53 protein-coding genes (2 of these 53 cut by a window edge) are annotated in these 57,671 nt (G+C 60.1%); 5 read left to right on the top strand and 48 right to left on the bottom strand.

Features of this window, described 5'->3' with window-relative positions; all coding sequences use genetic code 11:
• Both lexA and DWZ15_RS04820 read left to right on the top strand, forming a co-directional pair.
• Nucleotides 1-81 carry the final stretch of a transcriptional repressor LexA gene (gene lexA, locus DWZ15_RS04825; RefSeq protein WP_055250104.1) on the top strand. It extends 564 nt beyond the left edge of the window, so 81 of the gene's 645 nt are visible here — the last part of the coding sequence; its start codon lies beyond the left edge, outside the window; its stop codon occupies nt 79-81.
• Nucleotides 81-785: a heparan-alpha-glucosaminide N-acetyltransferase gene (locus DWZ15_RS04820; RefSeq protein ID WP_117854742.1), complete on the top strand. Its 705-nt coding sequence runs from the start codon at nt 81-83 to the stop codon at nt 783-785. The genes lexA and DWZ15_RS04820 overlap by 1 nt, the downstream gene beginning before the upstream one ends.
• On the opposite strand, the gene hflX is transcribed toward DWZ15_RS04820, so the two are convergent.
• The 42 genes from hflX to pyrR form a co-directional block, all read right to left on the bottom strand.
• Nucleotides 770-2,059 (bottom strand): GTPase HflX, encoded by a 1,290-nt coding sequence (hflX, locus tag DWZ15_RS04815; protein ID WP_118449686.1) that lies wholly within the window; start codon nt 2,057-2,059, stop codon nt 770-772. The genes DWZ15_RS04820 and hflX overlap by 16 nt on opposite strands.
• Nucleotides 2,059-2,997: a tRNA (adenosine(37)-N6)-dimethylallyltransferase MiaA gene (gene miaA / locus DWZ15_RS04810; RefSeq protein WP_118449684.1), complete on the bottom strand. Its 939-nt coding sequence runs from the start codon at nt 2,995-2,997 to the stop codon at nt 2,059-2,061. Before miaA ends, hflX begins: the two co-directional genes overlap by 1 nt.
• A complete protein-coding gene (miaB, locus tag DWZ15_RS04805; protein WP_118449682.1) occupies nt 2,997-4,367 on the bottom strand; it encodes a tRNA (N6-isopentenyl adenosine(37)-C2)-methylthiotransferase MiaB in 1,371 nt (456 codons plus the stop codon). Before miaB ends, miaA begins: the two co-directional genes overlap by 1 nt.
• A gap of 45 nt (nt 4,368-4,412) precedes the next feature.
• Nucleotides 4,413-4,730, bottom strand: coding sequence for a stage V sporulation protein S (locus DWZ15_RS04800; RefSeq protein WP_006235982.1), 318 nt, complete (start codon nt 4,728-4,730; stop codon nt 4,413-4,415).
• 74 nt (nt 4,731-4,804) lie between these two features.
• Complete coding sequence (locus tag DWZ15_RS04795) at nt 4,805-5,890, bottom strand: ATP-binding protein (protein WP_118449680.1); 1,086 nt, start codon at nt 5,888-5,890, stop codon at nt 4,805-4,807.
• Nucleotide 5,891: 1 nt separating this feature from the next.
• Nucleotides 5,892-7,442: a ribonuclease Y gene (gene rny, locus DWZ15_RS04790; RefSeq protein ID WP_089573375.1), complete on the bottom strand. Its 1,551-nt coding sequence runs from the start codon at nt 7,440-7,442 to the stop codon at nt 5,892-5,894.
• Between the two features lie 257 nt (nt 7,443-7,699).
• The gene (locus DWZ15_RS04785) at nt 7,700-8,392 is read right to left on the bottom strand and encodes a regulatory protein RecX (RefSeq protein ID WP_118449678.1); all 693 of its coding nucleotides are present in this window, start codon (nt 8,390-8,392) and stop codon (nt 7,700-7,702) included.
• Between the two features lie 11 nt (nt 8,393-8,403).
• On the bottom strand, nt 8,404-9,552 hold the full coding sequence (gene recA / locus DWZ15_RS04780) for a recombinase RecA (RefSeq protein ID WP_022094695.1): 1,149 nt from the start codon (nt 9,550-9,552) through the stop codon (nt 8,404-8,406).
• A 257-nt stretch (nt 9,553-9,809) separates the two neighbouring features.
• A complete protein-coding gene (locus DWZ15_RS04775) occupies nt 9,810-10,340 on the bottom strand; it encodes a CinA family protein (protein ID WP_118449676.1) in 531 nt (176 codons plus the stop codon).
• A gap of 12 nt (nt 10,341-10,352) precedes the next feature.
• The gene (pgsA, locus tag DWZ15_RS04770; protein ID WP_233544636.1) at nt 10,353-10,901 is read right to left on the bottom strand and encodes a CDP-diacylglycerol--glycerol-3-phosphate 3-phosphatidyltransferase; all 549 of its coding nucleotides are present in this window, start codon (nt 10,899-10,901) and stop codon (nt 10,353-10,355) included.
• Nucleotides 10,902-11,000: 99 nt separating this feature from the next.
• Nucleotides 11,001-12,350 carry a 30S ribosomal protein S12 methylthiotransferase RimO gene (rimO, locus tag DWZ15_RS04765; protein ID WP_118449672.1) on the bottom strand — a complete coding sequence of 450 codons (1,350 nt, stop codon included), beginning with the start codon at nt 12,348-12,350 and terminating at the stop codon, nt 11,001-11,003.
• A 27-nt stretch (nt 12,351-12,377) separates the two neighbouring features.
• Complete coding sequence (locus DWZ15_RS04760; RefSeq protein ID WP_118449670.1) at nt 12,378-12,875, bottom strand: YajQ family cyclic di-GMP-binding protein; 498 nt, start codon at nt 12,873-12,875, stop codon at nt 12,378-12,380.
• Nucleotides 12,876-12,901: 26 nt separating this feature from the next.
• Nucleotides 12,902-14,395 (bottom strand): RodZ family helix-turn-helix domain-containing protein, encoded by a 1,494-nt coding sequence (locus DWZ15_RS04755; RefSeq protein ID WP_118449668.1) that lies wholly within the window; start codon nt 14,393-14,395, stop codon nt 12,902-12,904.
• A complete protein-coding gene (locus DWZ15_RS04750) occupies nt 14,395-17,172 on the bottom strand; it encodes a DNA translocase FtsK (RefSeq protein WP_233540494.1) in 2,778 nt (925 codons plus the stop codon). Before DWZ15_RS04750 ends, DWZ15_RS04755 begins: the two co-directional genes overlap by 1 nt.
• A gap of 1 nt (nt 17,173) precedes the next feature.
• Nucleotides 17,174-18,844, bottom strand: coding sequence for a ribonuclease J (locus DWZ15_RS04745; RefSeq protein WP_117654800.1), 1,671 nt, complete (start codon nt 18,842-18,844; stop codon nt 17,174-17,176).
• A gap of 639 nt (nt 18,845-19,483) precedes the next feature.
• On the bottom strand, nt 19,484-21,730 hold the full coding sequence (locus DWZ15_RS04740) for a polyribonucleotide nucleotidyltransferase (RefSeq protein ID WP_117779073.1): 2,247 nt from the start codon (nt 21,728-21,730) through the stop codon (nt 19,484-19,486).
• Between the two features lie 149 nt (nt 21,731-21,879).
• Nucleotides 21,880-22,158, bottom strand: coding sequence for a 30S ribosomal protein S15 (gene rpsO / locus DWZ15_RS04735; protein WP_099431792.1), 279 nt, complete (start codon nt 22,156-22,158; stop codon nt 21,880-21,882).
• Nucleotides 22,159-22,296: 138 nt separating this feature from the next.
• Complete coding sequence (gene recO / locus DWZ15_RS04730; protein ID WP_118449666.1) at nt 22,297-23,046, bottom strand: DNA repair protein RecO; 750 nt, start codon at nt 23,044-23,046, stop codon at nt 22,297-22,299.
• A 15-nt stretch (nt 23,047-23,061) separates the two neighbouring features.
• Nucleotides 23,062-24,129 carry a GTPase Era gene (era, locus tag DWZ15_RS04725; protein ID WP_199579890.1) on the bottom strand — a complete coding sequence of 356 codons (1,068 nt, stop codon included), beginning with the start codon at nt 24,127-24,129 and terminating at the stop codon, nt 23,062-23,064.
• A 12-nt stretch (nt 24,130-24,141) separates the two neighbouring features.
• The gene (locus DWZ15_RS04720) at nt 24,142-24,519 is read right to left on the bottom strand and encodes a diacylglycerol kinase family protein (RefSeq protein ID WP_118449664.1); all 378 of its coding nucleotides are present in this window, start codon (nt 24,517-24,519) and stop codon (nt 24,142-24,144) included.
• 9 nt (nt 24,520-24,528) lie between these two features.
• Nucleotides 24,529-25,038, bottom strand: coding sequence for an rRNA maturation RNase YbeY (gene ybeY, locus DWZ15_RS04715; protein ID WP_118449662.1), 510 nt, complete (start codon nt 25,036-25,038; stop codon nt 24,529-24,531).
• Complete coding sequence (locus DWZ15_RS04710) at nt 25,035-26,021, bottom strand: PhoH family protein (protein WP_118449660.1); 987 nt, start codon at nt 26,019-26,021, stop codon at nt 25,035-25,037. The genes ybeY and DWZ15_RS04710 overlap by 4 nt, the downstream gene beginning before the upstream one ends.
• Nucleotides 26,002-27,294, bottom strand: coding sequence for a MiaB/RimO family radical SAM methylthiotransferase (locus DWZ15_RS04705; RefSeq protein WP_118449658.1), 1,293 nt, complete (start codon nt 27,292-27,294; stop codon nt 26,002-26,004). The genes DWZ15_RS04710 and DWZ15_RS04705 overlap by 20 nt, the downstream gene beginning before the upstream one ends.
• A gap of 9 nt (nt 27,295-27,303) precedes the next feature.
• A complete protein-coding gene (dnaJ, locus tag DWZ15_RS04700; RefSeq protein WP_118449656.1) occupies nt 27,304-28,452 on the bottom strand; it encodes a molecular chaperone DnaJ in 1,149 nt (382 codons plus the stop codon).
• 81 nt (nt 28,453-28,533) lie between these two features.
• Nucleotides 28,534-29,637 (bottom strand): DnaJ domain-containing protein, encoded by a 1,104-nt coding sequence (locus DWZ15_RS04695; RefSeq protein WP_199580029.1) that lies wholly within the window; start codon nt 29,635-29,637, stop codon nt 28,534-28,536.
• 58 nt (nt 29,638-29,695) lie between these two features.
• Nucleotides 29,696-30,928: a radical SAM family heme chaperone HemW gene (gene hemW, locus DWZ15_RS04690; RefSeq protein WP_118449654.1), complete on the bottom strand. Its 1,233-nt coding sequence runs from the start codon at nt 30,926-30,928 to the stop codon at nt 29,696-29,698.
• 2 nt (nt 30,929-30,930) lie between these two features.
• Nucleotides 30,931-31,974 (bottom strand): tRNA dihydrouridine synthase DusB, encoded by a 1,044-nt coding sequence (gene dusB / locus DWZ15_RS04685; RefSeq protein WP_118449652.1) that lies wholly within the window; start codon nt 31,972-31,974, stop codon nt 30,931-30,933.
• A 4-nt stretch (nt 31,975-31,978) separates the two neighbouring features.
• Complete coding sequence (gene lepA / locus DWZ15_RS04680) at nt 31,979-33,790, bottom strand: translation elongation factor 4 (RefSeq protein WP_118267324.1); 1,812 nt, start codon at nt 33,788-33,790, stop codon at nt 31,979-31,981.
• Nucleotides 33,791-33,886: 96 nt separating this feature from the next.
• Nucleotides 33,887-34,153, bottom strand: a complete 267-nt coding sequence (rpsT, locus tag DWZ15_RS04675; RefSeq protein WP_022094714.1) for a 30S ribosomal protein S20 — start codon at nt 34,151-34,153, stop codon at nt 33,887-33,889.
• Nucleotides 34,154-34,286: 133 nt separating this feature from the next.
• Nucleotides 34,287-35,249, bottom strand: coding sequence for a DNA polymerase III subunit delta (gene holA / locus DWZ15_RS04670; protein WP_117861933.1), 963 nt, complete (start codon nt 35,247-35,249; stop codon nt 34,287-34,289).
• A gap of 78 nt (nt 35,250-35,327) precedes the next feature.
• Nucleotides 35,328-37,631 (bottom strand): DNA internalization-related competence protein ComEC/Rec2, encoded by a 2,304-nt coding sequence (locus DWZ15_RS04665; protein ID WP_118449650.1) that lies wholly within the window; start codon nt 37,629-37,631, stop codon nt 35,328-35,330.
• Nucleotides 37,628-38,341 (bottom strand): helix-hairpin-helix domain-containing protein, encoded by a 714-nt coding sequence (locus DWZ15_RS04660; protein WP_158550964.1) that lies wholly within the window; start codon nt 38,339-38,341, stop codon nt 37,628-37,630. Before DWZ15_RS04660 ends, DWZ15_RS04665 begins: the two co-directional genes overlap by 4 nt.
• A 213-nt stretch (nt 38,342-38,554) precedes the next feature.
• Nucleotides 38,555-39,799 (bottom strand): tRNA uracil 4-sulfurtransferase ThiI, encoded by a 1,245-nt coding sequence (gene thiI, locus DWZ15_RS04655; RefSeq protein WP_118449646.1) that lies wholly within the window; start codon nt 39,797-39,799, stop codon nt 38,555-38,557.
• On the bottom strand, nt 39,800-40,081 hold the full coding sequence (locus DWZ15_RS04650; RefSeq protein WP_035138532.1) for a DNA-directed RNA polymerase subunit omega: 282 nt from the start codon (nt 40,079-40,081) through the stop codon (nt 39,800-39,802).
• A 5-nt stretch (nt 40,082-40,086) separates the two neighbouring features.
• Entirely contained in the window at nt 40,087-40,656 is a 570-nt protein-coding gene (gene gmk, locus DWZ15_RS04645) for a guanylate kinase (protein ID WP_099431806.1), read from the bottom strand.
• Entirely contained in the window at nt 40,657-40,965 is a 309-nt protein-coding gene (gene mihF, locus DWZ15_RS04640) for an integration host factor, actinobacterial type (RefSeq protein WP_006236130.1), read from the bottom strand.
• Nucleotides 40,966-41,204: 239 nt separating this feature from the next.
• On the bottom strand, nt 41,205-41,921 hold the full coding sequence (gene pyrF / locus DWZ15_RS04635; protein WP_117564271.1) for an orotidine-5'-phosphate decarboxylase: 717 nt from the start codon (nt 41,919-41,921) through the stop codon (nt 41,205-41,207).
• A complete protein-coding gene (locus DWZ15_RS04630) occupies nt 41,915-42,823 on the bottom strand; it encodes a dihydroorotate dehydrogenase (RefSeq protein ID WP_006236128.1) in 909 nt (302 codons plus the stop codon). The genes pyrF and DWZ15_RS04630 overlap by 7 nt, the downstream gene beginning before the upstream one ends.
• A gap of 14 nt (nt 42,824-42,837) precedes the next feature.
• Nucleotides 42,838-43,605 carry a dihydroorotate dehydrogenase electron transfer subunit gene (locus DWZ15_RS04625; RefSeq protein ID WP_118449644.1) on the bottom strand — a complete coding sequence of 256 codons (768 nt, stop codon included), beginning with the start codon at nt 43,603-43,605 and terminating at the stop codon, nt 42,838-42,840.
• 116 nt (nt 43,606-43,721) lie between these two features.
• Nucleotides 43,722-45,011, bottom strand: coding sequence for a dihydroorotase (locus tag DWZ15_RS04620; RefSeq protein WP_118449642.1), 1,290 nt, complete (start codon nt 45,009-45,011; stop codon nt 43,722-43,724).
• The gene (locus tag DWZ15_RS04615; protein ID WP_035138537.1) at nt 44,995-45,939 is read right to left on the bottom strand and encodes an aspartate carbamoyltransferase catalytic subunit; all 945 of its coding nucleotides are present in this window, start codon (nt 45,937-45,939) and stop codon (nt 44,995-44,997) included. The genes DWZ15_RS04620 and DWZ15_RS04615 overlap by 17 nt, the downstream gene beginning before the upstream one ends.
• 4 nt (nt 45,940-45,943) lie before the next feature.
• Complete coding sequence (gene pyrR / locus DWZ15_RS04610; protein ID WP_117583216.1) at nt 45,944-46,528, bottom strand: bifunctional pyr operon transcriptional regulator/uracil phosphoribosyltransferase PyrR; 585 nt, start codon at nt 46,526-46,528, stop codon at nt 45,944-45,946.
• A 451-nt stretch (nt 46,529-46,979) separates the two neighbouring features.
• Between pyrR and rpmB the strand changes: the two genes are divergently transcribed.
• The gene (rpmB, locus tag DWZ15_RS04605) at nt 46,980-47,168 is read left to right on the top strand and encodes a 50S ribosomal protein L28 (protein ID WP_022094725.1); all 189 of its coding nucleotides are present in this window, start codon (nt 46,980-46,982) and stop codon (nt 47,166-47,168) included.
• A 186-nt stretch (nt 47,169-47,354) separates the two neighbouring features.
• Here the strand turns inward: rpmB and DWZ15_RS04600 are convergent, their stop codons facing one another.
• Nucleotides 47,355-48,146, bottom strand: coding sequence for a transposase (locus DWZ15_RS04600; protein WP_147352312.1), 792 nt, complete (start codon nt 48,144-48,146; stop codon nt 47,355-47,357).
• A 317-nt stretch (nt 48,147-48,463) separates the two neighbouring features.
• Between DWZ15_RS04600 and adhE the strand changes: the two genes are divergently transcribed.
• Both adhE and DWZ15_RS04590 read left to right on the top strand, forming a co-directional pair.
• Entirely contained in the window at nt 48,464-51,112 is a 2,649-nt protein-coding gene (gene adhE / locus DWZ15_RS04595) for a bifunctional acetaldehyde-CoA/alcohol dehydrogenase (protein WP_055250041.1), read from the top strand.
• An 88-nt stretch (nt 51,113-51,200) separates the two neighbouring features.
• The gene (locus DWZ15_RS04590; protein ID WP_006236119.1) at nt 51,201-51,965 is read left to right on the top strand and encodes an aminoglycoside phosphotransferase family protein; all 765 of its coding nucleotides are present in this window, start codon (nt 51,201-51,203) and stop codon (nt 51,963-51,965) included.
• A 176-nt stretch (nt 51,966-52,141) separates the two neighbouring features.
• On the opposite strand, the gene DWZ15_RS04585 is transcribed toward DWZ15_RS04590, so the two are convergent.
• The 5 genes in view from DWZ15_RS04585 to DWZ15_RS04565 are tightly spaced (at most 25 nt apart) and all read right to left on the bottom strand, a layout consistent with a single transcriptional unit that may run on beyond the window.
• On the bottom strand, nt 52,142-53,863 hold the full coding sequence (locus DWZ15_RS04585) for a proline--tRNA ligase (protein WP_233502546.1): 1,722 nt from the start codon (nt 53,861-53,863) through the stop codon (nt 52,142-52,144).
• Nucleotides 53,864-54,946 carry a flavodoxin-dependent (E)-4-hydroxy-3-methylbut-2-enyl-diphosphate synthase gene (gene ispG / locus DWZ15_RS04580; protein ID WP_118449638.1) on the bottom strand — a complete coding sequence of 361 codons (1,083 nt, stop codon included), beginning with the start codon at nt 54,944-54,946 and terminating at the stop codon, nt 53,864-53,866. It abuts the gene before it with no gap.
• A 13-nt stretch (nt 54,947-54,959) separates the two neighbouring features.
• A complete protein-coding gene (locus DWZ15_RS04575; protein WP_118449636.1) occupies nt 54,960-56,321 on the bottom strand; it encodes an RIP metalloprotease in 1,362 nt (453 codons plus the stop codon).
• A gap of 25 nt (nt 56,322-56,346) precedes the next feature.
• Nucleotides 56,347-57,534 (bottom strand): 1-deoxy-D-xylulose-5-phosphate reductoisomerase, encoded by a 1,188-nt coding sequence (gene dxr, locus DWZ15_RS04570; protein ID WP_118449634.1) that lies wholly within the window; start codon nt 57,532-57,534, stop codon nt 56,347-56,349.
• A protein-coding gene (locus DWZ15_RS04565; RefSeq protein ID WP_233524910.1) for a phosphatidate cytidylyltransferase crosses the window boundary here: on the bottom strand, nt 57,534-57,671 show its end. The gene runs 762 nt beyond the window's last position; the window shows 138 of its 900 coding nt (coding positions 763-900); its start codon lies off the right edge, out of view; the stop codon is at nt 57,534-57,536. The genes dxr and DWZ15_RS04565 overlap by 1 nt, the downstream gene beginning before the upstream one ends.

The raw sequence follows: 57,671 nt of genomic DNA, 5'->3' as shown, positions 1-57,671 counted from the left end.
AATGACACCATGGAGCCTATCTATGCAACGAATCCCGTTATCCTGGGCAAAGTCGTCGGCTTGATGCGCCGGTTCTCGTAATGCAAAAACGCATAACCATCTTTGATACCGTCCGCGGGTTTACGATGATTTCTATGGCAGGTTTTCACGCTTGCTATGATCTTGCCTACCTGTACGGCTGGGATATGCCTTGGTTTACCCAGACTGTCTTTCAAGACGTCTGGCGCGCCAGCATCAGCTGGGTATTTTTGTTTATCGCGGGTTGGATGTGCACTCTTTCGCGCAACAATATCAAACGTGCCGCCAAATACGCCTTAGCAGCACTCGTTGTCTGGTTGGCAACAACACTTGTCTCAGTCGACGATTCGGTTAATTTTGGCATCATCTACTGCATGGCCGCATGCACCGGCATCGTGGCGTTGACCGATCCCGTCCTTAAGAAGATAACGGCGAGATGGGGCATGCCCCTATGCCTTGTGTTGTTCGCCCTCACCTGGAGCATCCCCAAAACGATCTACCCTGTCCCCTACCTGGCGTGGCTGGGATTTCCGAGCCCTGGGTTTGTCTCAGGTGATTACTACCCCATCATCCCGTTTATCTTTATGTATCTTGCAGGATACTTCGCCGCACACATAGCGCAGAGTATCGATAAGACCGTCCCTAGCTGGGCCTACGCCAACCCCCTGCCGGCGCTCGCCAGCCTTGGACGTCACGCTCTCCCCTTTTATCTGCTGCATCAGCCCATCATTCTGGGCATTTTGGAGCTCGTCTACTCGGTGCGATAACGCTCGAGCCGCGGTGCAATACGAGCCGGCAACTTCGCCACAATGCGAACGCCGTCCTCGAGATATTCCTCATGCAGAAGGGTTCCCTGCTCATGCACCAGCGTGATGAGAGCGCCCTCGCGATACGGGATATCAGCGGAGAGCAACACATCGGTGGCAGCTGCCTCGCGAGCAATGCGATCGACGAGATCGTCGAGCCCCTCGCCCGTTTGGGCCGAGAACAGAACGGCTTCTGGATAGCGACGACGGAAACTCAATCGATCAACGCTATCGAGAAGATCGATTTTATTGAATACGGTCAGCGTTAAACGCTCTCCGGCGCCGATCTCATCAAGCACGCGGTCGACAGCCTCCAGCTGCCGCTCATAGTCCTCGTCAGACGCATCTACGACTTTGAGAATTAGATCGGCACCCAAAACCTCGGACAGCGTCGATTTAAAGGCATCGACCAGACCATGGGGCAGCTTTTGAATAAAGCCGACGGTATCGGTAATCGTCATGCCGCGACCGCCGGGCAGGCGATACGAACGCGTCGTCGGGTCGAGCGTAGCAAACAGCTTGTCCTGCGAAAGTACCGTAGAGCCGGTCAGACGATTGAGCAACGTCGATTTACCGGCATTGGTATAACCGGCTAACGCGACGCGAAACGCCGGTGACTCAATGCGGTTCTTGGATTGAACATCGCGACGCTGTTCAACCTGCTTGAGCTCACGACGAAGCGCAGCGATCTTATTACGAATGAGGCGACGGTCGACCTCGAGCTGACTTTCGCCCTGACCAAAACGTGAGCCGATGCCGCCGCGCGTCTGCTCCTTGGCGAGATGGCTCCACATGCCACGCAGGCGAGGCAACAAATATTGAAGCTGTGCCAGCTGTACCTGCAGGCGTCCCTCACGCGTCTGAGCATGCAGGCCAAAGATATCTAGGATCAGTGCTGTACGATCGATAATCTTTACCGGCTCGCCCACGGCTTTCTCCAAATAGGATTGCTGCGAGGGGGTCAGGTCGTCGTCAAAAATAACGACATCGGCATCCATGCGATGCACCAGGCCGCACAGCTCTTCAACCTTACCGGAACCGATAAACGATTTAGGATACGGCTTTACCAAACGCTGCGACAAGCGTGCCACGCACTGGGCACCAGCTGTGTGGGCAAGACGCTCCAGCTCATCAAGCGAGCGATCGAGCGGCCATGTATTGTCGCACCACTCAACACCAACTAAAATGGCACGCTCGGGCTCGGGTGCCGTGGGAACAAGGGGGAAACGGGCCATTAGGCAGCCTCAATACGATGCAGGATATCCTCAACGACCTCATCGATCGTACATTCATCCATATCAAACCACGCGATACGGTCATCACGCTTAAACCACGAAAGCTGACGCTTGGCATAACGACGCGAACGCATCTTAATGAGTTCGCGAGCCTCATCCATGCTCATCACGCCATTGAAAGCATCGATGATCTCTTTATAGCCAATTGCCTGCATCGACGTCAGGGCATCACCCAGCCCCTGGCCCATAAGACCGCGGACCTCATCGACAAGACCCTGCTCAAACATCAGATCGACGCGCAGGTTAATGCGCTCGTAGAGCACCTCGCGATTACGCGTCAGACCAAACCATAGGGCATGATAATGCTCGTGCGGAACACTAAACTGCGACTTTTGCTGCGCATAGGAGACGCCATCATCATGCATCTCAAGCGCGCGAATCACACGCCGCACGTTATGGGGATGAATAACAGCAGCCGATTCTGGATCGCGCTCGGCAAGCAGGGCATGCAGCTCTTCCTCGCCAATACGCTCGAAAAGCTCCTGATAGCCCGCACGGCGATCGTCCTCAAGTTCACCCGAGGGAAAGTCCATCTCATCGAGGGCAGCCTTGAGATACAGCCCCGTACCTCCGCAAAAAACCGGCAGGCAACCCGAACCAAGGAGACGTTCAACATGCGCGCGAGCGTCAGCCTGATAAAGCGCAGCAGAATATGCCACACCCGGCTCTACAATGTCGACGAGACGCAGCGGCACCGTGCACTCATCGGGCGCCATCTTTGCGGTACCGATGTCCATGCCGCGATAGATTTGCATCGCATCGCACGACAGCACTTCGGACGAAAGACGAGCTGCCAAACGGTCGGCAACATCACTCTTACCAACCGCCGTCGGACCGACGATCGCAACGGCGGAAAGACCTGCCCCAGGAGAAGCCATTAGCGCGGCTCGCCCACAACGGAGCCGGACAAATACCAGGTCTTGGCAACGTCAACGTCAACATCAACGATCTTGCCAACAAGCTGATCGATGCTGTAACCCTCGGGGATAGGAGCATGCACGGTCTGATTCTTGGGACTCTTGCCCAGCAGGACCGCGTCGTTCTTTTTACTCGTTCCCTCAATGAGCGCCGGAACCACAGTATGAAGCTCGCCCTGGTTATACTCGTGTGCCGTGGTCTCGATAACCTTAACCAGGCGGTTGAAACGCTCAAGAATAACCTCATGCGGCGTAGGATCGTCAATTTCGGCGGCCGGAGTACCGGCGCGCTTGGAATAGATGAAGGTATAGGCCTGAGCATAGCGGACCGTCTCGGCAAGTGAGAGCGTCTGCTCAAAGTCTTCTTCAGTCTCGCCCGGGAAGCCAACGATAATGTCGGTCGAGAGCGCGATATCGGGCATGCGGTTGCGAATGCGATCGACCAGGCCCAGATAGTCCTCGCGTGTATAACGACGATTCATCTCTTTGAGGATCCGCGTCGAACCTGACTGGACGGCCAGGTGCAGTTGCGGCATAACGGCAGATGTCTCGGCCATGGCGTCGATGGTCTCGGGCAGCAGATCCTTGGGATGCGAAGACGTAAAGAAGATACGCTCCACGCCCGTATCGCCCACGGCACGCAGCAGATCGGCAAAACGCGGCTTGCCAAACAGATCGCGACCATATGAGTTAACGTTTTGGCCCAACAGCGTAATCTCACGCACGCCCTGGCGTACCAAACCGGTCACCTCGTCGACAATCTCCTCGAAGGGGCGGCTCTTTTCGCGACCACGCACGTACGGCACGATGCAATAGGTGCAGGAATTATTGCAGCCCGTCATGATGGGCACCCAGGCGTGATACTGGGTCTCGCGATGCCACGGCATGCTCATTGCATCCGTATCCTCATGCTCATTGGTACGAATATGACGCTTGCCATCAATGAACGCCTCGGCAATGAGCTCGGCCACATGCGCGATGGAATGCGTGCCAAAGATGACATTGACGTTATCGACGTTGGTGAGCAGACCCTCGCCATCGCGCTGCGCGATGCAGCCACCAACGGCAACCACGCGCTTGCCCGAAGGCGAAGGCGGCAGGCTTTTGCAGGAATTGCACTGACCGTACAGGCGAGTATCGGCGGCCTCGCGCACGCAGCACGTCATGAAGACAACGATATCGGCATGCGCGGGATCGAGCGCCATGAGGCAGCCATACGAATCAAGCAGACCGCTCACACGCTCGGAGTCGTGCTGATTCATCTGGCAGCCAAAGGTGCGGATAAAGTAGGTTTTACCGGCAAGAATATCGCGTACGGAACGCTGGTCCATGTGCATAAGTCCTAACGATGGGGAGCGAAACGAGGCAAGCAGAAGCTATGCCACAGGCTTAACATCATCCATGACGACGTTATCCATAGCAGCTCGATTGATCTGGTGAACGTAGATAGAAAGGCGGATGGCCGTGCGCGACTCCCCGTTAATGAGGATGTCGGAGAACACGGGCGCGCAGGAAATATCAAAACCGGTTGGAATCAAAAAACCGCGCGCGATAGCAACGGCCTTAATGGCCTGGTTGACGGCACCGGCGCCGACACACTGAATGTTGACGGGTACACCATCCTTGACCATGCCGGCGATGGCGCCGGCAACGGACGCGGGCGATGATTTGCTTGATACCTTCAGGCAATCCATGAAGAAACTCCTGCATTTAAAAGTACGTTTTAACTGCAATAACTGTATCGTACCGAGTGGACTCGGTAAAGGCACTATTCCTCTTTGGCAAGATCAAAGCTCACGGTGATTCGATCACGCGAAACACGAATCTTTGGGTCGCCGCAAAGGTTGAGATAGTACCGGGCAGCAAGGTCATTAAAGTCGCGCTCCACAGCACGCGAAAACTGTGCCATGTCATCCTTGGCAATACGTAGCCCGCGACGATCCTTCGCGAGATCGACAGGAGCCGGCGCATGCGAGGACGAATCACGCTCGCGCAGCAGACGCGCGGTCACACCGCGAACGGGCTTAATCTGCCCTGCCAAAATGCGATGGGCCGTGCGCTCGGACATCTCAAGACCCAAACCCGAACAGATACGGATAAAGTCCTCGGCATCAGAAGCAAGGCCTAAACGATCGACAACCGGAAGCTCGCTCTCATCATCAATGAACAGGAGACGAGACGTATCGAGCCGGCTTGACGCCTGAGCATAAAGGGTCGCGGCAATCTCAGACGGAGAACCAAGATAGACATCGCAACCACGCAACTCCTCGAGCGCAAACTCACAAGCAGCGCGGATAATATTATGCGGACCGCGAGCACAGACATAACGTCCGTCCTCATCCTTGACGGCCTGGGGCCAGCTGGACTGATCGGCACGCTCACTGAGGCGGTCGGCCGCGACGCTCACCTTAAAGGCTGAACCAAGATCGACACCGGACGTGACCACACGGGCCTCATCGGTGTTCTGCTTGATCGAAAACAATGCCATGCCACGGCCGTGAACGCCCCAACGGTCCATCTTCATGCTCTCGAGCTTGGAGGTAACGCGGGCATCGAAGATTCGCTCTTGCATATCCTGCGGAACGCCCGAACCGTTATCCAGAAAGACAAGCGTGCGGACGCCATCTTCCTTGGTCGTGGCGAGATAGACCTTGTCGGCGCCGGCATCGCGAGCATTACGGAGCATTTCGATGACGATGTCCTCGACATGCTGAATGTCGTGCTTAGCCTGGCGCCGCTCGGCCTCCGAAACGCGGAGGCGGACATACCCCTCGCCAAGGTTCTCCTCGAAGCGAAGGTTGCCCTCCCCCGACATCGACGCGATAAATGAGATGAGCTCGTTCGCGTCGCTCATGTTATTTAGCGATATCGACAGCGCGGCTCTCGCGAATCACGACGACGCGCACCTGACCGGGATACTCCATCTCTTCCTCGATCTGATGGGCGATATCGTGAGCCAGGACCGTGGACTGGGCATCGGAGATCTTGTCCGGCTGGACCATGACGTGGACCTCGCGACCGGCCTGCATGGCATAGGTACGTTCGACGCCGTCATGGGAGTTGGCGATCTCCTCAAGCTTCTCAAGACGCTTGATGTAGTTCTCGGCAGACTCGCGACGGGCACCGGGGCGAGAGGCAGAGACAGCATCGGCGGCCTGCACCAGGACATCGAGCACCGTGTTGGGGTCGACATCGGCATGGTGAGCCTCAATAGCGTGGACGATAACGGGCTTCTCGCCATAACGGCGGGCAAGCTCGGCGCCGATGACGGCATGCGGGCCCTCGACGTCGTGGTCGATTGCCTTGCCCAGGTCATGAAGCAGGCCGGCGCGCTTGGCGGTCACAACGTCCAGGCCAAGCTCGGAAGCCATCACGCCGCACAGATCAGAGACCTCGAGGGAATGCTGAAGCACGTTCTGACCAAACGAGGTACGGTAGCGCAGGGCACCAAGGGTCTTGACGATCTCGGGGTGCAGATCGTGGATGCCGGTATCGAAGGCAGCCTGCTCGCCAGCCTCGCGCACGCGCTGCTGAACCAGGTCGGCGGCCTTGTGATACATCTCCTCGATACGGGCAGGGTGAATGCGGCCGTCGGCGATGAGGTTCTCGAGGGCGACGCGGGCGGTCTCACGACGGACCGGGTCGAAGCTCGAAAGAACGACGGTCTCGGGCGTGTCGTCGATCACGAGGTTGACGCCGGAAACCTGCTCGAAGGTCCGGATGTTGCGACCCTCGCGACCGATGATACGGCCTTTGAGGTCATCAGAGGGAATGTGCACGGAGGTAACGGTGACCTCGGCAGTGTGATCGGCAGCGCAGCGCTGAATCGCCAGAGACAGAATCTCCTGGGCGGTCTTGTGGCACTCGGCGCGAACCTGCTGCTCAGACTCGCGAATGATCGTGGCGGCCTCGTGGGTGACCTCGCCGCGAACCTTATCAAGGAGCTCCTTGTGCGCGTCCTCGCGGGTAAGGTCGGCGATACGCTCGAGCTCGGAGGTCTGCTTTGCGCAGAGCTCCTCGAGCTCACGGGAGCGCTTCTCGACCTGACCGGCCTGGCTGGACAGCTGATGCTCGCGCTTGTCGAGAGCGTCGTTGCGGCGATCGAGAGATTCCTCGCGCTGCATCACGCGGTTCTCGAGCGTACGAATCTCGTTCTTACGCTGCTTGTCCTCGGCCTCAGCGGCCTGCTTGTTCTTGATGATCTCCTCTTTAGCCTCGAGCAGAGCCTCTTTTTTGAGGGTCTCGGCCTGACGCTTAGCATCACCGATCAGGGACTCAGCCTGTGCGTGTGCCGACTGGATTTTTTCGTCGGCCTCGTGAAGACTACCCTGCTTGGCGGTGCGCATGTAGGCAATGGCGGCGATGGCACCCAAAACGATGCCAACGAGCGCTGCGATGATAGGCATGCTCACTCCTTTTTATGGATTCGTTACACAACAAAGCGAACCGTCCTTACGAACGGCTCGCGACATTTGAGTAATATGGGCGCAGCTTATGCGGGTCGGATACAGATAAACATATAAACAAACTCATCACAGATGAGCACATATCACAAAGCAAATGACAGTGTTTATCGTACGTTGAACCACAACAACTGTCAAATAAATGGCCCCAGCACGGCGGCTAAAACGCGGTGAACGGCAGGGCCACAAAACGCATACGCCTAAACCGCACATTCCTCGCGTTCGGCATTAAGACGTGCCTTAACGGCATCGGCGGCGATGTGATACGAGAAGCCCTTGCCCATCAAAAACCGAACCAGTTTTTCGAATCCGCGCGTCTCTGGAACACGCCGCTTGGCGAGCAGGGCTGACGCACGCGCCAAATCGTCTTCGACGGCAAAATAATCCCCGGGATAACCGGGAATGTCATCGAGCACGACATGACGGCGCTTGAGCTCGGTCTCGATTTTACGCTGTCCCCAACCGCGCCGCTTGCGTTCCTCGATAAAGTACGAGCAAAAGCGGTTCTCGTCTAAAAAGCGATACTCGGTGGCGCGCTCGACGGCGAAATCGATCGCGGACTGGCGAAAGCCGTAGCGAGCCAGCTTGTCACGGACCTCACCCGTCGCATGGTCGCGTCGCGATAGCATCTCGGTCACCATGGTAAGTGCACATTTACGCTCGATGAGCTGCACCGCTTCACGAAAGTTATCCCAATCACAGGGAAGATCGGGGCGATTTTTGACATACAGGCGCGCGACCCGCACGGGAATCCAAATGGACCGCTCAAAACCGCCCTCAAGCTCACAATCGATATGTGCGCAAGGCTTTTTGGACGCATACCCGCTCGAGAACGAGGAGGCCGCCTTCTTATCGGGAAAGACGACCGTGGCCTCGGTCACCGTATACGACATGAGCGTAACCGCTACTCGTCGTCATCATCGAGCATGGCGGAACCATCGATGGCGTAAAGCTCGTCAAACTCCTCAGGCGCAGGCTGATCGGTCAGCTCGACCTCGGACGGAGCATCGTCATCAAACTCAAGCCCGCAGGCAAGGCGGACCTTATGCTCAATCTCGTCGGCGCAATCGGGGTGTTCGCGCAGGAACGCCTTGGCGGCCTCGCGACCGTTGCCGAGCTTGTCCTCGCCATAGGCAAACCAGGAGCCCATCTTCTTGCAAATGCCGCACTCGACAGCCATGTCCAGAATCGAGCCCTCCTTAGAGATGCCCGTACCGTACATAATGTCGAACTCAGCAGAACGGAACGGAGCTGCCACCTTGTTCTTAACGACCTTGGCGCGCACGCGGTTACCGATAACCTCATCCTTAAGCTTAATGCTGTCGATGCGGCGAATGTCGATACGCACCGAAGAGAAGAACTTAAGGGCGCGGCCGCCCGTCGTGGTCTCGGGGTTGCCGAACATGACGCCGATCTTCTCTCGCAGCTGGTTAATGAAGATGCATGTCGTGTTGGACTTGGACAGCGAGCCGGCGAGCTTGCGGAGCGCCTGACTCATCAGACGAGCTTGCAATCCGACCGTGGTATCGCCGATCTCTCCCTCGATCTCGGCACGCGGGGTCAGCGCGGCGACGGAGTCGACGACGATGGCATCGATGGCGCCGGAACGCACGAGCATGTCAACAATCTCGAGCGCCTGCTCACCCGTATCAGGCTGGGAAATCAGTACCTCGTCGATATCCACGCCAATGCGCGCGGCATACGTGGGATCGAGCGCGTGCTCGGCATCGATAAATGCCACCACGCCACCCATTGCCTGGGCTTCGGCCAGGATCTCGAGCGAAAGCGTCGTCTTACCGGAGGACTCAGGACCGTAAATCTCGACGATACGGCCGCGCGGCACACCGCCGATACCCAGAGCGGCATCGAGTGCCAGAGCGCCCGTGGGGATGGCCTCAACCTCAAGCTCGGGGCCGCCGTCACCATACCTCATGATGGAGCCTTGACCGAACTTCTTCTCGATCTCGGCCTTGGTGGTGGCGATCATCTCATCGCGCTCTTTACCCGTCGTGCGAGCATGAACGGTACGTACGGGACCTGAATTCTTGGCCATGAATAGCCCTCCTCTTAACAACCTGCATCGATAATAAACGAACGGCTGTTCGTGGTCAACCGTTCAGGCCAATCATACGCAGGCAGTCTTTCCAAAACCCAACCAAACGCCGACCAAACACTGACCAAATGCTTGACCACAAAGGGCCGAATAAGAACAAGGAAGACAAGAATACACCTATAACCGGCGCAAACGCTAAATTCGTCAGGGGTCCCTATCTCCACAATTAAGGGGCCCTAAGGCCCCTTAAAACACGTCTATTCCATAGAGTTGAGCACAAGGGCAATGCGTCCCAATGCCTCCGCGACCGCATGGGCACGAACACACGAACGGTCGCCCTCATAGTGGCAGCGCACAGAGTCCACGACCGGCACTTCCCCATCAGCCGCGCGATACGCCCAGCCAATATAGAAAGTGCCAGCCGGATCGTCCTCAGTGCCGCCGCCGGGGCCGGCATAACCCGTTGCGCTCACTGCAATATCGCTCTGGTACAGCTCCAGCGAACCCGCCGCCATCTCGTGCGCGGTCTGATGCGACACCGCGGTATAGCGGTCGAGCGTCTCCTGATCAACACCCAGAACGCGATGCTTTATCTCATCGCAGTAGGTCACCGCACCGCCACGCAGCACCGCCGAGGCGCCCGGGATATCGGCAATCGTCGAGGAAATCATGCCTGCTGTCAGCGACTCAGCCGTCGAAACCGTCACGTCCCGAGCGCTCGCGCGCTCGACAATATCGCGCGCCAGCTCCTCGTTATGTGCGGAAATCTGCTCAAAAGAGTCCGTCATACCCACCAGGACCTAGACCGAAAAGACGATCTTGCGGCAGTTCCAGAAGTATTGGGCGCCCGAGATAACGGTCAGGACAACGGCAACGGCGTACAGGAAGCGCGACACCGAGTAGATGCCGAGCGTCAGCACCAGCGGGCCAAGGTGCAAGCCGGCCATCGCAAAGACACACAGGTAACCGCAAATGGAGACCATCGTGGTCGCCGTCTTGTACTTGCCAAGCTTATCGGCGGCAACGACCACGCCGGCGGCACTCGCAACCATGCGCAGGGCGCTTACCAACAGCTCGCGGAACAAGATGATGAACACGGACCAAACCGACACGGCGCCAAAGTCCAAGAACAGCAGCAAGGCCGAGAACACGAGCAGCTTGTCGGCGATGGGATCCAAGAATTTACCGAAGTCGGTAATCTCGTTGCGCGAGCGCGCCAGATAGCCGTCAACTTTATCGGTGCACGACAGGATGACGTACAGAATGAAGGCTGCGGCGGCGAGCGGGCCGTCGAAGGTGCTCCAATCCGTACCGGCAACGCTCATGTGAGACAGCGCCGACACGATCATGAACACCGGGATAAAGACGATGCGCACACACGTCACGATATTGGCGGGCGTCCAGACACTCGTCAGTTCCTTATTGCTCTCGTTTGCCACGATGCTCTCCTACTCCACAACATGGCCGATAAGCTCATAGCAGAAGCTATCGGTAAACTCGACCGTCAGAATATCGCCCACGGACGCCTCGCTGGCGTCCAAGTGCACCGCGCCATCGGAATCGGGCGCCTGGAACCAAGCATGGCCGATCAGCTCGGCGCCGTCCTCGGTCTCCTCGATGCCGTCGACGATCACCTGGGCGCGCTCGCCCACATGTGCGGCGGTGGCGGCAAAACCGAGCGACTCGGCCAGGTCCATGGCCTCCTGGGCGCGCTCGAGCTTGACCTCTTCGTCGACCTGGCCCTCCATCTTGGCGGCCAGGCTGCCCTCCTCCTGCGAGTAGGCAAAGACGCTCGTGTAGTCAAAGCCGACGGTGTCCATAAAGTCGATAAGGTCGCGGAACTCGTCGTCGGTCTCGGTCGGGAAGCCAACCATGGCCGTGGAACGGATCACGATGTCGGGGATGCGCTCACGCAGATCGCGGAACAGGTCCTCGAGCTCCTGGCGCGAACCGGAGCGACGCATGGCCTTAAGGATGCGTGCGTCGCAGTGCTGCACGGGAATATCGATATAGGGTAGCACCTCGGGGGTATCGCGAATCGTCTCGATAAGCTCGTCGGTCATGCCCTCGGGCTGCAGGTAGAGAACACGGACCCAGACGTTCTGCGGACGCACGGCCTCGGCTACGGCGCGCAGCAGCTGCGCCAGATTGCGCGGCGAGCCCTCGGCGACGTCACCATCCGCAAAGTCGGTGCCCCAGATGCCCGTGTCCTGGCCGATCAGCACGATCTCTCGCACACCGCCGGCAACCAAGTCGCGCACCTCGGAGATAATGCTCTCGGCATTGCGCGAATGATAGCGACCGCGAATATAGGGGATCATGCAGAAGCTGCAGAAACGGTTGCAGCCATCGGAAATCTTGACGTAAGCAACGGCGCCCTCGACAGTGCGCTTGACTTGCGGAATATAGGCAGCGATCTCACGCTCGACACCCAGCACGCCATCGATGACCGCCACGATGCCGTCCTCCTCGTCGGCCTTCACAAAGGCAGCGACCTCGGGCAGCTCGTCAGGCAGGTCGTCGCCATAGCGCGACGGCACACAGCCGCACATGACGATGGGACAAGAACGAACGCCGTCCTGAACCTCGTTGGCGAGCTCGAGCGTGGTCTCGATGCTCTCGGACGTTGCGGAGGCGAGGAACGAGCATGTATTGACGATGGCGATATCGGCATCCTGTGGGTCGAATGCCTCCTCGTAGCCCGCGGCGGTTAAAAGAGAACGCATGCGGTCGGTGTCAACCTCGTTCTTAGCGCACCCGAGGGTGATGTAGAGCACGGAGCCCAACGGTGTATCCATGTTGGAGAGCAGTCCTTTCGAATGATATTAGCGGTAGTTGGTGAACTGCAGCGGCTGGCCGTAGTCCTGGTCGCGCAGGAACTGGATAACGGTCTGCAACGAGTCCTTCGAAGCAGAGGAAACACGCAGCTTCTCGGCCTCGATGGTCACCTTGACCTTGAGCTTTTGGTCCTTGATGTCCTTATTGATCTTCTTGGCGGTCGCCTGGTCGATACCCTCGACGATATGGCCGAGCACGCGCACGGTGCCGCCCGATGCCGCCTGCGGAGCATCCCACGAGACAGCCTTGAGGTCGATGCCGCGCTTGATGAGCTTGGAGCTCAGGACATCGATGATCTGCTTGGAGACAAAGTCGGCCGGGGCGTTGATCGTAAAGAGCTTGTCGCCCTTCGAAAGCTCGATCGTGGCGCCGGAATCCTTCAGGTCATAGCGCTGGGAAATCTCGCGCGTGGTCTGCTGGAAGGCGTTGTCGACCTCTTGCATGTTGACCTCGGACACGACGTCGAAGCTGGAATCTTTAGCCATGATGTTTCCTTTCGCGTACGAACGGCTTAGTAGCTATCGTACGAATAGTCGGTAGAATCGGTGGGCGTCTGGCCGTCAGTTGCGGTATCGGCGCCATCCGTGGACTGGGCATCGGTGCCGTCGGTGGTGTCGGCACCATCAGAACTTTCACCATTCTCGGAATCAGTCGTCTCCTTCTTGGGAACGGTGATCGTCACGCGCGCCACGCCCGAGGTCTTGGTATCGTAACGGACCTTTTCGCCGTTCTTGGTAACGGTGACATCGGAAGGCTTAGACGTGGTGATCTCGATCGAGGACTCGGGCGTGTACTCCTGCTCAAAGGGGCCAGTCGCCTGAGCGCCATAAACCGACTTTCCGTCGACCTTGACCTCAATCCACGCGGTCTTTCCCTTGGCAACGGAGACCTTAACCTTTGTGACCTCGTTCTCTTCCTTCTTGGCCGTCGTCTTGGCGGCGTCCGAATCAGTCGACTCGTCAGTCGGCTCATCGGTGTCTTCGTCCTCGTCGACCGTTTCGGTCTTCTTAGAAGACTTCTTGGTCGTCGTCTTGGTAACAGCGGGCGTCTCGGGCGTGGTCTCGGGCGTCGAAGATGCGCAGCCGCGCAGAAGTACCACGATGAGCACGATCAGCAGCAACGCCACGGCACCGATACCGGCGTAGACGATACGCGGATCGAGCCCGTTGTTTTGAGGAGCACGGGAACCGCCGCGTCCACGACTGGAACTGTTGCGGCCGCCTCCCTGAGGCATACGGCCACGATTGCTATCGGAACGGCCGCAATAGCCACCCTGGCCCTGAAGGCTGCGCTGACCCGAGCGGGGCGCAAGTTCACCGCGGCCTTGATAGCCACGCTGGCCCGCACGCGGAGCCGAAGAGCGCTGGCCATACGGCTGTGGTTGAGAGCGAAGACGCGGCGTCACCTGCGTGGTATCGGCGTCCGCATAGCCACTGCGAGAGCGTCCGGTGGAGATACCACGGTGACCGCGATCGGAATAGCCGCCGTCGCCGTAGCCGGCACGAGGGTCACGCGCCACGCCGCGGGCAGCGGGAAGTGCACGGTCCTCGGGCATCGGCGTACTGCGGAACCGGTCACGCTGCGAGCGAATCTCCTCGCCCGAACCCGTCTCGGTAATATAACCGGCCTGCTGAGGACGCTGTCCATAGCGAGTCGAACGACCGCCCTGAACCATCAGAAAGCGCCCGTTATCGACAGAGGAACGCGAATTGACGTAGCCGGCGGCGTCCTGGAAACGACCGCCCTGCTGCGACGTCTCGCGTTCGTATGCCATCAGTTCGTCAAAGTAGGCATTGACGACCTCGCGCGGATTGAGTCCCAAAAAACGAGCATAGCTCGAAATCATGCCCTGCGCATAGCCGCGCGGCGGCATCGAAGCAAAGTTACCGGTCTCGAAAAACTCGATGATCTGCGGCCTGATTTTGATGGTGTTGGCGACCTGCTGAATGGAAAGGCCCATTCGGCGACGCTGCTCGAGCAGCATGTCACCAAAGCGTGCAGCCATCAGAATCCTCCAAACTCACGATCTTCACGTGCCATCTCGGCGTCGACAGATTCCAGCGCGGCAAGCCCCTCCTCGTCCAACAGGACCTCGCGCGGCTTGGAACCGTCGGGCGGGCCGACGACACCCTTTTCTTCCAGCATGTCCATAATACGCCCGGCACGCGCATAGCCAACCTTCAGGCGGCGTTGCAGGCCAGATGTGGAGCCCAGCTGCGATTCCACCACAATATGGGCGGCTTCCCAAATGAGCGGATCATCGTCTTGCGGCTCGGCGACTCCGGTGCGGACAATGCCGCCGCCACCAGCCATGGACATGGAAGCGGGCGCCACGGCGGACAGAATCTCCTCGTGGTAGTCGGGCTCGCTCTGCGACTTGACGAACTCGACAATCTCGTTGATTTCGTCGTCCGAGACAAAGCAGCCCTGGATACGGCGGGGCTTGCCCCAGTCGACCTTGGAGAACAGCATGTCGCCCAAACCGGTGAGCTTCTCGGCACCCATCTGGTCGATGATGACGCGCGAGTCGATGCCCGTGGCGACGTTAAAGGCGATGCGGTTGGTGATGTTGGCCTTGATAAGGCCCGTCACCACGTTGGAGCTGGGGCGCTGCGTGGCAACGATAAGGTGAATACCGGCGGCGCGGCCCAGCTGTGCAATACGCACGATCGAGGCCTCGACATCCTTACCGGCGACCATCATCAGGTCAGAGAGCTCGTCAATGATAATGACCAGGTAGGGCATCTTTTGCGGCGGGTTGTCGTAATGCTCAAACTCGCCGGCGGCCTGCTTTTCGTTATAGGTCGAAATCTTACGGACGTTGAGGCGTTCGAATACCTTCAGGCGGCGCTCCATTTCGGACACGGCCCACTGCAGGGCGCTCGCGGCCTGCTTGGGCTCGGTCACCACGGGCACATAGAGATGCGGCAGACCGTTATAGCCCGCAAGCTCGACGCGCTTGGGGTCGACCATGATCAGGCGAACGTCCTCGGGAAGGGCGCGCATGAGCAAGGTCGTGATGATGGAATTGATCATCACCGACTTACCAGAACCGGTCGTACCGGCGATCAACAGGTGAGGCATCTTGGCGAGGTCGGCGACGACCGGCGTGCCCTCGGCGTCGCGGCCGATGGCAAGCTCGAGCGGACCGCCCTTCACATAGGGCAGCACGTCGCCCAGATTGACGTTCTGGCGCTTGCGGTTGGGAATCTCGATGCCCACGAGCGAGGTGCCGGGGATCGGGGCAAAGATACGAACCGACTGGGCGGCGAGCGAAAGCGCAATATCGTCCTCGAGGCTCGAAATCTTGCTCACGCGCTCGCCCTCGCCAGGTTGCAGCTTAAAGGTCGTCACCGTGGGGCCGGCGATCCAGCCGACCACGCGGGCACTGCGGCCAAACTCAAGCAAGGTGGATTGCAGTGACTCAGCGGTCTGCTCCAGCTCCTTATCCGAAGACGCGGCAGAAGCCGACTGCGGGTTGGCATGTAGGATTTCGAGCGGCGGAAGCTTGAGGCCGTCCTCTTCTTCGCCCTCGTTATCTGCGGCGCCGCCGTCCGCTCCCCCATCACGAGCCGCAGCCGATTCGACAGCACTCGTGGCAGGCGCATCGGCAACCTTGGGATGCTTTAAGAAGTCGGGAATCTGAGGTGCGGCCGAAACAGGGTTCACGGCAAACGGCGGCTCGGACTCGTCAACCTTGTCCGGATCGTCCTCCATCGAAAGCTGTCCAGTGACCTGACCGCGCTTGGCGTGGCGACGCGGCAGCAAGGTTGTCTTGGCGGTCTCGAGCGGAGCCTCGTCGTCCTCGTCGTCACCCTCGGTGAGCTCAATCTCGCTATCGGACCAAGAAGGGTCGGGCTCGCTTGTGTTGAGCTTGGGCGCAGCCTTGCCCTTCTTGGCATGGCGGCGCGGCAGCAGCGTGGTCTTGGCGCGCTCGGCTTCAACCGACTCGGATACGTCGACAAATGGGTCATCGTCCTCGTCGTCATCCAAAACCGGGTCGACATCGCCACCCATGACCGTGGTCACCGCGGCGTCAGTCCCCTTCTGGCGCAGAATGCTCAGGTGCGGACGAGCGACGCCGGGAACAGACAGGGCCTCTTCATCGCCCCACGGGCTCGCATTGACATCGGCACGTCGACGCTCGGCAAAATCGGCAGCGCGATCGCGTGCGGAGCGCAAAACGCCACCCACCGAAAAGCCGATAATGACCAAACCAACGACGACAAGCCCCAGCAAGACAACCATGGCGATAGGTTTACCCAGGGCGTTTTGCAAGGCACTTGCGATAAAGGCGCCAATGTAGCCGCCCGACACGGAAAGGTTCTGCGGCGTAAACATAAGGTCGCACGAATCGCTCGTGCCCGGCACCATCAGCGAAAGAATGGAGACGACGGCGATAAAGACCAAGGCGCCGCCCGCAACAGAGCGCACGTTGAGCGGCGAGTCCTCACCCAAAAAGAGCGTGGCGGCAAACAGCAAGATGACGATCGGCAGCACGTAGGCGCCCAGACCAAAGCCCAGGTGGTAGAAACCGGCAACCGCAGCCGTCACGGGCGCTGTTGCCGGAGAGATCACGGCAATGAAGGACGCGATCGCCAAAACGGCGATGACCACACCGGCGATATCGCGATTGGCCGAAGGCTCGACCAAGGGCTCAAACTCATCGAACTCGGACTCGTGGCCCTTATTGGCACGCAGATGGGAACCGGCACCCTTAGCAGATGCCGGTTGGTTATTGGCCTTATTGCCTTTGGCGTTTTGTGCAGATCCGCGCGCCAAACTAAACCTCCATGACGACCGGGATGATCATCGGACGGGTGCGCGTACGGCTCCAGATAAAGTTAGAGAGCGAATCGCGCACGGCCTTGCGAATGGCATCGGAACCGCTGCTGGTAAAGCTGAACTTACCCTTCTCGATCGTCTTCATAATGGACGCGGAGGCATCCTCGGAGAACTGGTCGTCGATGGCAAACGAGACGCCGCGGCCCGAGAACTCGATGGCCTCGATCTTCTTATGTTTGAGGGAGACGATGGCAACGGCCGTGACCATACCGTCGTTGGCGAGCTTCTGGCGATCGCGCAGGACGATGGGGTCGGTATCGCCGATACGCAGGCCGTCGACGTAAACGACACCGGACTCGACGGGCGTACCGCGCTTGACGATACCACCGCGCATCTCGAGCGTGTCGCCGTTATCGAGGATAAAGATATGATCGTCCTTGATGCCCATCTTGCGGGCCAGCTGGGCATGGGCGCGCAGATGCACGGCCTCACCGTGAACCGGCATAAAATACGTGGGCTTGGCCATGGCCATCAGGAGCTTGAGCTCCTCCTGGCTACCGTGACCCGAGACGTGGACGAGAGCGCGGTTCTTATCCCACACGTCGCAGCCGAGCTTGGCCAGGCTGTTGACGACCTGCTGGACGGCCTTCTCGTTGCCAGGAACGGGAGTTGCCGAGAGGATAACGGTATCGCCCTCGTGGATGGAGAGCGTCTTGTGCTCGCCATTGGCCATGCGGGACAGGGCCGACAGCGGCTCGCCCTGCGAACCAGTGCACATGACGACGATCTTGTCGTCAGGCAGGTTATCGATATCGAAGGCATCGATGATATCGGCATCATCGATGTTGAGATAACCGAGCTCGCGCGCCACGCGGGTGTTCGTGAGCATGGAGCGACCGGTCACAACGACCTTACGGCCGCACTTGCGGGCGGCATCGCAGATCTGCTGCAAACGATGGATGTGGCTCGAGAACGATGCGACGAACACGCGACCCGGGGCGTTCTTGATGGCGTGCAGCAGGTTGGGACCAACCTCGGCCTCGGACTTGGTAAAGCCGGGAACCGTGGCATTGGTGGAGTCGGAAAGCAGCAGGTCGATGCCCTGCTTGGCAAAGCGGCTGATAGCGGCATAGTCGGGCGTGACGCCATCGATGGGCGTCTGGTCGAGCTTAAAGTCGCCGGTGTGCATAACGGTGCCCTGATTGGTGCGGATGAACACGCCCAGAGCGCCGGGGATGGAGTGCGTCATCGAGAAGAAGTCGAGCGAGATGCCGCCGAGGTTGACATGGCTGCCGCCCTTGACCTCGCGGAACTTAGGCGCGCGGATGCGGAACTCGGAGAGCTTGCCCTCGATAAAACCGAGCGTCAGCTTGCTCGAGAAGATGGGCACCTTGTTGTTGAGGTCCTGCAGCAGGTACGGAAGCGAACCGGTGTGGTCCTCGTGGCCGTGAGTGACGATGATACCGCGGAGCTTCTCCTCGTTCTCCAGAACATAGGTGTAGTCGGGAAGCACCAGGTCGATACCGGGCTGGGAGTCATCCGGGAACATAAGACCGGCGTCGACGAGCACCATGTCGTCGCCGCACTCGAAGACCGTCATGTTCTTGCCGATGCCGTCAAGGCCGCCGAGCGGAATGATCTTCAAAGGAGATGATTTTTTAGCTGCCATAGGTAAGTGTGGTTTCCTTTCTTCGAAACGGGTCTGGAACAACCGACGGGGCGCTTCTGGCAAACCGACCGCCGGGAACGTACAAACATGCATCACAGAGTCGATGCAATAACCACAGTATGATACCCATTTGCACAACAACAGACCACCCATGCATCAAAGCCCCATCTGAACTGGTCTATCCCGCCGGTTTCCCGTGGGGCGGGCGCTGATGAAGTTTCCTGCTCTACAGTCCTGCTCACGACGGAGGCCACATTAAGTGGCCTCCTGTTCGTGCGGAACTCGCGATAAACTTCATCAGCGCCCGCCCCACGGGAAACCTGCCAAAAAGGGACAGGTTTGTTTTGGTCGGTTTTATCTGGGAAGATGCTGCTGCGGCTATCTACAGATCTGAAATCTGACTACTGAATAGACTGTCTAGCTAAATAGCGAGCGGCACTAACCAGCCCTTTTGCTTGCGACCGGGAGGGGCGCATATGAAGTTTATCGCGAGTTCCGCACGCAAAGGAAAGCACTTAATGTGCTTTCCGTCTTGCGCAGGACTGTAGAGCAGGAAACTTCATATGCGGCCCTCCCGGGCGCAAACAAAAGGGCGACCCCTTAGGAGTCGCCCTTGCATGAGCTGCTTATGTACGGCTGTTACTCGGCGTCGTGGTGACGGCGGGGCTTGCGGCCTCCGTTGTCGCCGGGACGGCGCGGACGGTCGCTGCGCTCGGAGCGCTCGCGACGCGGACGCTCACGACGCTGGAAGTGCTCGCCGTCGCCCTCGGAGGCACCCTCGGCGCGAGCCGGGGCCTCAGGCTTGTCAAGACGATCGAGCGAGATCTTGCCACGGTCGTCGACCTCGATGACGACGACCTTGACCTCGTCGCCCACGTTGAGGACGTCCTCGACCTTCTCCACACGACCCTTGGCGACGCGGGAGATGTGCAGCAGGCCGTCCTTACCGGGCAGCAGATTCACGAAGGCACCGAAGGGCTGAATGGAGACCACGCGACCGGTGTACTCCTCGCCCGGCTCGGGAACCTTGATGATGAGCTTGATGCGCTCGACGGCCTGGTCGACGGACTCGCCGGTGCCGCCGACAAAGACGGTGCCGTCCTCCTGGATGTCGACCGAAGCGCCGGTCTCGTCCTGGATGCCGCGGATGACCTTACCGCCGGAACCGATGACGTCGCGGATCTTATCGGTCGGAACCTGGATGGAGACGATGCGCGGAGCGGTGCTGCGCGTGGTGTGGCGCGGCTCAGGGATCACATCGAGCATCTTCTGCAGGATGTACGCACGACCCTCCTTGGCCTGCTGCAGGGCGCGGGCCAGAATGTCGAAGGTGAGGCCGGTGGCCTTGTTGTCCATCTGCAGGGCGGTAATGCCCTCGGTGGTGCCGGTGACCTTAAAGTCCATGTCGCCCAGGAAGTCCTCGAGACCCTGGATGTCGGACAGGACCACGGTCTTGCCCTCCTCCTGGATCAGGCCCATGGCGATACCGGAGACCGGGCGCTTAATGGGCACGCCGCCGTCCATAAGGGCGAGCGTGGAGCCGCAGGTCGAAGCCATCGAAGAGGAGCCGTTGGACTCCATGACCTCGGAGACGACGCGGATGGCGTAGGGGAACTCGTTCTCGTCGGGGAGCACCGGAAGCAGAGCGCGCTCGGCCAGGTTGCCGTGGCCGATCTCGCGGCGCTTGGGGCTGCCCATGCGGCCGGTCTCGCCGGTGCAGAACGGCGGGAAGTTGTAGTGGTGCATGTAGCGCTTGCCCTCGGTGGGCTCGATGGTATCCAGACGCTGGCCCTCGTTGAGCATACCGAGCGACAGGACGGAAAGCACCTGAGTCTGGCCACGCTGGAACAGACCGGAGCCGTGAACGAGCGGCAGGTAGTTATCCTTCACCATGATGGGGCGAATCTCATCGGCGGCACGGCCGTCGACGCGCTCACCGGTCTCGACGACCATGGTGCGCATAGCCTTCTTCTCGAGCTTCTTGAGCGCCACGGGAATCTCGCGCTCCCAAGCGGCCTGCTCCTCCTCGGTGAACTCGGCACGGATGGACTCCTTCAGAGCCTCGACCTTACCGATACGGGAGAGCTTGTCGGCGTCGCGAAGGGCGGCTGCCATCTCGTCGTAGTGGGCGAAGATGCGCTCCTGGACCTCCTCGACGGGCTGGTCGAGCGGGTACTCCTTCTTGACGATGGCGCCGTTGACCTGCTCCCACTCGGCGACAAACTCGTCCTGAGCCTGGCAGAAGGCAGCAAGGGCCTCCTGGCCAAACTTCATGGCGGCGAGCATGTCGTCCTCGGAGATCTCCTCGGCGCCGGCCTCGACCATCGAGATGAAGTCGGCGGAGCCACCCAGCTCCAGATCCAGATCGGAGTTCTCGCGCTCCTCATAGGTGGGGTTGACGATAAACTCGCCGGTCTCCACGTTACGGCCGATGCGCACGCAGGCAAGCGGGCCCTCGAAGGGCACGCCGCCGAGCGTCATTGCCAGGGAAGCACCCATGACGTTGATGACGTCAAAGGGGTTGACCTGGTCGGCGACGAGCGAGGTGGCGACGATGTGCACCTCGTTGCGGAAGCCGTCCGGGAAGCTCGGACGAATCGGGCGGTCGATCATACGGGCCGTGAGCGTGGCCTTCTCGCTGGGACGGCCCTCACGCTTGAGGTAGCCACCCGGGATGCGGCCGGCGGCGTACATCTTCTCGTTGAAGTCGACGGTCAGCGGGAAGAAGTCGTAGTTCTTACGCTCCTTGGAGACGACCACGGTGTCGAGCATCGTGGTGTCGCCCTGCTTGACCAGACAGGCGCCGGTGGCCTGCTTGGCAAGCTCGCCGGACTCAAAGGTGTAGGTCTTGCCGTACAGCTCAAAGGTCTTGGATACGAGTGTCATTGTTCTCCTTTACCCCACAGGCCCCTTGCCTGCGGGCTTCTCATGTGACGCGGGCCCCCTGCCCCCGCCACGCTTCAGAGCGTGATTGTTCACGCCCTTACACAAAAAGAGCGCCCCGCTGCGCAGGACGCTCTTAGCATGTACAAATCCTACTGGATGTTGTCGCGGATGCCCAGAGCCTTGATGAGCTCACGGTACTCGACGATGTCGTTCTTCTTGATGTAGGAGAGAAGACGACGACGACGGCCGACGAGCATGAGCAGGCCACGACGGGTGTGGAAGTCCTTCTGGTGGGACTTCATGTGCTCGGTCAGCTCCTTGATGCGCTCGGTCAGGATGGCGACCTGAACCTTGGGGTTGCCGGTATCGACCGGGGTGTTACCGAACTGGGCAGTCAGCTCCGCCTTGCGCTCTTTGGAAACAGTCATTGTTTCACCTTTCGTTTTGCGTCGCCCACGGGCGACTCGATTCGCCTCGGACTGGGAAGCCGCCGGTGGAGCGAGCAACCAAGGTCGAGGTACCAACAGGTCGGTATGTTACCACAAGCAGCCCGTGCCTGCGCATCATCACCGACCCAACATGAATTCCATCGCACGGAGGCGCTGATCGGTGTGCGTCGCAGCCCACACATGCGAAAGCCCGAGCAAGAACGCCGCCGTATGCGTGTCGATCCTCTCGACCATAAGCGCATCGAAGGTCATGGACATGAGGGCGCGCAGCCACGCGACCTCACCGGTCGACACCAGCTCGGCACCCGGAACGCTCGACGCGCACGACCCGCACATGAGGCCGCCCGCCTGGGGCGAAAAATACGACAGCATCGGGTCTCCGCACAGCACGCATGCCGAAAAATCGGGTCGGTAGCCAACGTGCGACAGCAATTTAAAGACAAAGGCCGCCACGAGCAGGTCCATATGTGCCGCGTCGAGCCCGCTGCCGACAAGTGTGAGCGCCCGCTGCGTGATGGCAAAGGTAAACGGATCCTCGGCGTCCTCGAACGAGCACACGCGCGCGACCTCGGCGATCGCGCTTGCGGAGCATGTCATCTCGTAATCGGGCGCGGCGCCGAGCGGCGCCTCCATAAGCTCGGCCTGGGAAACCACGTCGAGCGACCGTCCATGCGCAAGCAGCAGATCAACGGTACAGAACATCTCGCAGCGCGCAGCCAGGCGTCCGCCGGGTTTGCGGGCGCCCTTTGCCACGGCACGAACCTGCCGACCCCGCTCGTCAAGCATCGTCAGGATCAGGTCCGTCTCTTTGAGCTTCGTCTTATCGAGCACGAGCACTTTCGTGCGATATGTACGAGAACCTGCCATACGCGCCGCGTGTCCCTAATCCTCGGCGTTATAGCCAAAGCGGCGAATCTGGGCCTCGTCGTCACGCCAGCCGGCCTTGACCTTCACGTCCAGCTCCAAAAAGACCTGGGTGCCAAAGATGCGCTCAAGGTCGCGACGGGCGTCGATGCCGATATGTTTGATCATCTCGCCGCCCTTGCCGATGATGATGCCCTTTTGGCCCTCGCGCTCGACGTAAATGGTGGCGTGCACGCGCAGCACCTTCTTGGTCTGCTCAAGCGCATCGCAAATCACACCCACGGAGTGCGGGATCTCATCACGGGTGCGGCGCAAGACCTTCTCGCGCACAAACTCGGCAACGAGCGTCTCATCGGAAGCGTCGGTACCCATGTCCTCGGGGAACCAACGCGGACCCTCGGGCAAAAAGTGCGCAACGGTCTCGATGAAGGCATCGACGTTAAAGTTCTTGACCGACGACGTCACGATCTCGTCGTCATATTCCATAAGCTCGTGGGCGGCCTTAAGCTGCTCCATGACCTGTGCGGGGTCGGCTTCATCGGCCTTGGTGAGCACCAGGACCTTCTTGCAACGGGCGCATCTGACGCGTTCGGCAACCCAGGCGTCTCCCCTGCCGATCGGTTTGGTGGCATCAATCAAAAACGCGACAACATCGACATCGTTCAGCTCGAACAGCGCACTTTTATTGAGCTCGGACCCTAGACCGTCCTTGGGCTTGTGGATACCCGGGGTATCGACAAAGACCAGCTGGTAGCCGGGGCGGTTGACGACGGCGCGCATGCGGCGGCGGGTCGTCTGGGCCACCGGCGAGGTGATGGCGACCTTTTTGCCATAGCAGGCGTTGAGCAGCGTTGACTTACCGGCGTTGGGGCGGCCGACCAAGGCCACGAAGCCACTGCGGAAACCGGGCTCAACGTCGCCAAAGCCCGCGAGGCTGTCGTCCTCGTCGCACAGGGCGTCGAGTTCCTCGTCGCTCATGCCCTCAAACGGGTCGAACTCCTCGACTTCCTCATAGGCCTCGGTCGCCTTAGCATCCGGGGACTCGTCGTCCAAAATTTCATCGATAGGCTGCATATTGTCGGACATGGGAATCCCTTTCTAAATAAAGCCGAGCGCGTGGGCAAATACCAGCAAGCCCACAATCGCGGCGGTGATTGAAAGTACGTATACCGAGGCGGCGGCGATGTCCTTGGCGCGTTTTGCCAGCGGATGGAGCTCCTGGGTCGCCAGATCGACAATGGCCTCCATGGCGGTATTGCACAGCTCGCCGTGAATCACCAGGCCGCAGCAGATGATAATCGTGGCCCACTCGGCAATGTCGAGCCCCACGATGCAGCCGGCAATGATGGTGCACACGCCCGCTACGAGCATAACCTTAATGTTGCGCTCGGTCTTGACGGCGCTGACGAAGCCCTCCATGGCGTAGGAGAACGACTTTAAAAAGGACGGATGGTCCTTGTTCGATCCGGGAATCATAAGCGGCTCCTAGTCGTGGGCATGGTTCGTGATGGGACCGACGTGGACCAACTTGGGGTCCTCGCCGCGCTCGAGCGCCAGATCGCGCAGGATAGCATCCTCACGGGCCTCCATGACCTCGGCCTCGTCGTCCTCGATGTGGTCATAGCCCAGCAGGTGCAGCATGCCGTGCACAAGCATCAGCCGGCACTCGTCGGCGGGGCTGTTACCAAAACCGGGAGCCTGACGAGCGATAACCTGCGGCGCCAAGATAATATCGCCGAGCTCGATCGTCTCGTCGGCGGGAATGTCCTCGCCAAAGGCCGAGTCACACTCAAACGAGAGCACATCGGTGGTACGGTCGATACCGCGCCACTCGTGGTTGAGATCGTGCATCTCGTCCTCGTCGACATACGAAAGGGAAATCTCGACTTCACGTTCAACGTCCTCGGCAGAAAGCACAAACTGGCAGATATGCTCCACTTCCTGCGCGTCGAGCAGCGTATCGAGCTCGGCATCGTTGCTGATCAATACACTCAACGGGACTCCTTTCGGTCGCGCGAGCGCTGCTCACGCACGTCATCATACGCATCATAGGCCTCGACGATCCTGCCCACCAGGGCATGGCGCACCACATCGGCGCGCTCCAGGTGCGAAAATGCCACATCGTCGACAAGGCCCAAAATCTTCTCGATATCGGCCAGGCCGCCGCGACGACCCACCAGGTCGCGCTGGCTCAGGTCGCCGGTAATCACAAACTTGGAGTTAAAGCCCAGGCGCGTCAGAAACATCTTCATCTGCTCGGGCGTCGTGTTTTGCGCCTCGTCGAGTACCACGAAGGCGTCGCTCAGCGTTCGACCGCGCATGTAGGCAAGCGGGGCGATCTCGATCACGCCGCGCTCCATAAGCTCATCGGTGCGCTCGCGATCCATCATGTCAAAAAGGGCGTCGTAGAGCGGACGCATGTACGGATCGATCTTTTCCTCGAGGGTGCCAGGCAAAAAGCCCAGGTTCTCCCCCGCCTCGACAACGGGGCGCGTAAGGACCAGGCGACCCACCTCGTGACGCTTGAGCGCGGCGACGGCGAGCGCCATGGCTAGATAGGTCTTACCGGTACCGGCGGGGCCCAGGCCAAACGTGATGGTATGCGAGCGGATGGCGTCAACATAGCGCTTTTGGCCGAGCGTCTTGGGACGAATGACGCAGCCGCGATACGACAGCAGCACGTCATCGCGCAGCGACGAGGCGTCGTGCTCTCCATCGCGCAGGACAGCCAAGCAACGCGAGACGTCGTCGGCAGACAGCGTGCGACCGGCAGCAGCCTCGCGAAAAGCGTGTTCGAAAAAACGCGCCACGAGTTCGACCTCGTCCGGGTCGCCGCTCACGGCAATCTGGTCACCGCGCGCAACCACATGGGCGCGAACCAAGTCTTCGACCGCGCGAAGGACAGCGTCGCCCGCGCCCAAGACGCGCGAGGGGTCAATCCCCTCGGGAACGGTAAGTCTAATCTTCGAGGCTTCCATGGACCTCCCTGCGAGCATGGACTAAGCCGGAATCGTCGACTCCGATGATAGCAACATCGAGCAGGCACGGGGCCTTGAGCCCGCAGACATCGTCAAGACGGGCATGATGGAACGAGCCGAGCGTCAGGTTGTCGCCATACTCGAGCACCGCACGCTCGACCGTGCCCACGCGGCGGCGGGCATCGGCAATCGCAAGCTCCTGTGCGGCGGAACGCATGCGGCGGCTGCGTTCGGCCATAATCTCGGGCGGCACCTGATCGGGCATATCGGCCGCAAGGGTACCGGGACGCTTGCTATAGCGGAAGACGTGCATGCGCGAAAAGCCCACGCGACGGCACAACGCCAGCGACTCCTCGAACTCCTCGTCCGTCTCGCCGGGGAAGCCGACAATGACGTCGCAAGAAAGTGACGCCTGCGGCAGATTGGTACGAATCATGCGCACCGTGTCCTCAAAGGCCTCCGCACTATAGGGGCGACCCATGCGATGCAGGGTCGCCGTACAGCCGGACTGCACGGGAAGATGCAAGAACGGCGCGATACGCTGCGGATAGCGCGCCATCACTTTGAGCAGGCGCTCGGAGATGTCCATAGGCTCCACTGAGGAAATGCGCACGTGGGCAATCGTAGTGCGCTCCATAATTGCCTCGAGCAGCTCATCGATCTCCACGTGTTCGTCAGTCGCGCTCTTGCCGTCATAGGCGCCCAGGTTCACGCCAGTCAGCACCACCTCGGGCACACCGGCCTCCTGGGCCTCACGCACCTGCTCGAGTACGGACTCGACGGGCACGGAGCGCTCGGGGCCGCGCGCCTTCCACACGATGCAATACGTGCAACGGTGATTGCAGCCGTCTTGGATCTTCACGCCCAGACGCGAGCGCCCCAGGGCATCGACCACATCGCTGTCGCTGCAAGCGGCCACACTATCGGATTCGACACCCAGCACCTCGCAGACACGCTCGGCGACGTCGATTTTAGACGGTTCGGCAATGACGCGGTCCGAAAGCTCTAGTAGTTCTTCGGGATGCAAGTTGACGACGCAACCGGTCACGACCACGTAGGGCTTACCTGGATATGACAGCGCATGACGGACGGCCTTGCGGGTCTTAGCCTCGGCCTCGCCCGTCACGGCGCAGGTATTGATTACGATCAGGTCGGCATCCTGGGGCTCCACCATCGCAAAGCCCAGGCGCATAAGATCGGCAGTGATACGGTCGGACTCAACCCGGTTGACGCGGCAGCCAAGGTTGACGACGGAAATATGGGGTGCGAGCAAGCGGGCTCCTTAATCGAGGATATCGTCGAGGGCGCTCTTGATACGATCGGTTACCGACTTCTTGCCGGAAGCTACGTCATCGCCCATCTCGTCGGCAAAAGCGCGGAGCAGCTCGCGCTGCTTGTTGGAAAGGTTCGTGGGAACGACCACGCGCAGCTGCACGACCAGACGACCGCGTGAGCCGCCACCGCCGATGCGCGGCATGCCAAAGTTGTTGACGCTGACGGTGTCGCCATACTGCGTACCGGCAGGGACGCACACCTTGACGACCTCCTCGGGCATAATGCCCTCGACCTCGATCTCGCAGCCGAGCGCGGCCTGCGCGATGGAGATATCGCTCACCAGGTACAGGTCATCGCCATTGCGCTTAAAGCGCTCGTGATCGGCGACGCGCACGTTGACGATCAGGTCGCCCGAGGGCTCGCCACGAAGACCAGCCTCGCCAAAGCCGCTCACGCGCAGCTGGCGACCGGTCGAGACGCCGGCGGGAATATCGATGTCGATCTTTTCGTGCGAAGGTGTGCGGCCCTGACCGTCGCAAGTCTCGCAGGGATGATCGATGACCGTGCCCTCGCCGTGGCAGTCGGGGCAAGGCGAAGAGGACTGGACCTGGCCTAGGAACGAGCGCTGGACCGTGGTGACATAGCCCGTGCCGTGGCAGCGGCTGCACTGCTTTTCGGTCGCACCGTCAGCCTTGCCCGTACCGTTGCAGTCCTCACAGGGAGCAAGGCGGTCATAGCTGATCGTCTTTTTGCAGCCAAGCGCAGCTTCCTCGAGCGTCACCGAAAGCGAGATGGCCATATCGCGACCGCGACGGCGCTCGCGCCGGCTGCGGGCACCACCGCCGGCGCCGCCGCCAAAGAATGACGAGAACAGGTCATCCATGCCCATACCGCCAAAGATATCGTTGATATCGACATAGCCGGAGCCACCAGGGCCATCGGCGGTACCAAAGCGATCGTAGTTGGCACGCTTCTGCTCATCGGAAAGAACAGAATAGGCCTCGTTAAGCTCTTTGAATTTGGCCTCGGCCTCGGGGTCGTCCGAAACATCCGGGTGTACCGTACGGGCTTTCTTTAGAAACGCGCGCTTAATGGTCCGCGCGTCGGCATCCTTATCGACACCAAGTACCTCGTAGTAATCCCTATTTTCCGACACGACCGAATCCTTCCGACTTTCAATATTGTCACAGTGCGTCCTATACCCATGCAGGGCCGGCCGCAAACAGAGGGTTTGATGTTATTGCATCCCGTAGGGCGAAAGCATCGCGCGCTGCGAGCAGCTCGCAAACCACACCGACACGAGCGCGAACATGAAGCCGTTGGCAAAACCGTTGGCAAACTGCATCGCGCCACGCTTCCACCACAGCAGGCTGCGATGAAGCACACCGTCCGAAAGCACCATGAACAGGCCCATGGTAAACGGAATAAAGCACATCACGGCAAAGGCCGAGAACACTCCCGAGATGGCCGACAGCACCAAAAAAGGCGCCACAATGCCCATCAGGTAAAAGCCAGTACGAGCTTTGCCTTCCAAGCGCTCGGCCTCAACATGGGCGCGGCCGACCAGGTCGCCGCCCGCGGCACCGTTAGTGCCAGCATGGCCCATGCCGCTAATGCGGACCTCGTCGCCATCGTGCGTGCCGGCAGGAAACTCAATCGTCTGCTCGGAGGTCACACGGGTTCGCCCGCTGCCACCGCAATCGGGGCAGGGGTCGGCCACGACCTTACCGGAACCGCCGCACTCGGGGCAGACCGACTGGAACGTGCCCGCACCAAACAGGAAGGACAGGTCGACGTCGATGTGGCCGCGGCCACCGCAGCTCGGGCAGGTATGGGCATGCTCAGACGAAACGGAGCCCGAGCCGCCGCAGTTGCTACAGGTATCGAAGCGCGTGTAGCGGACGGTCTTGCGGGCACCGCCCTTGGCCTCCTTGGCGTCGAGTTTGATATCGACGACCACGTTGGCGCCGTTCTCGGGATTGTAGGCAGCCTGGCCGCGACGCTGCTGGCCCCAGGCGCCACCAAAGGGAAAGCCGCCCTCAAAGGGATTGCCATAGCCCGTGCTGCCGGCGTAGCCGCCACCATAGGGCGAAGCCGTAGGAGCACCGGCAAAGGGATTGCCAGAACGCATGGCGTCGTAGCGCGCACGTTTTTGCTCATCCGAAAGCACGGCGTAGGCCTCGGAAACCTCTTTAAACTTTTCCTCGGCATCCAGCTCTTTATTGACGTCCGGATGGAGCTTACGGGCCTTTTGCTGGAAGGCCTTTTGAATATCACGCGAGGTGGCGTCCTTGGAGACACCCAGAATCTCGTAGTAATCTTTTTCGTTCATCGTCGCCATGCGCGGCAACCTCCTGCTCAAAGCAGCGTATATATTCCGGTAATTCTACCCGAGCGGCCTAAGCTAGATCCCAAAACAGCTCGAACAGAACATTTCCATCGAGCCAGCCCAGATGGGTCGGCGCCAGACGGGCACAGGTGCGGCCAGCGATGACATCGACAGAGGCGATAGGCCCCGCATGGGTATCACCGTGCTCGGGCACCCAAGTGGCAAGCCCAAGCTCAAGAGCGCGATCACAAGCCGCTGCCAGTTCATCGGCAGGGATGACACGAGACGCGCGAACCAACAGGTCGGAATCAACACCGCGCGTCATGCGACAAGCGAGCATCAGGTCCTCGGCCGCCGCCTCGCGCCGCGACAGATACTCGGCATCAAACATCGTCGCGGCATCGTCGCGTTGTACCAAACGCACGCGGTGAAAGTCACCACGGGGAGCCACGCCGGGAAACAGTCCAGCCAAGCGGTCGAAATCCTCGTCGTCGAGCATGCCCGCGGCAGAACGACCCAGGCCCAGGTAGCCCCGACCAGTCCAGTAGGCGATATTATGGGCACATTCATGCCCATCGAGCGCGTAGCTCGCCACCTCATACGGGTGATAGCCGGCGGCACCCAGGAGCTCGCGTGCCACATCCATGCAGGCGGCCTGAAAATCCTCATCAGGCTCGAGCGACTCGTCACGGCACGCCATGCGATAGAGTGGCGTGCCCTCCTCGAGCGTGAGCGGGTAGACCGACACATGATGAGGCGCCGCCGCCAACACGCCATCGAGCGTGCGCTGCCAACTCGCCGCCGTCTGCCCGGGAAGGCCACACATAAGGTCGCACGACACATCGAGGCCAGTGTCCTTTACCGTCGCGATAGCCGCGAGTGCCCGATTAGCATCGTGAATGCGGCCAATAGCAACCAGCTCGGTATTGTCGAGGGTTTGCACGCCCAGAGAGATGCGCGTGACACCCGCCTCGGCAAGCGCGGTGGCGAGCTCGGCGGTCAGGGACTCAGGATTGGCTTCGCAAGTAAATTCAACGGGCTTGCACCACATGGAGATACGACGGGCAAGTTTCACCAGGCGCTCCCCAGCCAGTGACGGCGTGCCGCCGCCAATATAGACCGTGCGGACCTGCGCAAGCGTCCCGGCGTCGCCAAAGGAATCGAGGCGCGCATACAGCTGCTCAAAATAGGAATCGAGCGCAGCATCCAAATCACACAGAGCAAAGCTGCGCGAGTCAAAGTCGCAATAGCGGCATTTTTGAGCGCAAAACGGCACATGCACGTACAGCGCGGTAACGGCCACCCTTAAGCCTCCAGTGGATGAGCGGGCACCGACTCACCGGCGGCAAGCGCGGCCTCGCAGGCCACCACATCGCGCTCGATATCATCGACCAGCGACATGAACTCCTCGTACGTAGAGCAACGCACCACCTGAGCGCGCCAGGCGGCGGCATGGGGCATGCCTTTTAAGTACCAGCTTGCGTACGTGCGGGCGCGCGACATGAGCGGCAGAAGCTCGTGCGTCAACGTCAGGTGCTCGCGCAGAGCCTCCAGGCGCTCGACCGAGGAGCGAGAAGGAACCGGCGTGCCATCGAGTGCAAGGGCTCGGGCATCGCCGAACACCCACGGATTGCCGTAGATGCCGCGCGCGATAAACACCGCGCTGGCACCCGAGCCGTGCAGATGCTCAGCAGCGTCCTCGGCCGAGAACACATCGCCCGAACCAATCACGGGAATCTCGACAGCGTCGGCAACCTCATCGACGACCGACCAATCAGCCTGGCCCGTGTAGAGCTGCGTGGCGCACCGACCATGCACGGCGACTGCGGCAGCCCCTGCGCCCTCAAGCATCTGGGCAAACGTCGCGGCATTACGGTCCTCGGCATAAAAGCCCTTGCGGATCTTGACGGTCACGGGCACATGCGCCGCGCCCACCGTGGCCTCGACGATCTTCTCCGCCAGGTCGGGCGTGCGCATGAGCGCCGAACCCTCGCCCTTGGTGACAACCTTGCGAGCCGGGCAGGCCATGTTGATATCGATCAGCGACAGGCGATCGCCAACGCGCTCCTCGACGGCGGCGACGGCGCTCGCAAACTGATCGGGCTTGGAGCCAAAGAGCTGCACGCAAATCTGCTGCTCCTCGTCGGCCGGCAGCACCAGGCGCCACGTTTTGTTGCTGGCATAGGCAAGGCCTGCCACGCTCACCATCTCGCTGTAGGCAAGGTTGGCACCACGGCGGCGACACATGATGCGATAGGCGGGGTCGGTAACGCCCGCCATGGGAGCCATAAGGAACGGCTGCTCGGCATAGGCGCCCAGCAGCCGCTTGCTGTAATCAGAAAGCGCCATGGACCTACTCGTCCACCTTGAGGATCGCCATAAAGGCCTCCTGCGGGACCTCGACCGATCCGATGGCCTTCATACGCTTCTTGCCCTCTTTCTGCTTCTCGAGCAGCTTGCGCTTACGCGAGATATCGCCGCCGTAGCACTTAGCAAGAACGTCCTTGCGACGCGCCTTGACGGTGGAACGGGCGATGATCTTGTTGCCGATAGCACCCTGGATGGGAACCTCGAACAGCTGACGCGGGATGATTTCCTTGAGCTTGTCGCACAGGCCACGGGCCAGGCCATATGCCTTGTCCTTATGGACTATAAACGAAAGCGCGTCCACCTCGTCGCCCGAAAGCAAAATATCGAGCTTCACGAGCTCGGAGGGACGGTACTCGTTGAACTCGTAGTCGAGCGAGGCATAGCCCTTGGTGCGGCTCTTGAGCTGATCGAAGAAGTCCAAGATGAGCTCGGCGAGCGGCATATCGAAGCGCATCTCGACCGATTTGCTCGTCAGGTGGATCATATCGGTTGTGACGCCGCGGTGCTCAATGGCGAGCTGCATGACGGCACCCGTGTACTCAGGCGGGCAGATGATCTTTGCCTTGAGGTAGGGTTCCTCGATACGATCGATGCGTGTGGCCTCGGGAAGGTCCTGCGGACTGCGGACATCGATCATTTCGCCGTCGGTCTTGTAGACGTGATAGTCGACCGAGGGACTCGTGGCAATGAGGTCCAGGTTGAACTCGCGCTCCAGGCGTTCCTTGACGACTTCCATGTGCAGCAGGCCCAGGAAGCCCACGCGGAAGCCAAAGCCGAGCGCCACCGAGGTCTCGGGCTCCCACACCAACGACGGGTCGTTGACGTGCAGCTTATCGAGGGCGTCGCGCAGATTCTCGTAGTCCTTGTTGTCGATCGGGAACAGGCCCGTGTAGACCATGGGCTTGGCCTCGCGGTAGCCCGGAAGCGGCTCGGGGCAGGGGTTCGACGCCCACGTAAGGGTATCGCCCACGCGAACGGCCTCGGGGTCCTTCAAGCCCGTGACCACATATCCGACCTCGCCGACCGTCAGCGCGTCGACCGGGGTCTCGGCAGGACGCTTGACGCCCACGCCGTCGACCAAAAAGTCGCCCTTGGCCTGCATCATAAGCAGGGTATCGCCCTTTTTGATGGAACCATCGAAGACGCGCACCGTAGCCACCACACCGCGATACTCGTCAAAGTACGAATCCAAAATGAGCGCTTTGAGCGGAGAGTTTGCATCGCCCTTTGGCGGCGAAATCAAAAAGACGATGGACTCCAGCAGATCGTGAATGCCCTCGCCGGTCTTGCCCGAGACGCACACGGCATCATCGGCGGGAATCGCCAGGTCGTCCTCGATCTCGGTCTTAACCTCATCGGGATGGGCCGAGGGCAGGTCGATCTTGTTGATGGCGGGCACAATGTCCAGATTGGCGTTCATGGCGAGCGTCGCGTTGGAAACGGTCTGCGCCTCGACGCCCTGCGTGGCGTCGACAACGAGTACCGCGCCCTCACAGGCTGCCAGCGAGCGCGAGACCTCGTAGGTAAAGTCAACGTGGCCCGGCGTATCGATCAGGTTGAACTGATACGTCTCGCCATCATCGGCGTCATAGGACACGCGAACGGCATTGGACTTGATCGTGATGCCGCGCTCGCGCTCGATATCCATGGTATCGAGCAGCTGCGACTCCATGTCGCGCTCGTCGACGGTATGGGTGAGCTCGAGGATGCGGTCGCTGATCGTGGACTTGCCATGGTCGATGTGCGCAACAATTGAGAAGTTGCGGATGTGGGAAATGTCAATTGAAGTATTCATGCGGACTATCTTACCCGAGCGATACAAAAAATGGAGCCTGTTCCATAAAACAGGCTCCATTTATGCGCGTAATCTGTGTGGTGTGAAATTTACAACTTAGGCGTTGATGCTGTTCACGAGCTTGGCAAGACCGGACTTGCGGTTGGAAGCCTGGTTCTTGTGGATAACATGCTTGGCGGCAGCCATGTCGAGACGCTTGGTGACGGTCTTGAGGGCAGCCTGGGCCTTCTCGGCGTCGCCCTCGGCGACGGCGGACTGGACGTGCTTGGTCAGCGTCTTGAGCTCGGACTTGACAGCCTTGTTACGCATGCGAGCTGCCTCATTGGTGCGGATACGCTTCTTCTGAGACTTGATGTTTGCCACTTCTGGAGTTCCTTTCGAGTTCCTTGCAAAAAATGTATGACACCTCTGAGACACGGTGAGGTCATGCAAGCGCCTACTATAGCACGCTCCCTCTCAAAGGGATAGAACGAATTTGTCAAATAGGCAGGTATCATCACGATTTTCTCAAGATGTTCGTAATCCAGAGCAAAAGCGCCGTCTGAGAATCGGCCGAACCCTTGAGCGCGAGCTCCACATCAACGGCACCCTCGAGCGCTGCGACGAGCTCGGTCATCGAAAAACGACGCGCCCAGGTAAGGTGATTCTTGACCTGCCAGGACTGGAGCTTGAGCGTTGCGGCCAGCTCGCGACCCTGCCCACGCGCGTCGAGCGCCTTGGCGACGATAAGCTCGCGAATGCGACCGCACAGCAATGTGTAAGTCCACACGTAGCTCTTGGAGGGCAGGAGCTTAAAGAGCTCGAGCGAACGCCGCATATCGCGAGCCGAGACGGCGTTGAGGAAGTCCCAGGGTTGGATCTCGGCCGTACGTACAATCCAGCGCTCAACATCGGCAAGTTCAATCTGGGGCGACTCGACCATCTGGGCAAGCTTAGCCAAGTCGTTATCGAGCATGCGCGTGTTTTCGCCCGAACGCGAGACGAGCTCCTCGGCGGCCGCCGTCGAAATCGACTTACCGCGCTGCGTCGCCATCTGCTGAACACGGCGCGGCAGTTCCCAGCGCTTGGTACCCGAGCAATCGACGATAGCCTTCTTGTCGATCTTGGCGATTGCCTTATACAGGCGCGTATTCTTGGCAAGTGAGTCGGCGATGATGAGGCAGACCGTTGTTGGGCTGGGACTCGCCAGATACCCAACGAGCGGCTCCGAGACCGCCTTGGCGAGCTTTGAGCAGCCATCGAGGATTACCAGACGAAACTCGCTGCCCATCGGAAAGGTGTTAAGCGATCCGATAATGGACTCGATATCGGGGTCCTTGGTCATGTCTCGCTCGTCGAGGTTGAACTCGACCATACCCGATTTTTCCAGACGCGCTTTCATACGCGAGACGGCGTGGTCGCGCTTAACTCCGTCGGTACCGACGATCAGATATGCCGGCAGCAAACCGGTTTCGGACATTGCGCTCCCCTCCCGCAGGCCTTCGTATTCGTTCCGTGCCATTCTAGCCCAGGGGCCCACCACACGCCAACGACGTCGTCAAGGTCGCTGGCATCGCATCGCAAAGCCATTCGCAGTCGGTGTGACGGTAATGTCGCCGTGTTCGATGGTACACGCGAACACACCACCCGCTTCCTTAACGGCATCGATGCAGGCATCGGACGGATGGCCGTATCGATTCCCCTCACCGGCGCTTGCGAGGGAAAGCTCGGGCTTCAGGACGTCCAGCAACTCGCCATCGACTGAAACCTTGGAGCCGTGATGCCCAAGTTTAAGGACATCGATATCCCCCACCTCCTGCACGAATTCCCGCTCTTGGTCGAGCTCGGCATCACCGGTGAGAAGTATTCGCAGGCCCTTGCCTTCCTGAACATAAGAGAGCAGCAGGACAAGCGAGTCCTCATTTCCCTCGCCATCCACGAACTCGAATGGCCACATCACGCGAGCGCAAAATGAGCCGATGTCGACCGTATCCCCACGGCGCACCTGCCGATACTCCACGCCAGGTCGGTTCAATACCTCGGCAGGAGCATCCTCCAGCGCATCCGCCGCCACGGCAATCGTTCCGACCGAAAACTGTTCGAGCACGGCAGGCAAACCACCCCAGTGGTCCTCATCCCAATGCGTCACAAAGACGGCATCGATATGGTGCACGTTATTGCGAACCAACGCCGCAACCACACGCTCGTCGAGCCCGCAGTCGACGAGAGCTACTGCGCCGCCTTGGCGGATAAGAATCGCATCGGCCTGGCCCACATCGAGCACCGTCACCGAAGGCGGAGCGAATCGATCCCAATAGACGTACGGAATCGCAGCCAAGAGCATCAGGCATGCAAGCCCCACCGCCATAGGACGTGCACGGGGACGCGGCCACCAGACCAGCAGAACCGCCAGAAAACACGGCACTAGGTAAATCCACATGCTATCGGGCGGCACGCTCACGTATGCACCCGGCACGGCGGCAAACAGCTGCTCGAAGAACAGCGCGCAACGGGCGGCAATCATGGGCACAACGAGCGCCCAAGTCCGCAACGGTCCCACGAGCGAAAAGGGAGCCAGCGCGATCGACACAGCGAGCAGAACGCTCACCACCGGACCGATGACCGCATTTGCCAACGGAGCAATGAGCGAGAATGTAACGAAGGCAGGAATGGTAATGGGAAGTGTCGCCAGTTGCGAGCACAGCGTGACGGAAAGCACGCTGGCAACGCCCGATGGCACACCTAGCTCACCCAACGCGTAGGTCGCATAGGGACAAAAACACAGAATGGCTAAGACGCTGGCGCATGAAAGCTGAAAGCCCATCTCGAACAGCACCGTCGGCCGCAGTAGCACAAAGATGGACATGGTTACGAAGAGTGCCGAAAGGCCGTGCCGACGACGCCCCGCGCCGTTTACGACAAGCGTCACGAACACCATGCAGCACGCGCGCACGGCCGAGGGAGACGCGCCCGTAAAGGCAGCGTAGCCCACAAGCGTTATCGCCAATATCGCCCGCTGAAGACCACGTGAGCACCGAGTCTTTTGCAATACACCCTCGATTACAAACCCCACGATAGCCAAATGGCTGCCCGAGACTGCGATAAGATGCGCCGTTCCCGTCACCGAAAACCAGTCGCCCGCCGGCTGGGCGCGCAGCTCGGCCGAACGACCGCAGACGACACCGGCTATGAGCGCACGCGCCGGGTCGGTCGCAGGCGCGATGGACGCAAGCAGCCCATTTCGCAGCCGAAGCAGCGGCCTCGGAGAACCCTCATCGACCGACACAATCCGAACGGCTTTAACCTTGCGCACCTCGCCTCGAAGCACGCGCGATCGTCCATACGCATCGTTCTCAAAACGTGACACGCGACCGATAACACGCACGTGCGCCCCGACCTTGAACTCACGGTCACACGATAGGCGAACCGTTGCCAAGTTCTTACCGTCCGAGCGTGCCTCGCAGGTATAGGAATACACGTCGTCATTTATGGATGGGTCACCCTGCACGACAAACTCGAGACTGCTTGCCGCTCGACCGTCGAGCGTCTTCGAGGCGTTGAGCGCACCCACGGCCCACCACGCCGAAACGACCGCACCCGCCACGAGACCGACGGACGCGGCATACAGCCACCGCTTCAAAGGGGCAAGCCGCGCACAAGAGTGAGCCAGCACAACGAAAACCGCTGCCGCAACGGGAATGGCCCATAGCGGCCCGACCGCCGTCGCCCGCTCCCTCAGCAGCGCATCAGCGGCTATGCTGAGCACCAAGGCGCAGCTCACGCACATGCCGGCACACAGGGCCATCGTCCACGGAATCAGGGGCCGCGGAGGCATCACGTGCTCTCGCTCGGTCGTACTCATACGCAGATGCAATCTTTGATTTTGGCAAGCTTCTTCTCGCCGATTCCCGACACGCGCATCAGATCGTCAACCGAAGCAAAAGCACCGTTCTTTGTCCGTTCATCGATAATCGACTGTGCCATTGAGGGACCGATTCCCGAGAGCGTCTGCAGCTCTGCCGAGCTTGCCGTATTAATGTTTACTAGGCCTGTTGCGCCACCGACGCCTGATGATGCGGAAGTCCCACCATCAACACCGGCTTCCGCAATGGACACCTGCTGCTCCCCTACCGTTGGAACGTGAATTTTTTGTCCATCAGTGACCTTGGATGCACGATTAAGCCCCGTAACGTCTGCTTCGGGCGCCAGCCCGCCGGCGGCATCAATCGCCTGAGCCACCCGCGCCCCGTCTTTGAGGCGATATACACCGGGTGACACCACGGCGCCATCAACATCGACATAGACCTCTGCCGCGGCAGACGCCTTAGGCGAAGAGCCTTCAGATGTCTTTCCACTCGAAGCATCGCCGGATCCCGGCTCCACTAACGTGCCCGAACCATCAGTGCGCTCAAACGACACACCGCCGGCACCGCCGCCAAAGTTCGCCATTGCCAGTCCACTCGCCATCGCAATGACGACCAGTATCGCCATCACCACTGCCTTATGACCGAGCAGTTTGCCCGCCCAGCGGTCCATCTTTTTGACTCGTTCGTGTTGTTCGCGCTGCGCCATAGCAAAACCTCCCAACATCATCGTGTCAGGAAAGGAGCTCCGCAACAGCCACGCCCCAAAACCGGTTTTCGAGGTCAAAACAAAAGCTGACCAAAACCTTGCACAAATCTGTCCATTTATTCAGGCACACGTCAGCAAATGAACACTTAGCCGCAAAATGCCCAGATAGCAAAAGACCGACGATGCAGGCGCATCGTCGGTCTATGCACAAATTTACTCGTAATCTTGGTAAATCTCACGCGGAGCAAGCTCCGAATGTTTGCGTTTTAAGGTCTTAGGGGCCTTATATGTGTTGCTCTCGAAGTCGATGTACTCGGTCTGCTTGAGCAGGCGCTCAATCATCTCCTCGTGATCAAACAGTTCCCAGGCCTCATGCACGGCATCGAGTTTAGCGTGCGTCTCGGGACGGCGCGGCATAAACAGCGTGCAGCAGTCGGGAGCGGCCTCAGTCGAGATATCGAATGTACCGATCTCCTCGGCACGTGCGATGATCTCCTGCTTGTCCGAACCGATGAGAGGACGGAACACGGGGATCTTCACGGCCTCGTTGACGGCCATGATGTTCTCAAGCGTCTGGGAGGCAACCTGCCCAAGCGATTCGCCCGTAACGATAGCCTTGGCACCCTCGATGTGTGCAATGCGCTCAGCAACCGAATACATAATGCGGCGGTACATGATCACGCGCAGGTTGCTGGGGCAGGTAACCGAAATCTCACGCTGGCAGTCGCCAAACGGCACCACGTACAGACGACCGATCTGGACACCCGGCGCAAGCGCACGGATGATGTCCTGCACCAAATACTCGCTCGTATCGGGCGTCTGCGGACGACCGGAGAAATGCACCGGCACGCACACCGCGCCGCGACGCGCGAGCATCCAGGTCGCCACCGGAGAATCGATACCCGACGACAGCAGCGTCACGACCTTGCCGGCAGAACCCACCGGCAGACCGCCCACGCCGCGCTCAGAGCGCGCGTACACATAAACGCTGCCCTGGACCACCAGTACGTGCACCATTGCATCGGGGTCGTGCATTTGAACCTTTTTATCGGGGAAGGCCTCACACAGTACCTCGCCCACCTGACGATTGATATCGATCGAGGTGAGCTCATAGTCAGTATTGGAGCGCTTGGCGTGCACCTTAAACGAATCGAAGGAACCAAACTCGCGCAGCGCCTTCACGGCGGCGGCGCAGTACTCCTGCGGGTCGCGGTTGGTGTGATACGCCAAAGACACACGGGCAACGCCGGGGACGGTGCGGATGACACGCGCCGCCTCGTCGGCCTGATGCTCGTTAAAGGTCACGAGGATATAACCGGAAATTCGAGACACGGCGTTCACGGAAAAGGCGGCCAAGGCCGCCTTAATGTTATCCATGAGGATATGCTCAAAATGTGCGCGGTTCTTGCCCTTCAGTCCAACCTCGTGATAGTGGACTAGGCAGACGCGAGCCGCCATTTAGGCTTCAGCAACCTTGTGGCCGAGCGCCTTCTCGTAACGGGCCTCGTCGTAAGAGATGTCGCCGTCGACAATCTCGTCCATAGCCATCGAGATGGTATCGGCACCGGAAAGCCCGATGGTGATGTCATCGACATCCTGGACGGCAAGCACGCGGTTGTGCTGGCCACGCAGCATGCTATTGATGTCGCAGGCGCGCTTGGAGGCAAGCGAAGCGAGCAGGAAGCGGTTGTGATCGGTCTTCTCCAGAAGATCGTCAATACAAGGCTTTACAACGGACACGGACCTCAGATCCTTTCATGCATATCGAGAACGCGAACGAGCTCATCGGTCGCGCGGTCGAGATCGTCATTCACCACGACGTCGTCGTAGCGGTCGGCAAGGGCAAGCTCATCGGCGGCGTTTGCCATACGCAGCTCAATCGTCTCGGGCGTCTCGGTACCGCGACCGACTAGACGCTCGCGGAGCACCTCAAGCGAAGGCGGCTTGATAAAGATCAGCACGGCCTCGGGGAAACGCTCCTTCACCTGCAGGGCGCCCTGGACATCGATCTCCAAAATCAGAGACGAGCCCGAGGCGAGCTTGGATGTGACCTCGCTCACCAACGTGCCGTAGCAGTTACCGTGGACCTCGGCCCACTCAACAAACTCACCGTTTGCCACGCGGCGGTCGAACTCCTCACGCGTCAGAAAAAAGTAGTTGACGCCGTCGACCTCACCTTTGCGTGGTGCTCGCGTGGTAGCCGAAACCGTCAGACCCAGGTTCGAGCGGCGCTCGCGCACACGAGTGACGAGCGTACCCTTGCCTGCGCCTGACGGTCCAGAAATCACAAAGAGCTTGGAATCCTGAGCGCTCACTTATTTGGTCAGCTGCTCGAGGAGCTGCTCGCGCTGACGGACGCCGAGGCCCTGGACGCGACGAGTAGCGGAGATACCGAGCTCCTCCATGATCTTGGCGGCCTTGGCCTTGCCATAACCGGGGAGAGACTCGATGAGGGTGGAAACCTTCATGCGGGAAGCGATGGGGTCATCGGAGTTGAGCACGGACTCGAGGGACTTCTCGCCCTTCTTGATCTGCTCGCGAAGCTCAGCGCGGGCGTGACGTGCGGCAGCAGCCTTCTCAAGAGCCTGCTTGCGCTGCTCGTCGGTAAGCTGAGGGAGTGCCATTCGTACCTCCAAATAGTTGGGTTATATCTGATTCAATAATTGGCATTTTAGCACGTAGAACGTACAAAATGCCTAATCGCGGCTCCATAGGTTAGACGATACCCGCAAAAAGTGCAATATACTGCGCCCAAAGTTAAGCCCCTGACCTGCGATTCCACACAAAGGATGGGAAAGTTTACGCAGGCACAGGGGCTATTTTGTGCTAATGAGACCCAAAAGTGGTGACTTAGGGGAATCTTTTACGCGACGTTTTCGACCAGCTCGGCGACGATGGCGTCAAAGGCGGCAACCGGATCGTCGGCACCGGTGATGGGACGGCCCACCACAATGTGGCTTGCGCCACGCTCGATAGCCTGGGAAGGCGTCGCCACGCGGGACTGGTCACCAAGGGCGGCACCCACCGGACGCACACCCGGAGTCACGATCAGGGCATCAGGACCCAGCAGCTCACGCATGTCGTGAGCCTCCATCGGCGAGCACACGATGCCATCGATGCCATTGGCCTGAGCAAGCTTTGCCAAGCGGGCGGCCTCCTCGGCCACGGGCGACTCGACGCCGATCTCGCTCAAGGCATCCTGATTCATGCTCGTGAGCACGGTGATGGCGACGAGCTTGGCGCGGTCCTCACGCGCCTCCTCGGCACCCTCGCGGCAGGCAGCGAGCATAGCACCCGAGCCCAGGCCGTGGACCGAAAGCAGGTCGGCACCGGCAAGCGAAGCCGAGCGGGCAGCGCCGCGCACCTGATGCGGAATGTCATGGAACTTAAGGTCGAGGAAGACCTTAAAGCCCAGGTCCTTGAACGTCTTGACGATCTGGGGACCCTCAGCGTAATAGAGCGTCATGCCGACCTTGAGCCAGGCAGCATGACCCGAAAGCTCGTGGGCGAGCTCGAGCGCGCGCTCACGGTCGCAGTCGAGGGCGACGATAACACGGTCGCGGGCATCATTCTCTAGCATTCGAAAGCACCTACAAGCTCGTTGATGTCCTTCACGCCCTGGGACTCGGCCCAGGCCTCGAGCTCATGCGCGATCTTAAGCGAAGCACACGGATCGACGAAGTTGGCCATGCCGACCGACACGCAGGTGGCGCCGGCCAGGATAAACTCAGCCGCATCCTCGCCGGTCATGACACCGCCGACACCGTTGATGGGGATATCGACGGCCTGGGCAACCTCCCAGACCATGCGCACGGCGATGTGGTGGCACAGCGGGCCCGAAAGGCCGCCCTTGGGCTTGGCCACGCGGGACTTGCGGGTATGAACGTCGATGGCCATGCCCTGGATGGAGTTGATGACCGAAAGGCCGTCGGCGCCGGCGGCCTCGAGAGCCTTGGCAATCTCGGCAACGTTGACCGGAGCCATCTTTACGAACAGCGGCTTATCGGTCACCTTGCGGCAGGCGGCCATAACGGAAGAGGCGCCCTCGGGCGTTGATCCCATGGCGGCACCGCCGGCGGCAATATTAGGGCAGCTCACGTTGATCTCGTAGCCGGCAGCCCAGGGGCACAGCTCGACATACATCTCGAGTGCGCGGACAAACTCGTCAACGGAGTGGCCGGCAACCTGACAGATGACCTGGCAGCCGTCCTTGGACAGCTGTTCGAGCCAAGGACCGGACTCACGGGCAAAGGCGGCCACGCCGGGGTTCTGAAGGCCCACGGAGTTGATCATGCCGCCCGGGATCTCGGCCATGCGAGGCGCGGGATTGCCGGGCCAGGGCTCGGCAGCGCAACCCTTGGTGGTGATGGCGCCCAGCTGGGAAACATCAAAGAAGTTCTGGAACTGCCAACCGTAGCCAAAGGTACCGGCTGCGGTGTTGATGGGGTTCTGCATCTTGACGCCGCCGAAATCGACGGCCATGTTCACGGTACCCACTAGAAGACCACCACCTTGGAAGCATCGAACACAGGGCCGCACATGCAGGCGCCCTTCATACCGTCGACCGTCTCGACATTGCAGGTGTTGCAGGCGCCAAAGCCACAGCTCATCATGCGCTCAAGCGACACCTCACAGTACGCACCGGCCTCGGCGGCTGCGGCGGCGACCTTCTTCATCATGACGGCGGGACCGCAGCTGGCCACGTAGTCGTAGCCGCCCTCGCCAAGCAGCTCGGCGGCAGGATCGGTGCAAAAACCGTGCGTGCCGAGCGAACCGTCGTCGGTGCACACGTTGACCGTATCGCCCAGCGCACGGAACTCATCGACGCCCACGGCCTTGGACGCGGTGCCAAAGCCCAGGCACACGTCCACATCAACACCCTGCTCGGCAAGCATGCCGGCAAGACACAGCACAGGCGGAACGCCGATGCCACCGGCGACGAGCAGTGCCTTCCTGGTGCCCTCGGGTACCATCCAGCCACGGCCACCGGGGCCCAACAGGTTAGAGGTGGAGCCAGGGCCCATCTGGGACAAACGGCGGGTATCGTCGCCCACGACGGCGTACCACAGCTCGACGGTGCCGGCCTCGGCGTCGGCGCGGTAGAAACTCAAGGGCACACGAAGCAGAGAAGACGCATCGCCGGGGACGGCGATGTTCACAAACTGACCGGGCTTGAGCGCACTTGCAAGCTTGGGGGCCGAGATGACGAGCGAGAAGATGCCGTCGGCGATCTCCCGGTTCGAGACGACCTCGAAGTCGTGCATGCGTGCAGTGGAAGGTGTGGGCATAGACGCTCCAATCCCCCATGCGGTTGCATGGTCTAAACGAACAGAAAGCGCGGCACCGCAAGGGCGCCGCGCACAAAAGCGATAAGGCTATGCTAGCAGATGCAGCCGTCGGCGAGCGTCTGCTTGCCACCGACAAATACATCGGTGGCACGACCGGTGAGCGTGCGGCCGGCAAAACCGGAGTTCTCGGCGCGCGACTCGTAACCGTCCTCGCCAACCGTCCAGGTGGCAGACGCGTCGAAGACAGTCAGGTCGGCAACGGAGCCCGCCTTGACCTGAACCTGATCGAGGCCCAGAATCTCACGCGGCTTGATGGCCATGAGCTCGACCATGCGGCTCACGCTCATCTTGCCCGTGTTGACCAGCTCAGTGAGCACGAGCGACAGCGAAGTCTCGAGGCCAATCATTCCAAAGGGCGCGAGCTCGAACTCGCGGGCCTTCTCCCACGGGGTGTGGGGAGCGTGGTCGGTAACGATAGCGTCGACGGTACCGTCGATGACACCCTGACGGATGGCCTCGGCATCCTCGTCGGTGCGCAGCGGCGGATTGACCTTGAGCGAGGTGTTGTAGGTCTCGTCCAGGTCGTTCTCGGTCAGGAACATGTGGTGCGGGGTGGCCTCGCAGGTCACCTGGACACCGGCAGCCTTACCGGCACGCACGAGCTCCAGGCCATGAGCGGTGGAGATGTGCTGGATGTGCAGCTTGGCACCGGTCAGCTTGGCAATCTCGATGTCGCGGGCAATCTGAAGCTCCTCGCCGGCGGCCGGCCAACCCTCGAGGGCCAGACGGGTCGAGACCTTGCCCTCGTTGATCTGGCCGTGACCGACCAGATCCTCGTCCTGGCAGTGGCTCATAAAGACCTTGCCGAACATCTTGCCGTAGTCCATGCAGCGACGGAGCATGCCCGCACCCTGCACGCCGCGACCGTCATCGGTGAAGGCGACGGCGCCGTGGGCGACCATATCGCCCATCTCGGACATAGCCTCGCCCTTAAGGCCGCGAGTCATAGCACCAGAAGGATAGACGCGGCAGTGGCCGACCTCGGCAGCGCGGGACTTGACGAACTCAACGACGGTTCCGTTATCGGTAACGGGGTCGGTGTTGGGCATGGCGCACACGCCGGTGAAGCCGCCCTTGGCAGCAGCGCGGGTGCCGCTCTCGATGTCCTCTTTGACCTCGTAGCCAGGCTCGCGAAGGTGAACGTGCATATCCACCAGGCCGGGGACGAGGTACTTGCCGGAAAGGTCGCGGACCTCGGCTCCCTCGACGGCGAGATTCTCGCCGACCTCGGCGATCTTATCGCCGTCAATCAGGACGTCAACGACACCGTCAAGCTCGACGGACGGGTCGACGACGTGGGCATTCTTAAGAAGCAAGGCCATTATCGGCACCTCCAAGCAGCAGATACAGGATAGCCATACGCACGCAGATACCGGCGTAGACCTGCTCCAGGATGACGGAGCGTTGCGGGTGGTCGGCCATATAGGAGTCGAACTCGACGCCGCGGTTGATGGGGCCCGGGTGACAGATGATCGCGTCGGGCTTCATGAGCTTCTCGCGGTCCTTGGTCAGACCGAAGAGCTTGTGGTACTCGCGAATGGTCGGGAACGGGGCACCCTCGAGGCGCTCCTGCTGCACGCGCAGCATATAGACGACGTCCAGCTCGGGCAGGACGGAATCGAGGTCGCTCGTCACGTGGTCGCAGCCCAGAACCTCGGGCGCCGGCGGCAGCAGCGTGCCGGGGGCGACGGCGTAGGTCTCGCAGCCCATAATCTTAAGGGCAGGGATCAGCGAGCCGCAGACGCGGGAGTGCGCGATATCGCCGACGACGGCGACCTTCAGACCGTGGAAGTCACCCTTGTGCTCCCAGATGGTGTACAGGTCGAGCAGGGCCTGCGTGGGATGGTTGTGCTTGCCGTCGCCGGCGCAGATAACGCTCGCGGGCGAGTTCTGCGTGACGATGTAGGGAGCGCCGGCGTGCTTATCGCGCACGACAATGCAGTCGATCTTATAGGCGTTGAGGGTCTCGACGGTATCGACGAGGCTCTCGCCCTTGACCGTGGAGGTCGAGGAGCCGCCGAAGTTGAGGCTGTCGGCCGAAAGACGCTTCTCGGCGAGCTCGAAGGAGCTGCGGGTACGCGTCGAGGGCTCGTTGAACATGTTGACGATGGTCTTACCCTTGAGCGTGGGGACCTTCTTGATGGCACGCTCGTTGACCTCGGAGAACGCCTTGGCGGTCTCGAGGATGAGCTTGATGTCCTCTTCGGAGTACTCGGTAATGTCGATCAGGTGCTTATGATTGAACGCCACGGTACTACTCACCTCCCAGCGGCGCGGAGCCCACGTGGGAACCCGGCGCGACGTCGTTGATCTCGACAGCGGTACGGCCGTCGACTTCCTTCATATATAGGTGCACGTTCTCCTCGTGCGACGAGGGAACGTTCTTGCCGACAAAGTCCGGCGAGATAGGGAGCTCGCGGTGACCGCGGTCAACGAGAACTGCCAGCTCGACTCGGCTCGGACGGCCCAGGTCCATAACGGCGTCCAGAGCGGCGCGGATGGTGCGACCCGTGTACAGGATGTCGTCCACCAGCACGACGCGCTTGCCGTCGACGCTGAAGGGAATGTTGGTAGCGTGGATCGCGGGAGCGAAATTGGTCGCATAGTCATCGCGGTAGAAGCTGATGTCGAGGCTGCCGAGCGGAACGTCGACGCCCTCGATCTCCTTGATCTCCTCGGCGAGCTTCTTTGCCAGAAGGTCGCCGCGCGTGACGATACCGACCAGAGCGAGGTCTTCACAGCCCTCGTTGCGCTCGAGGATCTCGTGCGCGATGCGGGTCATCGCTCGGTTGACGGCGGTCTCGTCCATGATGACCGCCTTGGGGGAAGTCGTGCCCATCGATCTCCTTCCTCACATGTCTTGACTGCTGACACAGTCAAAAAAATAGATGCCCGACCGCTCAAAGCGGACCAGACACCCACAGGAAGGGCTGCTCTTTGGCAGCAATGTAATTCCATGTGGGTATCTCGTACCCCTTTAATGGTCATGGGATAGTGTAGCCAACCTCGAGCTTAATTGCGAGCATAAATACAGAGCAATCCGTAAACGGGCGCAGGCGCTCCATAAACCTATATATATTTGTGGGACGAGCTTGAAAACGCACGCACGAGCTGGCATAATCCCCTCTGCTGCACGCAAATCGGATCTACGTCCAGGGCCGTAGCGTGAGCACTATCGCCAAAAGAGGAATATCTCTGTGTAGATTGCGCACAGGGAGCGACTTCTGTGCTATAGTTCAGGCTTGTTTGTTAACGCGACATGTTCGTTTGTCGCCCAAGGAGGGTCAGTTATGTCCAAAGTTTGCGAAGTTTGCGGTAAGCACCCCGTTGCCGGTCGCTCCATCAGCCACTCTCACCGCGTCACCAACCGTAAGTTCCGCCCCAACATCCAGCGCGTCTACGTCGTCGTCGATGGTCACCGTCGCAAGATGAACGTTTGCTCCACCTGCCTCAAGTCCGGCAAGGTTGCGCGCTCCTAAATAAGGTCCTACCAACAAGTACCTCGGACTCTCCGGGTCAAAGACCTCGCGTTCATATAGAACTTACCAAAGGCGTCCTCCCCCACGGAGGGCGCCTTTTTGCACTCATTGGGGACAGACTTACATGAGTGTTTTCACGCATTGGGGACAGACGTAACGCATGCCGACTGCGGTTCGGCCCCTACCTCACGCTGCCTCCTTCCAGCCTACAGTGGCCTTGGTCACGCTTGTAGCGCCGATACCGGTGATACGGGCAATTTGCTTGACCGTGAGATGTGCCCGCCTGAGCCTCAGCAGACAGGCATCACGTTCGGAGCGTAGCAGGGCCTTGAGCAGCGCAGGATCCATGCTCGGCAAAACTTCGCGCGCAACGGAAAGGGCGTCCTCATCGGGGATCCGTCGGCGCGGAAGAATCTCCACTGACCAGATGCGCCCGGCAACTTCCTCGAGATGCTCGCAATAGCAACGAGAGCCTCCGACAAAATCGAGCATAGGAGCCGCGTCACAGATATCAAAGGGATCGTATCCCAGCTGGTATGCCTTGTAGCTTGACCAGCGGTAGGCATCGAGCGAGTCGAGCACACCTTTCACAGGATTGAGATGGATATAATCGAGCAACTGCACCGCCTGCGTGTCCGACTCGACCGCGATCCGCGAATAGCGATTATCAAACAGGTGACCCGTTCTTCCCGTTTTTCCATTGAAATACTTGGCATAGGCCGTCAGCGCGCACTGCATTGCCTTTGAAAGGTTGTCATATGGGTCATCAACCATCAAATGGAAGTGATTATCCATAAGGCACCAGGCCAACACCGCCACGTCATGGCACGCAAACCTGTCTGAGATGTCCGATAAGAAACGATAGCGGTCGGAATCATCTTCAAAAATGATCTGTTTGGAGTTGCCGCGGTCAAAGACGTGGTAATAGCCGGTGAGCGATATTTCGCGGGCGCATCGGGGCATGGTCTCTCCTTTCAAAGCCGTACAGGCAACACCTAAATGGAGAGAAGGAACGCGAAATGCTGAGCCTGTGACCTATTTATATCCAATCTGCGCCAAAAACAGGCCCAGAACGGCAAAATGACAAATCCATGTCTGTCACAAATGAGTGAAAGCACTCATGTAAGTCTGTCCCCAATGAGCGGGGCAATGCAATAGACAGATAGTTATAGTTGAAACGTTTCAGTTGATTGAAACGTTTTAGTATGCCTTTTACGGGAATCTTACCGTTTACCGAATTATTTCTTGCTATCATGCAAGACGTAGGGTAAATCTCCGATCGCAAGGAGACACAAATGGTGAAAAAGTCACCGGAAAACACTACTCCCGCAATTGTGGACAACGTAGAGGCGCTTGAGGCTAAGCTCGCTCAGATGCGAGAGGCCCAGGCGCTTTTTGCTACGTACACGCAGGAGCAGGTCGACAAGATCTTCTATGAGGCCGCCATGGCCGCCAACAAGGCTCGTATCCCGTTGGCGAAGATGGCCATCGAGGAGACCGGCCGCGGCGTTCTTGAGGACAAGGTCATCAAGAACCACTACGCCGCAGAGTACATCTACAACGCTTACAAGAACACCAAGACCTGTGGTGTCCTGGAGCGCGACGAGGCTTATGGCATCACCAAGATCGCCGAGCCCATCGGTATCGTGGGAGCCGTCATCCCGACGACCAACCCCACCTCCACTGCGATCTTCAAGACGCTGATCAGCCTGAAGACCCGCAACGCCATCATCATCTCCCCGCACCCGGCTGCCGCCAAGTGCACCATCGCCGCCGCCAAGCTCGTGCTTGACGCCGCCGTCAAGGCCGGCGCCCCCGAGGGTATCATCGGCTGGGTCGATGTCCCCTCCATCGAGCTGACCAACATGGTCATGCGCGACGTCGACATCATCCTCGCCACCGGTGGCCCGGGCATGGTCAAGGCCGCCTACTCCTCGGGCAAGCCCGCCCTGGGCGTTGGCGCCGGTAACACCCCGGTCGTCATCGACGACACCGCCGACGTGCTGCTCGCCGTCAACTCCATCATCCACTCCAAGACCTTCGACAACGGCATGATCTGCGCTTCCGAGCAGTCCGTGACCGTCATCGACACCATCTATGACCAGGTTAAGGCCGAGTTCCAGAAGCGCGGCTGCTATTTCGTCAAGCAGGGTGCCGAGATGGAGGCCCTGCGTGCCGCCATGTTCAAGAACGGCGCCCTCGATCACCGCATTCCCGGCATGGCTGCCGCCAAGATCGCCGAGCTCGCCGGCATCGAGGTTCCCGCCAAGACCAAGATCCTGATCGCCGAGGTCACCTCCACCGACCCCGCCAAGGAAGAGTTCTCCCACGAGAAGCTCTCCCCGGTCCTGGCCATGTATCACGCCAAGGACTTCCAGGAGGCCGTCGACAAGGCCGAGCACCTGGTGCTCGCCGGTGGCCCGGGCCACACCGCCTCTCTGTACGTGCACCCCGCCCAGGCCGAGAAGATCAGTCTGTTCGAGCACGTCATGAAGGCCTGCCGTATCGTCATCAACACCCCGTCCTCGCACGGCGGCATCGGTGATCTGTACAACTTTGGCATGAAGCCGTCTCTGACCCTGGGCTGCGGCTCCTGGGGCGGCAACTCCGTCTCCGAGAACGTTGGGGTGAAGCACTTGATCAACGTTAAGACTGTGGCCGAGCGCCGTGAGAACATGCTGTGGTTCCGCGCTCCCGAGAAGGTCTACTTCAAGAAGGGTTCCACGCCCGTCGCCCTCGACGAGCTCGGTACCGTCATGGGCAAGAAGCGCGCCTTCATCGTCACCGACCAGTTCCTCTTCAAGAATGGCAACACCCGCGCCATCGAGGCCAAGCTCGACGAGATGGGCATCGCCCACGACTGCTTCTACGACGTCGAGCCCGATCCGTCGCTGCAGTGCGCACGTCGCGGCGCCAAGCAGATGGCTCTCTTTGAGCCGGACGTCATCATCGCCGTCGGCGGTGGCTCCGCTATGGACGCCGGCAAGATCATGTGGATGATGTACGAGCACCCCGAGTGCAAGTTTGAGGACATGGCCATGGACTTCATGGACATCCGCAAGCGTATCTTCACTTTCCCCGAGATGGGCAAGAAGGCCTACTTCGTCGCCGTCCCGACCTCTTCGGGTACCGGCTCCGAGTGCACGCCGTTCGCCATTATCACCGACAAGGAGACCGGCATCAAGTGGCCGCTCGCCGACTACGCGCTGCTCCCCAACATGGCTATCGTCGACGCCGACAACTGCATGACCGCCCCGCGCGGCCTGACCGCTGCCTCCGGCATCGACGTCATGACCCACGCCATCGAGTCCTACGTCTCCATCATGGCTTCCGACTACACCAAGGGCCTCTCCGAGCGCGCTGCTAAGCTCGTCTTCGAGAACCTGCCCTCCAGCTTCACGAACGGCGCCAAGGACCCGCACGCCCGCGAGGAGATGCACAACGCCTCCTGCATGGCCGGCATGGCCTTCGCCAACGCCTTCCTGGGCCTCAACCACTCCATGGCTCACAAGCTCGGCGCCTTCCATCACCTGCCCCACGGCCTCGCCAACGCCGTCATCCTGACCCGCGTTATGCGCTACAACGCCGCCGAGGCTCCCGTCAAGATGGGCACGTTCTCCCAGTATCCTTACCCCAACGCGCTGCACAACTACGCCGAGATGGCCAAGTACTGCGGCATCGAGGGCAAGGACGACAAGGAGGTCTTCGAGAACTTCATCACGAAGCTCGAGGAGCTCAAGGACTTCATCGGTGTCAAGAAGACCATCGCCGACTACGGTGTTGACGAGCAGTACTTCCTCGACACCCTCGACGAGATGACCGAGCAGGCATTCAACGACCAGTGCACCGGCGCTAACCCGCGCTACCCGCTCATGAGCGAGATCAAGGAGCTCTACCTGGACGCCTACTACGGCCGCGAGCCTCAGGACTACGCCGTCTGCTAGTTTTAGCACGGTTTTTAACGGCGGGGGTGCACGGGTGTTTCACACACCCCCGCCGTCGCTTCTATCGCATCGTTGAAAGGATGCAACCATGCTGCTACCCGATTCCAAGACCGAGCTCGTCCGCCGTGGCAACAAGGTCGTTTACGACCTGGGCGACAAGATTGTCAAGGTCTTTAACGAGACCAAGCCTGTCTCCGACGTGTTCAACGAGGCTTTGAATCTTGCCCGCATCAATGAGTGCGGCATCCGCAGCCCCAAGGCTCTCGAGGTTTCCCAGCTCGAGAACGCCAACGGCTGGGCGCTCGTGACCGAGAAGGTTCCGGGCACCACCCTTGCCGAGAAGATGACTGCCGAGCCCCAGCGCTTTGGTGAGTATCTCGAGATGTTCGTCGACCTCCAAATCGAGATCCACGGCTACACCTCCCCGCTGCTCAACCGTCAGCGCGACAAGTTCGCCCGCATGATCGACAGCCTTGATCAGCTCAATGCCACCACGCGCTACAACCTTCAGGAGCGTCTGGACGGCATGACCAAGGAGTTCAAGGTCTGCCACGGCGACTTCAACCCCTCCAACGTCATCGTCGGCGACGACGGCCAGCTCTATGTGTGCGACTGGGCACACGCCACCCAGGGCTCCCCTGCTGCCGACGTTGCCACCACCTACCTGCTCTTCGCCCTCAACAGCAAGGATCAGGCCGAGGCCTACCTGGAGCTCTACTGCGACCGCGCCGACATGCCCATGCAGGTCGTGCGTCAGTGGACGAGCATCGTCGCCGCTTCCGAGCTCGCTCGTAAGCGCAACGTGAACGATGAGTTCCTGAAGAACTGGATCGACGTCGTCGATTATCAGTAATATCTGAGCGATTTATTTCGCATCGGAGGCACAAGAAAACCCCGCAGCTCATATGGGCTGTGGGGTTTTCCTTTACCCATCGAGTTTATTCACGCAACAAAATAGACTGCTCCGCATCTCTTCCTAAGAGAGATACGGAGCAGTCCCGCAATTACATCTAATAGCAGAAACGTCGATTAACGGCGGGCCGCCTTAACAAGCTCGGCAACCTTGGCGACGACCTCGTCAATCGCCACGTCCTCGCGCTCGCCCGTGGCACGGTCCTTGAGCTCAACGGTGCCATTCTTAAGGCCACGCTTGCCAAGCACCACCTGATACGGGAATCCCATAAGGTCGTTATCGGCAAACTTAAAGCCGGGACGCTCGTCGCGGTCGTCGACGACGACCTCGATACCCTCGGCGCACAAGCCCTCGACGATTTGGTCGCAGACGGTTGCGCACTCCTCCTTCTTGGGATCGAGCGGAATCACAGCGACCTCGTACGGGGCAACGGAAACCGGCCAGACGATACCGTGCTCGTCGTTGTGCTGCTCCACGACGGCAGCAAGCGAGCGGGACACGCCCACGCCGTAGCAACCCATGATAAGCGGCTTCTCCTTGCCGTCCTCGTCCATAAAGGTGGCGCCCATGGCCTCGGAATACTTGGTACCCAGCTGGAAGACCTGCGAGACCTCGATGCCGCGAGCAGCAGAGAGCGGCTTGCCGCAGTGCGGGCAGGGATCGCCGGCAACGACGGTGACCAGATCTGCCCACTCATCGACGGTAAAGTCGCGCTCGGGGCAGGCACCGGTAAAGTGATAATCGACCTCGTTGGCACCGCAGGCCCACTGCTTGGACTCGCGCAGGCTCTCGTCGCACACCAGACGGATGCCCTCGGGCAAGTTAACCGGTCCGATAAAGCCCTTGTGCAGACCGTAGGTCTGGAGCTCCTCGTCCGTCATCATGCGATAACCCTTGCCAAAGACATGCTCGGCCTTGCAGTCGTTGAGCTCATGATCGCCCGGGACGATGGCCACGACGGGCTTGCCCTCGGCATCGATGAGCGCCAGGGACTTGCGCGTGCCGTTCTCGGGGAACCCAAAGAACTTAGCAACGGCCTCAATGGTGCCCATGCCCGGAGTCTCGACCTTGGTAAGCGTACCGTCGCCGGGGCCCTCGGTCACGACGACCTTGGTGCTTGCAGCCTCATCATCGGCGGCAAAACCGCAGTCATCGCAATAGACGAGAGAAGCCTCGCCGGCGTCGGCCAAAGCCATGTACTCGACGGAGGTATCGCCACCGATCTCGCCGGAGTCGGCAACGACGGGCAAGGCCTTGATGTAGCAGCGCTCGCAAATGTTAGCGTAGGCCTGCTTCATCTTGTCATACTCCTCCTGCAAGCTCTCCTGCGTGGCGGAGAAGCTGTAGGCATCCTTCATGATGAACTCGCGACCGCGCATCAGGCCAAAACGGGGACGGAACTCGTCGCGGAACTTATCCTGGATGTGATAGAGATTCACTGGCAGCTGCTTATAGGAGCGCAGCTCGTTGCGCACCAGGGCCGTGACGGTCTCCTCGTGCGTGGGGCCCAGCACGAACTCGCGACCATGACGGTCGTCAAAGCGCACAAGCTCCTTGCCATAGGCATCGATACGGCCGGACTCACGCCACAACTCGGCATCGACCATGATAGGCATCATAAGCTCCTGGGCGCCGGCGGCGTCCATCTCGTCGCGCACGATGTTCTCAATCTTGCGAATCGAGCGCCATGCGAGCGGCAGGTAGGAATACAGACCGGCGGCCTCCTTGCGGATCATGCCGGCACGGAGCAGCAGGCGGTGGCTGGCGAGCTCAGCGTCCGCCGGATCCTCTTTAAGCGTCGGCGCATAGAGCTTAGACATATACATTGCTCGGGTCATTTATTTCTCCTCAATAAGTTTGTCGACCTCTGCCATAAGCGCGTCGACAATTTGGTCCTCAGCTACTTTACCAATGATCTGGCCATGCGAAAAGAGCAAGGCCTGACCACGTCCGCAAGCAACGCCTAGGTCGGCATCAGAAGCCTCACCGGGGCCATTAACGGCACATCCCATGACGGCAATCGAAAGCGGCGCGGAATAGTTCTTAAGCCGCTCGGTGACCTCCTCGGCGATGGGAATGAGGTTAACCTGGCAGCGGGCGCACGTGGGGCACGAGACAATCTCGGGACCACGGCGACGCAGGCCCAGCGACTGTAGAATTCCCCAGGCGACCGGCGGCTCCTCAACCGGATCGGCCGTGAGCGACACACGCATGGTGTCGCCGATGCCTTCGGAAAGCAAGATACCCAAGCCTACAGAGCTCTTGATGGTGCCCTGAAGCTTGGTCCCCGCCTCCGTCACGCCCAGGTGAAGCGGAACGTGGGGAATCTCACGTGACAGGGCTCGATAGGCATCGAGCGTCGTTTGCACGCTATGGGCCTTGGCCGAAAGCACAATGTTCGTAAAGCCGCGATCCTCAAAGTGCTTGACGAAGCGCTCGCTCGACATCACGAGCTTTTCGGGCTGCGTGAGGTCGTCGCGCTCGGCAATATCTTGCTCAAGCGAGCCCGCGTTCACGCCAATGCGAATCGCACAGCCCGAGGCACCCGCAGCATCGATCACCGCGTCAACCTTGGCCCAATCGCCGATATTGCCGGGATTGATGCGCAGCTTGGCGGCACCGGCCTCAACGGCACCAATGGCGAGCTTATGGTTAAAGTGGATATCGGCGACAATCGGCACCGGAGACTCGGCACAGATGGTGCGGAAGCCCTCAAGCGCGGCCTCGGAGGGCACGCTCACGCGCACGATATCGCAGCCAGCCTGCGCCAACGCGCACACTTGCGCAAGCGTTGCCTGGGCATCAGCGGTATCGGTGCAGGTCATAGATTGGACCACCACCGGCGCGCCGCCACCGATCTGCACGCCGCCCACATGCACGGGGCGCGTCAGCTCGCGAGGCAAAGGATGGGATAAAGACAATCCAAACACTCCCCTACAGAATAAATCGAAGGATGTCGGAACGAAGCATATAGACAAACAGCAGCGCAAAGAGCGCGATGCCCACATAGCTCACAATCGTCTGGACCTTGAGCGGAAGCTCGCGGCCCGCAATCTTCTGAATGATCTCGATGACTAGCTTGCCGCCATCGAGTGGCGGGATGGGCAGCAGGTTCATAAAGCCAAGCGAGAATGAAATGAGGGCGGCAAACGAAAGGAACGTGGCAGGGCCGGCAGCAGCAGCCTGTGAGGACATAACGCTAATACCCACGATCGAAGAGGACTGATCGAGAATCTCCATCGTATGCTGCGGCTGGAGCAGGCGCATCACGCCCTCCGCTGTCTGCACAACATAGGAGAACGACAGGCGAGCCGACGTGATGGGGTCTAAACGGACCACCTGCGTAGAGGCATACACACCTAGGCGATCGTCCTCTTTGAGCGCAACCGTGGTCGAATGCTGCTTGCCGTCACGCTCGTACTCAATGGCGATATCGTCCTTACCGGCAGCCTTGCCGATGGCATCGTAAACGTCCATCCAGGTAGAGCACGATACACCGTCGACCGAAAGAATCGCGTCGCCGCCCTCGATTCCCGCCGAGGCGGCAATCGAGCCTTCGTCAACCTGGCCAATCACATTGGTATCCACCGGCACGGTGACACCTGCGATGGAATAGATGCTCATAAGGAGCAAAAAACCCGTCAGGATATTGACGATAATGCCCGCAAGCAGCATAAAGGCACGCTTGACAAAGCCCTGGCCCAAATAGGTGTGCGAGCGCTCGCGCGCAAGGAATTCGGCCTCGTCGCACGGCAGTTCCCATACATCGCCCTCGGCAGTCGCATGCCCGCGATCGAACCGACGGCCGTCAAAGGTGGTATAACCCGCCGCGTCACGCGGCAGAGTCTGGTACTTGGTGGGATAGTAGCTGGGCGAAGGCTTTTCCCCTTCTTCATACCAGGGAGCGATAGAGCCCCAGCCCAACAGCAAAGCACAGGCCTCGAGCACATCCTCCTCGGACAGCTCGAGCTCGACGGCAAGATCGGCCACCGTCACCCGGCCGTGGCGATAGATGGCCGCGAGCACGCGATCGGCACACGAGACGTCGGTCGGATCCATGCCGCAAATGGCAGCATAGCCACCCAGCAGCAGCGGCGTCACGCCAAACTTGGTTCCAATGCGACGCGATGTGTGATGGATATCAAAGCGGCACGGCAGGCCCAAGAAGAACTCAGTCACCCGGACGCCGCAGGCACGCGCCGCCAAAAAGTGGCCGCCCTCGTGCAAAAACACGAGGACGGAAAGCATCAGCAGGCCCCAAAAGACCGATGAGAGAACGCTCAGAACAGTATCCATAAAACGAAAAAGCAATCCTTATGGGTTAGGAACGGGTTGCGGCGAGCACCTGCGCAGCTTTTTCACGCGCCCACGAATCGATGTCGCGAAGCTGCTCAAACGAATCGATCGCCTGCATATCGTGGGCATCCATGCAGGATTCCACAATGCGATCGATATCGGTAAAGCTGCAGCCATCGTGCAGGAAGGCATCGACGGCGACCTCGTTGGCGGCATTGAGCACGCACGGCATGGTGCCACCCGTCTTGCCGGCGCGTTCGGCCAGTGCCAGACAGCGGAAGGTATCCATGTCGGCAGCATCAAACGTGAGCTGCCCCAGCTCGCGGAAATCGATACGAGGCGCCGGGGTATCCCAACGCTCGGGATACGAGAACGCGAACTGGATGGGAATACGCATGTCGGATGCACCGAGATGCGCCATCACGGAGCCGTCGGCGAACTCGACCATAGAGTGAATCTTGGACTGACGCTGCACGACCACGTTAATGAAATCGAGGTCGCAGTTAAACAGATGCATGGCCTCAATGCGCTCCAGGCCCTTGTTCATGAGGGTGGCGGAGTCAATGGTGATCTTGGCACCCATGGCCCACGTGGGATGCGCGAGGGCATCGGCACGCGTCACGCGATCGAGCTCGTCGCGCGTGCAGCCAAAGAACGGACCGCCCGAGCAGGTGAGCCAAATACAATGAGCCTCGCGCGGGTTCTCCCCCAGATAGCACTGGTAAATGGCGGAGTGCTCAGAGTCGACTGGAATAAGCTGGCCCGGTTGCGCCAACGGCATAAGCAAGTCGCCACCGACGACGAGGGACTCCTTGTTGGCAAGGGCAAGGCGCTTATTCGAGGTCAAGGCCGCATGGCTCGCCTCGAGACCGGCGGCGCCCACAATAGCGACAAGCACGCAGTCGACATCGTCGCGACGCGCGAGCTCGCAAACCGCCTGCGCGCCAACGCCGAGCTTCGTTCCCTCGGGCAACTCCTGCAGCACGGCGTCATCGCCATGATCGACATCGGCCACGGCAACCGCCGGAACCGAGAACTCGCGGGCAGCGGCAACGAGCTCGGAGGTACTGGAGTTAACGGACAGCGCCGTCACCTGCAGGCGATCGGCATGCTGGCGGCACACATCGAGCGCCTGGGTGCCGATAGAGCCCGTACAACCCAGGATGGCAACGCGAAGGCGTCCATCAGGGCCATACGTCGTCTGGAAGGACATTACAGCACGCCTCCGATCATCAGCAACAGCTGCGCGGTGATGCAACCGAAGATAAGCGAATCGCTACGATCGAGCATGCCGCCGTGGCCCGGGATAAGGTTGCCGGAATCCTTGACGCCCACACCGCGCTTGATGCG

This window comes from Collinsella sp. AF29-7AC (assembly GCF_003475665.1).
GTDB lineage: Bacteria > Actinomycetota > Coriobacteriia > Coriobacteriales > Coriobacteriaceae > Collinsella.
The sequence above is the reverse complement of the archived record's forward strand: the minus strand, read 5'-3'. Positions and strand labels throughout refer to the sequence as shown.

Coding starts and splice junctions, on each gene's coding strand:
- DWZ15_RS04820 (WP_117854742.1), top strand. CDS start 81: ATGCAAAAACGCATAACCATCTTTGATACCGTCCGCGGGTTTACGATG.
- hflX (WP_118449686.1), bottom strand. CDS start 2,059: ATGGCCCGTTTCCCCCTTGTTCCCACGGCACCCGAGCCCGAGCGTGCC.
- miaA (WP_118449684.1), bottom strand. CDS start 2,997: ATGGCTTCTCCTGGGGCAGGTCTTTCCGCCGTTGCGATCGTCGGTCCG.
- miaB (WP_118449682.1), bottom strand. CDS start 4,367: ATGGACCAGCGTTCCGTACGCGATATTCTTGCCGGTAAAACCTACTTT.
- DWZ15_RS04800 (WP_006235982.1), bottom strand. CDS start 4,730: ATGGATTGCCTGAAGGTATCAAGCAAATCATCGCCCGCGTCCGTTGCC.
- DWZ15_RS04795 (WP_118449680.1), bottom strand. CDS start 5,890: ATGAGCGACGCGAACGAGCTCATCTCATTTATCGCGTCGATGTCGGGG.
- rny (WP_089573375.1), bottom strand. CDS start 7,442: ATGCCTATCATCGCAGCGCTCGTTGGCATCGTTTTGGGTGCCATCGCC.
- DWZ15_RS04785 (WP_118449678.1), bottom strand. CDS start 8,392: ATGTCGTATACGGTGACCGAGGCCACGGTCGTCTTTCCCGATAAGAAG.
- recA (WP_022094695.1), bottom strand. CDS start 9,552: ATGGCCAAGAATTCAGGTCCCGTACGTACCGTTCATGCTCGCACGACG.
- DWZ15_RS04775 (WP_118449676.1), bottom strand. CDS start 10,340: ATGACGGACTCTTTTGAGCAGATTTCCGCACATAACGAGGAGCTGGCG.
- pgsA (WP_233544636.1), bottom strand. CDS start 10,901: ATGATCGTGTCGGCGCTGTCTCACATGAGCGTTGCCGGTACGGATTGG.
- rimO (WP_118449672.1), bottom strand. CDS start 12,350: ATGGATACACCGTTGGGCTCCGTGCTCTACATCACCCTCGGGTGCGCT.
- DWZ15_RS04760 (WP_118449670.1), bottom strand. CDS start 12,875: ATGGCTAAAGATTCCAGCTTCGACGTCGTGTCCGAGGTCAACATGCAA.
- DWZ15_RS04755 (WP_118449668.1), bottom strand. CDS start 14,395: ATGGCTGCACGCTTTGGTGACATGCTGCTCGAGCAGCGTCGCCGAATG.
- DWZ15_RS04745 (WP_117654800.1), bottom strand. CDS start 18,844: ATGGCAGCTAAAAAATCATCTCCTTTGAAGATCATTCCGCTCGGCGGC.
- DWZ15_RS04740 (WP_117779073.1), bottom strand. CDS start 21,730: ATGACACTCGTATCCAAGACCTTTGAGCTGTACGGCAAGACCTACACC.
- rpsO (WP_099431792.1), bottom strand. CDS start 22,158: ATGACTGTTTCCAAAGAGCGCAAGGCGGAGCTGACTGCCCAGTTCGGT.
- recO (WP_118449666.1), bottom strand. CDS start 23,046: ATGGCAGGTTCTCGTACATATCGCACGAAAGTGCTCGTGCTCGATAAG.
- era (WP_199579890.1), bottom strand. CDS start 24,129: ATGTCCGACAATATGCAGCCTATCGATGAAATTTTGGACGACGAGTCC.
- DWZ15_RS04720 (WP_118449664.1), bottom strand. CDS start 24,519: ATGATTCCCGGATCGAACAAGGACCATCCGTCCTTTTTAAAGTCGTTC.
- DWZ15_RS04710 (WP_118449660.1), bottom strand. CDS start 26,021: ATGGAAGCCTCGAAGATTAGACTTACCGTTCCCGAGGGGATTGACCCC.
- DWZ15_RS04695 (WP_199580029.1), bottom strand. CDS start 29,637: ATGGCGACGATGAACGAAAAAGATTACTACGAGATTCTGGGTGTCTCC.
- dusB (WP_118449652.1), bottom strand. CDS start 31,974: ATGGCGCTTTCTGATTACAGCAAGCGGCTGCTGGGCGCCTATGCCGAG.
- lepA (WP_118267324.1), bottom strand. CDS start 33,790: ATGAATACTTCAATTGACATTTCCCACATCCGCAACTTCTCAATTGTT.
- holA (WP_117861933.1), bottom strand. CDS start 35,249: ATGTCCGAAACCGGTTTGCTGCCGGCATATCTGATCGTCGGTACCGAC.
- DWZ15_RS04665 (WP_118449650.1), bottom strand. CDS start 37,631: ATGAGTACGACCGAGCGAGAGCACGTGATGCCTCCGCGGCCCCTGATT.
- DWZ15_RS04660 (WP_158550964.1), bottom strand. CDS start 38,341: ATGGCGCAGCGCGAACAACACGAACGAGTCAAAAAGATGGACCGCTGG.
- thiI (WP_118449646.1), bottom strand. CDS start 39,799: ATGGCGGCTCGCGTCTGCCTAGTCCACTATCACGAGGTTGGACTGAAG.
- mihF (WP_006236130.1), bottom strand. CDS start 40,965: ATGGCACTCCCTCAGCTTACCGACGAGCAGCGCAAGCAGGCTCTTGAG.
- pyrF (WP_117564271.1), bottom strand. CDS start 41,921: ATGCTAGAGAATGATGCCCGCGACCGTGTTATCGTCGCCCTCGACTGC.
- DWZ15_RS04630 (WP_006236128.1), bottom strand. CDS start 42,823: ATGGCCGTCGATTTCGGCGGCGTCAAGATGCAGAACCCCATCAACACC.
- DWZ15_RS04625 (WP_118449644.1), bottom strand. CDS start 43,605: ATGCACGACTTCGAGGTCGTCTCGAACCGGGAGATCGCCGACGGCATC.
- DWZ15_RS04620 (WP_118449642.1), bottom strand. CDS start 45,011: ATGGCCTTGCTTCTTAAGAATGCCCACGTCGTCGACCCGTCCGTCGAG.
- pyrR (WP_117583216.1), bottom strand. CDS start 46,528: ATGGGCACGACTTCCCCCAAGGCGGTCATCATGGACGAGACCGCCGTC.
- rpmB (WP_022094725.1), top strand. CDS start 46,980: ATGTCCAAAGTTTGCGAAGTTTGCGGTAAGCACCCCGTTGCCGGTCGC.
- adhE (WP_055250041.1), top strand. CDS start 48,464: ATGGTGAAAAAGTCACCGGAAAACACTACTCCCGCAATTGTGGACAAC.
- DWZ15_RS04590 (WP_006236119.1), top strand. CDS start 51,201: ATGCTGCTACCCGATTCCAAGACCGAGCTCGTCCGCCGTGGCAACAAG.
- DWZ15_RS04585 (WP_233502546.1), bottom strand. CDS start 53,863: ATGACCCGAGCAATGTATATGTCTAAGCTCTATGCGCCGACGCTTAAA.
- DWZ15_RS04575 (WP_118449636.1), bottom strand. CDS start 56,321: ATGGATACTGTTCTGAGCGTTCTCTCATCGGTCTTTTGGGGCCTGCTG.
- dxr (WP_118449634.1), bottom strand. CDS start 57,534: ATGTCCTTCCAGACGACGTATGGCCCTGATGGACGCCTTCGCGTTGCC.